Source organism: Cellvibrio sp. (assembly GCF_039207905.1).
In the GTDB taxonomy this organism is placed as follows: domain Bacteria; phylum Pseudomonadota; class Gammaproteobacteria; order Pseudomonadales; family Cellvibrionaceae; genus Cellvibrio.
This window is the reverse complement of record NZ_JBCECX010000011.1, coordinates 116,733-162,266: the sequence shown is the minus strand read 5'-3', so window position 1 is coordinate 162,266 and position 45,534 is coordinate 116,733. Positions and strand designations below refer to the sequence as shown.

At 47.6% G+C, this 45,534-nt stretch carries 41 protein-coding genes and 1 riboswitch (1 of these 42 cut by a window edge); of the genes, 23 read left to right on the top strand and 18 right to left on the bottom strand.

What is annotated here, in order from left to right:
• The 13 genes from ruvC to AAGC78_RS08940 form a co-directional block, all read left to right on the top strand.
• On the top strand, positions 1–326 hold a 326-nt coding region (ruvC, locus tag AAGC78_RS09000; protein WP_435783730.1), incomplete at its 5' end, for a crossover junction endodeoxyribonuclease RuvC.
• Positions 327–448: 122 nt separating this feature from the next.
• On the top strand, positions 449–1,063 hold the full coding sequence (ruvA, locus tag AAGC78_RS08995; protein WP_435783729.1) for a Holliday junction branch migration protein RuvA: 615 nt from the start codon (positions 449–451) through the stop codon (positions 1,061–1,063).
• 18 nt (positions 1,064–1,081) lie between these two features.
• Positions 1,082–2,107 (top strand): Holliday junction branch migration DNA helicase RuvB, encoded by a 1,026-nt coding sequence (gene ruvB, locus AAGC78_RS08990; protein ID WP_435783728.1) that lies wholly within the window; start codon positions 1,082–1,084, stop codon positions 2,105–2,107.
• Positions 2,108–2,114: 7 nt separating this feature from the next.
• Entirely contained in the window at positions 2,115–2,528 is a 414-nt protein-coding gene (gene ybgC / locus AAGC78_RS08985; protein ID WP_435783727.1) for a tol-pal system-associated acyl-CoA thioesterase, read from the top strand.
• 15 nt (positions 2,529–2,543) lie between these two features.
• Positions 2,544–3,230 carry a protein TolQ gene (gene tolQ, locus AAGC78_RS08980; RefSeq protein ID WP_435783726.1) on the top strand — a complete coding sequence of 229 codons (687 nt, stop codon included), beginning with the start codon at positions 2,544–2,546 and terminating at the stop codon, positions 3,228–3,230.
• Between the two features lie 35 nt (positions 3,231–3,265).
• Positions 3,266–3,694, top strand: a complete 429-nt coding sequence (gene tolR, locus AAGC78_RS08975) for a protein TolR (RefSeq protein WP_435783725.1) — start codon at positions 3,266–3,268, stop codon at positions 3,692–3,694.
• 9 nt (positions 3,695–3,703) lie between these two features.
• The gene (gene tolA, locus AAGC78_RS08970) at positions 3,704–4,546 is read left to right on the top strand and encodes a cell envelope integrity protein TolA (protein ID WP_435783724.1); all 843 of its coding nucleotides are present in this window, start codon (positions 3,704–3,706) and stop codon (positions 4,544–4,546) included.
• A complete protein-coding gene (tolB, locus tag AAGC78_RS08965; RefSeq protein ID WP_435783723.1) occupies positions 4,543–5,823 on the top strand; it encodes a Tol-Pal system beta propeller repeat protein TolB in 1,281 nt (426 codons plus the stop codon). The genes tolA and tolB overlap by 4 nt, the downstream gene beginning before the upstream one ends.
• 42 nt (positions 5,824–5,865) lie before the next feature.
• A complete protein-coding gene (gene pal, locus AAGC78_RS08960) occupies positions 5,866–6,333 on the top strand; it encodes a peptidoglycan-associated lipoprotein Pal (RefSeq protein ID WP_435783722.1) in 468 nt (155 codons plus the stop codon).
• Positions 6,334–6,347: 14 nt separating this feature from the next.
• Positions 6,348–7,091 (top strand): tol-pal system protein YbgF, encoded by a 744-nt coding sequence (gene ybgF / locus AAGC78_RS08955; protein ID WP_435783721.1) that lies wholly within the window; start codon positions 6,348–6,350, stop codon positions 7,089–7,091.
• Positions 7,092–7,621: 530 nt separating this feature from the next.
• Positions 7,622–8,890 carry a hypothetical protein gene (locus AAGC78_RS08950; RefSeq protein ID WP_435783720.1) on the top strand — a complete coding sequence of 423 codons (1,269 nt, stop codon included), beginning with the start codon at positions 7,622–7,624 and terminating at the stop codon, positions 8,888–8,890.
• 28 nt (positions 8,891–8,918) lie between these two features.
• Complete coding sequence (locus AAGC78_RS08945) at positions 8,919–10,082, top strand: FIST N-terminal domain-containing protein (protein WP_435783719.1); 1,164 nt, start codon at positions 8,919–8,921, stop codon at positions 10,080–10,082.
• A gap of 57 nt (positions 10,083–10,139) precedes the next feature.
• Entirely contained in the window at positions 10,140–11,942 is a 1,803-nt protein-coding gene (locus tag AAGC78_RS08940) for a putative bifunctional diguanylate cyclase/phosphodiesterase (protein ID WP_435783718.1), read from the top strand.
• Between the two features lie 18 nt (positions 11,943–11,960).
• On the opposite strand, the gene AAGC78_RS08935 is transcribed toward AAGC78_RS08940, so the two are convergent.
• From AAGC78_RS08935 to AAGC78_RS08925, 3 genes are all read right to left on the bottom strand, one after another.
• Positions 11,961–13,160, bottom strand: a complete 1,200-nt coding sequence (locus tag AAGC78_RS08935; protein WP_435783717.1) for a lipid A deacylase LpxR family protein — start codon at positions 13,158–13,160, stop codon at positions 11,961–11,963.
• Between the two features lie 216 nt (positions 13,161–13,376).
• Entirely contained in the window at positions 13,377–13,967 is a 591-nt protein-coding gene (locus AAGC78_RS08930; RefSeq protein ID WP_435783716.1) for a TetR/AcrR family transcriptional regulator, read from the bottom strand.
• Between the two features lie 135 nt (positions 13,968–14,102).
• Positions 14,103–15,122, bottom strand: a complete 1,020-nt coding sequence (locus tag AAGC78_RS08925; protein ID WP_435783715.1) for a nucleoid-associated protein — start codon at positions 15,120–15,122, stop codon at positions 14,103–14,105.
• Between the two features lie 107 nt (positions 15,123–15,229).
• On the opposite strand from AAGC78_RS08925, the gene AAGC78_RS08920 reads away from it, so the two are divergent.
• From AAGC78_RS08920 to AAGC78_RS08910, 3 genes are all read left to right on the top strand, one after another.
• Positions 15,230–15,577, top strand: coding sequence for a RidA family protein (locus tag AAGC78_RS08920; protein ID WP_435783714.1), 348 nt, complete (start codon positions 15,230–15,232; stop codon positions 15,575–15,577).
• Between the two features lie 71 nt (positions 15,578–15,648).
• Entirely contained in the window at positions 15,649–16,836 is a 1,188-nt protein-coding gene (locus AAGC78_RS08915) for a PilT/PilU family type 4a pilus ATPase (RefSeq protein ID WP_435783713.1), read from the top strand.
• Between the two features lie 34 nt (positions 16,837–16,870).
• The gene (locus AAGC78_RS08910; protein WP_435783712.1) at positions 16,871–19,351 is read left to right on the top strand and encodes a bifunctional acetate--CoA ligase family protein/GNAT family N-acetyltransferase; all 2,481 of its coding nucleotides are present in this window, start codon (positions 16,871–16,873) and stop codon (positions 19,349–19,351) included.
• A 29-nt stretch (positions 19,352–19,380) separates the two neighbouring features.
• Here the strand turns inward: AAGC78_RS08910 and AAGC78_RS08905 are convergent, their stop codons facing one another.
• Positions 19,381–20,325 carry a histone deacetylase family protein gene (locus AAGC78_RS08905; RefSeq protein ID WP_435783711.1) on the bottom strand — a complete coding sequence of 315 codons (945 nt, stop codon included), beginning with the start codon at positions 20,323–20,325 and terminating at the stop codon, positions 19,381–19,383.
• A gap of 189 nt (positions 20,326–20,514) precedes the next feature.
• Between AAGC78_RS08905 and AAGC78_RS08900 the strand changes: the two genes are divergently transcribed.
• The 3 genes from AAGC78_RS08900 to AAGC78_RS08890 all read left to right on the top strand — a co-directional run bounded on the left by AAGC78_RS08900 (position 20,515) and on the right by AAGC78_RS08890 (position 24,276).
• Positions 20,515–21,378, top strand: a complete 864-nt coding sequence (locus AAGC78_RS08900) for a hypothetical protein (RefSeq protein ID WP_435783710.1) — start codon at positions 20,515–20,517, stop codon at positions 21,376–21,378.
• 40 nt (positions 21,379–21,418) lie between these two features.
• The gene (locus tag AAGC78_RS08895) at positions 21,419–22,516 is read left to right on the top strand and encodes a matrixin family metalloprotease (RefSeq protein WP_435783709.1); all 1,098 of its coding nucleotides are present in this window, start codon (positions 21,419–21,421) and stop codon (positions 22,514–22,516) included.
• 215 nt (positions 22,517–22,731) lie between these two features.
• Positions 22,732–24,276, top strand: coding sequence for a beta-N-acetylhexosaminidase (locus tag AAGC78_RS08890; protein WP_435783708.1), 1,545 nt, complete (start codon positions 22,732–22,734; stop codon positions 24,274–24,276).
• Between the two features lie 75 nt (positions 24,277–24,351).
• Here AAGC78_RS08890 and AAGC78_RS08885 read toward each other — a convergent pair whose 3' ends face one another.
• The 11 genes from AAGC78_RS08885 to AAGC78_RS08835 form a co-directional block, all read right to left on the bottom strand.
• Positions 24,352–25,728 carry an OmpP1/FadL family transporter gene (locus AAGC78_RS08885; RefSeq protein WP_435783707.1) on the bottom strand — a complete coding sequence of 459 codons (1,377 nt, stop codon included), beginning with the start codon at positions 25,726–25,728 and terminating at the stop codon, positions 24,352–24,354.
• Between the two features lie 124 nt (positions 25,729–25,852).
• A complete protein-coding gene (purD, locus tag AAGC78_RS08880; protein WP_435783706.1) occupies positions 25,853–27,133 on the bottom strand; it encodes a phosphoribosylamine--glycine ligase in 1,281 nt (426 codons plus the stop codon).
• A 63-nt stretch (positions 27,134–27,196) separates the two neighbouring features.
• Positions 27,197–28,777 (bottom strand): bifunctional phosphoribosylaminoimidazolecarboxamide formyltransferase/IMP cyclohydrolase, encoded by a 1,581-nt coding sequence (purH, locus tag AAGC78_RS08875; RefSeq protein ID WP_435783705.1) that lies wholly within the window; start codon positions 28,775–28,777, stop codon positions 27,197–27,199.
• Between the two features lie 101 nt (positions 28,778–28,878).
• Positions 28,879–29,175, bottom strand: coding sequence for a DNA-binding transcriptional regulator Fis (fis, locus tag AAGC78_RS08870; RefSeq protein WP_435783704.1), 297 nt, complete (start codon positions 29,173–29,175; stop codon positions 28,879–28,881).
• On the bottom strand, positions 29,172–30,161 hold the full coding sequence (gene dusB, locus AAGC78_RS08865) for a tRNA dihydrouridine synthase DusB (RefSeq protein ID WP_435783703.1): 990 nt from the start codon (positions 30,159–30,161) through the stop codon (positions 29,172–29,174). The genes fis and dusB overlap by 4 nt, the downstream gene beginning before the upstream one ends.
• A 338-nt stretch (positions 30,162–30,499) precedes the next feature.
• Complete coding sequence (locus AAGC78_RS08860; protein WP_435783702.1) at positions 30,500–32,161, bottom strand: DUF3426 domain-containing protein; 1,662 nt, start codon at positions 32,159–32,161, stop codon at positions 30,500–30,502.
• 136 nt (positions 32,162–32,297) lie between these two features.
• The gene (gene prmA, locus AAGC78_RS08855; protein WP_435783701.1) at positions 32,298–33,179 is read right to left on the bottom strand and encodes a 50S ribosomal protein L11 methyltransferase; all 882 of its coding nucleotides are present in this window, start codon (positions 33,177–33,179) and stop codon (positions 32,298–32,300) included.
• A gap of 90 nt (positions 33,180–33,269) precedes the next feature.
• Positions 33,270–34,610 (bottom strand): acetyl-CoA carboxylase biotin carboxylase subunit, encoded by a 1,341-nt coding sequence (gene accC, locus AAGC78_RS08850; protein WP_435783700.1) that lies wholly within the window; start codon positions 34,608–34,610, stop codon positions 33,270–33,272.
• 59 nt (positions 34,611–34,669) lie between these two features.
• Positions 34,670–35,134: an acetyl-CoA carboxylase biotin carboxyl carrier protein gene (gene accB, locus AAGC78_RS08845; RefSeq protein WP_435783699.1), complete on the bottom strand. Its 465-nt coding sequence runs from the start codon at positions 35,132–35,134 to the stop codon at positions 34,670–34,672.
• Between the two features lie 67 nt (positions 35,135–35,201).
• Positions 35,202–35,639 (bottom strand): type II 3-dehydroquinate dehydratase, encoded by a 438-nt coding sequence (gene aroQ, locus AAGC78_RS08840; protein ID WP_435783698.1) that lies wholly within the window; start codon positions 35,637–35,639, stop codon positions 35,202–35,204.
• 320 nt (positions 35,640–35,959) lie between these two features.
• Positions 35,960–37,768, bottom strand: coding sequence for a protein-disulfide reductase DsbD family protein (locus AAGC78_RS08835; RefSeq protein ID WP_435783697.1), 1,809 nt, complete (start codon positions 37,766–37,768; stop codon positions 35,960–35,962).
• Positions 37,769–37,995: 227 nt separating this feature from the next.
• On the opposite strand from AAGC78_RS08835, the gene AAGC78_RS08830 reads away from it, so the two are divergent.
• Positions 37,996–38,724, top strand: a complete 729-nt coding sequence (locus AAGC78_RS08830) for a hypothetical protein (RefSeq protein ID WP_435783696.1) — start codon at positions 37,996–37,998, stop codon at positions 38,722–38,724.
• A gap of 35 nt (positions 38,725–38,759) precedes the next feature.
• Here AAGC78_RS08830 and AAGC78_RS08825 read toward each other — a convergent pair whose 3' ends face one another.
• Positions 38,760–39,188: a GFA family protein gene (locus tag AAGC78_RS08825; protein ID WP_435783695.1), complete on the bottom strand. Its 429-nt coding sequence runs from the start codon at positions 39,186–39,188 to the stop codon at positions 38,760–38,762.
• A gap of 141 nt (positions 39,189–39,329) precedes the next feature.
• Here AAGC78_RS08825 and waaA point away from each other — a divergent pair, with 141 nt between their 5' ends.
• Positions 39,330–40,607: a lipid IV(A) 3-deoxy-D-manno-octulosonic acid transferase gene (gene waaA / locus AAGC78_RS08820; RefSeq protein WP_435783694.1), complete on the top strand. Its 1,278-nt coding sequence runs from the start codon at positions 39,330–39,332 to the stop codon at positions 40,605–40,607.
• An 85-nt stretch (positions 40,608–40,692) separates the two neighbouring features.
• Here waaA and AAGC78_RS08815 read toward each other — a convergent pair whose 3' ends face one another.
• Positions 40,693–41,655, bottom strand: coding sequence for a pectate lyase (locus tag AAGC78_RS08815; RefSeq protein WP_435783693.1), 963 nt, complete (start codon positions 41,653–41,655; stop codon positions 40,693–40,695).
• Positions 41,656–41,978: 323 nt separating this feature from the next.
• Positions 41,979–43,343 (bottom strand): TolC family outer membrane protein, encoded by a 1,365-nt coding sequence (locus AAGC78_RS08810; RefSeq protein WP_435783692.1) that lies wholly within the window; start codon positions 43,341–43,343, stop codon positions 41,979–41,981.
• A gap of 404 nt (positions 43,344–43,747) precedes the next feature.
• Positions 43,748–43,855: riboswitch (TPP riboswitch) on the top strand.
• 49 nt (positions 43,856–43,904) lie between these two features.
• Here AAGC78_RS08810 and thiD point away from each other — a divergent pair.
• Entirely contained in the window at positions 43,905–44,741 is an 837-nt protein-coding gene (thiD, locus tag AAGC78_RS08805; RefSeq protein WP_435783691.1) for a bifunctional hydroxymethylpyrimidine kinase/phosphomethylpyrimidine kinase, read from the top strand.
• A 99-nt stretch (positions 44,742–44,840) separates the two neighbouring features.
• A protein-coding gene (gene thiC / locus AAGC78_RS08800; protein WP_435783690.1) for a phosphomethylpyrimidine synthase ThiC crosses the window boundary here: on the top strand, positions 44,841–45,534 show its 5' portion. Its footprint extends 1,217 nt past the window's final position; the window shows 694 of its 1,911 coding nt (coding positions 1–694); it begins with the start codon at positions 44,841–44,843; its stop codon lies beyond the right edge, outside the window.

Sequence of the window (45,534 nt, the reverse complement as noted above, 5' to 3'; positions counted from 1 at the left end):
CCATTGAACAAGTGTTTATGGCTAAGAACGCGTCATCGGCTTTGAAGTTGGGGCAGGCGCGGGGGGCAGCGATTGTGGCTGCGACTGCGCAGAATGTGCCGGTATCGGAATATGAAGCCCGCAAGGTGAAGCAGTCGGTGGTGGGTAATGGTGCTGCCGATAAATTGCAGGTGCAGCATATGGTAAAAACCTTGTTGCGTTTGCCCGCAGCTCCACAAGAGGATGCTGCCGATGCCCTGGCCGTGGCGCTCTGTCATGCGAACACCCGCGATCATTTAATCCGCATGGCGGGTTCCTCCAGTTTCCGCCGCGGGCGAATTGTCTAATTTGATTATTTTTCTGCAGCCACTCGCTGTGGATGACTCTTGCCAGTAAAGTCCTTTACAATTGGCGGCAAAAATACTGTTTATAAAAACAGCTCATTCTTACCCGATGGAAAACGAATTCTATGATTGGACGTTTGCGCGGAGTGCTTCTGGAAAAACAGCCGCCTTATTTGCTGCTGGATGTAGCGGGCGTTGGTTACGAGCTGCAAGCACCTATGACCACATTTTATCGATTGCCGGGCATTGGCCAGGAAATCGTGCTGCATACCCATCTGTCTATCACTGAAAATCTGCACCAATTATTCGGTTTTATCGAGCAGCGCGACCGCTCGCTCTTTCGCACCCTGATTAAAGTTAACGGCGTCGGCCCCAAATTGGCGATTGCTATTTTGTCGGGCATGGAAGCGGATGACATCGCCCGCTGCGTGCGTGACGACAATATTACTGCCTTGACGAAAGTCCCCGGCATCGGCAAAAAAACTGCCGAGCGTTTGGTGATTGAATTGCGCGACCGCCTGAAAAATTGGGATATGCCGCAGAGTGATTTGCTCGCGCACAGCGAAATCCAAAGCATTGCCACTGACAATGATGTATTTGCCGAAGCGGAAAGTGCATTGATCGCTTTGGGCTATAAGCCGGTGGATGCCGCAAAAATGATTTCTTTGGCGGCTAAGCAAAAACCCGATGCGAAGAGTGAAGAATTAATCCGTATGGCGTTGCGTAGCATCGCTGGATAATTACCAGGTTGAATAACGATGATTGAAACAGATCGCCTGATTGCCCCCGCCGCCAAAGAGCGCGAAGACCATCTTGATCGCACTGTGCGCCCGAAATCGCTTGCTGATTATGTCGGGCAACCGGCGGTATGCGAGCAAATGGAAATTTTTATCGGTGCGGCAAAAAAACGTGGCGAAGCCTTGGATCATACTTTGGTGTTTGGTCCACCGGGTCTCGGTAAAACAACGCTCGCCAATATTATCGCCAACGAAATGAATGTTTCGCTCAAGAGTACCTCTGGCCCGGTATTGGAAAAAGCAGGGGATTTAGCGGCGCTGCTGACCAATCTTGAGCCCGGTGACGTGCTGTTTATCGATGAGATACATCGCTTGAGCCCAGTAGTGGAAGAGATTCTTTATCCGGCGATGGAAGATTTCCAGCTGGATATTATGATCGGTGAAGGCCCTGCTGCACGTTCAATCAAACTGGATTTGCCGCAATTTACTTTGGTTGGTGCAACCACCAGAGCGGGTTTGCTGACATCACCTTTGCGCGACCGTTTTGGTATTGTTCAGCGTTTGGAGTTCTATAATGTCGCCGATCTCACCCATATTGTGGCGCGCTCATCTGCGCTATTAGGGGTGAAAATGGATATTGAGGGTGCTGCTGAAGTGGCAAAACGCTCGCGCGGTACACCGCGTATCGCTAATCGGTTGCTGCGTCGCGTACGTGATTACGCAGAAATGAAAGGCGACGGGATAGTTACCGCACAGATGGCCGACAGTGCACTCAATATGCTCAACGTCGATGAGCGCGGTTTTGATCATATGGATCGCCGCTTGCTGACAGCAATGATGAATAATTTTGATGGTGGGCCGGTAGGTGTTGAAAGTCTGGCGGCAGCTATTAGTGAAGATCGTGGAACTATTGAGGATGTAATAGAGCCATATCTGATTCAGCAAGGATTTATGGCGCGCACACCGCGCGGTCGTATTTTAACCAATAACGCGTATTTATATTTTGGGACGCCTATGCCCAAACGTTTGCAGGATTCAGCGGAATAATTTAGTTATGCACTCATTTAGTATCCCGCTGCGGGTTTACATTGAAGATACAGACGCGGGTGGCATCGTCTATTACGTCAATTATCTCAAGTACATGGAGCGTAGCCGTACAGAATTTTTGCGTAGTTTGGGCTATGATAAGCCCGCAATTTTGGATGGTGGCTTGTTGTTAGTTGTGCATGCAGCACAAATCAATTACCGCCGCTCCGCGCGTCTCGACGATCAATTACAGGTGAGTGCACAAATTGAGAAGTTGGCGCGCACTTATGTCGAATTCAAACAGCAGGTGCTGCGCGATGGCGAATTGTTGTGCGAGGGTGTAATCCGTATTGCTTGCGTCGATGCGGCAACGATGAAACCCAACGCAATTCCCGCTGATATGCATCGCCAGCTTGATCAAATTTTCCACAGCCAAATGTAAGAGTTAAATAATACTATGCCAGAAGCTAAACCAAGCCTGTCGATACTGCACCTCATGATTGAGGCCAGTTTTTTAGTGCAAGTAGTCATGCTGATTTTATTTTTAGCATCGGTCATATCCTGGGTAATGATCTTTCAGCGTCAGATTTACCAGCGCAAAGCATCTGCCGCGTTTACTTACTTTGAGAAGCAATTTTGGTCTGGTATCGATTTGAACCAACTCTACCGCCAGGGCAATGGCCGTAACGAAGTGGTAGAGGGGATCGAAAATATTTTCCGTGCTGGCTTCAAAGAGTTTACTCGCTTGCGTCAACAGGCTGGTGCTGACTCAGATGCGGTGATGGAAGGTTCGATGCGTGCAATGCGCGTTGCACTTGCGCGCGAAGGTGAAAAGCTCGAAGAGAATTTACCGTTCCTGGCGAGCGTTGCATCCGTTAGTCCTTACATTGGTCTGCTTGGAACCGTGTGGGGGATCATGATGTCCTTTCTTAATATCTCTAACGCCGGCCAGCCAAGTCTGGCGACTGTTGCACCCGGTATCGCTGAGGCCTTGATTGCAACTGCAATGGGTTTGTTTGCTGCGATTCCTGCGGTTCTCGCATACAACAAATTTTCAGCTCGCGCAGAAAGCTTGATGGGTAATTACCAAACGTTTGCAGAAGAGTTTTCTGCAATTTTGCATCGCCAGGTTCACAGCAAATAACGCTGTTTTACATAGATTGAGAACAGGTTAAGAAAATGTCTGGATTTGCACCACCGATCAAGAAAAAATTGAAAGCGGAAATTAACGTTGTTCCGCTAATCGACGTTATGTTGGTGTTGTTGATCGTATTTATGATCGCAGCGCCCATGATGACGCAAGGTATTAAAGTTGAACTACCGCAGGCAAAAGCTGAAGCAGTAGATACAAAAGATGATGACCCTATTACCGTTTCAGTGAAGGCGGATGGCTCGTACTACATTGATTTAGCGGGTGATGCAGAAGCTCCGCGCCCACTTGCTGAAATTAAATCGATTGTCAGTAAAGTCTTGGCAGAAAAACCCAATACCTTGGTGTTTGTGCAAGGCGACAGAAAAGTAGAGTACGGTGTCATAGTGACCTTGATGGGAGAGTTAAAGCAGGCTGGTGCCCCGTCTGTTGGTTTGATTACGGAACCACCGCGCTAGGTTTTTTTTATGAAGTTGGAAAAATCATTATCACTGCCGACATTTTTAAGTGTTTTATTACACGGCGCATTACTGGTACTTTTTTTGGGTAATTGGGATTTTTTTAAGGAAAAAGAGGAACCCTATAAGCCTCATTATGTTACTGCTACCTTGATGGATTTTAAGCCTACAGCCAAGGCGGCGCCGCCACAGATTCACGAGCAGGTTTTGGATTCAAAACCCTACGAGGATTTGAAGCGTTTGAAAAAGCAGGATGAGCAGCGACGCAAAGAGGCGGAAGCACTCGTCCAGCAGAAAAAAGAGCAAGAAGCGAAAGCAGCTGAAGCGGAAAAACTGAAGCAGCAAAAAGCGAAAGAAGAAGCGGCCAAGGTTGCGAAAGCCAAGGCAGATAAAGCTGAAGCGGAAAAGAAGAAAAAAGCTGAAGACGAGGCAAAGCGTAAAGCGGAAGCTTTAAAGAAAACCAAGCGTGAACAAGAGGCTCAAGAGGAGCGGGAAAGAGTTCAGGCTGCGCAGCAAAAGCAAGAAAAAATGATCAGCGAGTCCAATGATGCAGTTAATACAAAGAGTTATGAGGAAGCGCTCATCGAACGTGTGGAGCAGAATTGGAGTCGTCCACCCTCAGCTCGAAACGGGTTGGAGGTCGTATTAGAAGTGAACATGTTGCCTACCGGGATTGTCACAGGTCTGCGTGTAATAAAAAGCAGTGGCGATCCAGCGTTTGATCGGGCAGCAGAGCAGGCAGTAAAGCGGGTGGATCGTTTTACCGAGGTGATGCAAATCCCGCCTGATATTTTTGAAAGATATTTCCGTGTATTCAGATTCACATTTAGCCCAGAGGACTTAAGGTCGTGAAACGTTACTTACTGTTGTGTCTTGTTTTTGTCGCTGGCATCGCCCATGCGCAATTGAATTTGAAAGTTACCAAAGGGGTTGATAATCCAACCCGCATTGCAGTTGTGCCATTCGCATGGACTGGTGGTAAGTTAACTGAAGATCTGGCCAAAATTGTGGGTAATGATCTGCAGTTCTCGGGTCAATTTGAAGCTATTGCCGCTGAGCGCTTGCTGTCGTTTCCTCGCTCTGAAGCAGAAATTCATTATCGTGATTGGAGTGTGCTCAAAGCTGAGTATTTATTAATTGGGTCCATCACTCAGCAGGCAGGTCGTTACTACGCAAGCTACGAATTGTTTGATGTAGTGCAGCAAAAGCGCGTATTTGCCAAGCTGACTGTTGATGGCACTGATGCGCAATTGCGCGATATGGCGCATCACATCAGCGACAAGGTATATGAAACCATCACCGGCATTCGTGGCATATTCTCTACCAAGCTGATTTATGTTGAGGCATTCAAGCAGCCACAGAAGTATCGCTTGATGTTGTCTGATATCGATGGCTTCCGTCCACGTATGTTGCTGGACTCACGCTATCCGATCCTGTCGCCGGTTTGGTCACCAAATGGTCAGCGCGTAGCCTACGTATCATTTGAAGCGGATAACAAGCCTGCGATTTATATCCAGGACATTGCTACCGGTAGACGTCAACAAATGACTAACTTCCGTGGTTTGAATGGCGCTCCAGCCTGGTCTCCTGATGGGCAGAAGCTCGCGATGGCTTTATCAAAAGATGGAAACCCTGAAATTTACGTTATGAATGTACTGACTCGTCAGCTCACTCGCGTCACCAACCACTTTGCTATTGACCATGAACCATCATGGGCTGCAGATGGCGCTTCGCTTTTCTTTACGTCGGATCGCGGCGGCAAACCACAAATTTATCAAGTTAATTTAAGCAGCATGCAACAAGAGCGTGTGACATTTGATGGAGACTACAATGCTCGTGGACGCGTGTCTCCGGACGGAAAAAGCTTGGTGATGTTGAACAAACGCCCCGGAACGTCCTATCATATTGCTGCTCAAGATATAAAATCTGGCAATTTACGCATTTTGTCAGAGACAAGTTTGGACGAATCGCCTACTATAGCGCCCAATGGCGCTATGCTAATGTATGCGACTCGTTCTGGTGGTAAGGGAGTATTGGCGGCCGTGTCTCTTGACGCGCGTGTCAAAATCCTCCAGCCTCCAAAACAGGGTGATGTGCGGGAACCCGCATGGTCGCCATTCTTTAACTAATCCCGTAAAACAGATCAAAAACTTCATTGGAGTTACACACACATGATCACCAAAGCAATCAAGCAAGGTCTCACTTTGGCTGTTGTTATGTCTTTCCTGGTTGGCTGTTCAAGCAGTGACAACAAAGCAACTGAACCAACTACCACTGGTACCGCTCCAGTTGAAAGCACTTCTACTCCAGAAGCAGCATTGTCAAACGTTGTTTACTTCGACTTTGATCAATACTCTTTGACTGCTGAGAGCCGCGCTGTATTGTTGGCTCACGCTGACAAACTGAAAGGTGCTTCAGTTGCAGTACGTCTGGAAGGTCATGCTGATGAGCGCGGTTCACGCGAGTACAACATGGCTCTTGGCGAGAAGCGTGCTAACGCTGTTCGTGACTTCCTGGTAACTCAAGGCGTTAACGGTTCTTCTCTGGAAGTTGTTAGCTTCGGTGAAGAGCAACCAGTTGCTACCGGTAGTGACGAAGCTTCTTGGTCACAAAACCGTCGCGTAGAAGTTAAGTACTAAGAGTCTGAGCCCGTATGCTTAAAAATCTGCTTGCTGTTGTTTTAGTTGTCGCAGCTCCAGTCTTACAGGCGCAAGTACGGGTTGTTGAGTCTTCACCCCAGGGCGTTCGCTCTGGGGTGGCTCAAACAGGTCTGCCTGCTTCTGCGCAGTCTGATGTTTACTCTCAAATAAATGCTTTGCAAGAAGAAGTGGCCAATTTGCGTGGCCTGCTTGAAGAGCAGTCACATGAGCTTAAACAGCTCAAACAGTTACAGTTAGATAACTATATTGATCTGGATCGCCGCCTATCTGGTGGTGCGCATGCTGCGCAAAGCAGATCAACTGTCGAAGATATTCCCGCGTCCATAGTTCCATCAAATACAGTATCTAGCTCGCAGTTGCCAGCCTCTGCCAGTGAAAGTGATGTATATAAAAACGCTTATGATTTATTGAATCAAAAAGACTTTGATGGTGCTGTTGCTGCTTTTCAAGAGCATTTAACCCGTTTTCCAAATGGTGACTTTGCCAGTAATAGCCATTATTGGTTGGGCAAAATTGCTATGTTGAAGAAAGATTATCCCCAAGCCAAAAACTGGTTCTCCCAGCTTACAACGAACTTTCCAAGTGCTGCAAAAGTACCTGATGCCAAATTGGATTTAGGGAAGGTATATTTCATGACGGGAGATAAGGCTAAAGCTGAATCTCTATTAAATGAAGTGGCCGCAGGGAGTTCGGATGCCGCTCGGTTGGCACAAAAATTTCTCGCCGATAACTTTTAACGGTTCAAATATATAAAAGAAAGGGGCTTCATATAAAGCCCCGTAGCGCATCCGTAACTGGATATATGTGTTGATCAGCTTTATGCTTCCTGCAAAAGCGTCTTCAATCGTACGCAAATTCCCTCTTGATACTCCTGGGTTCTGCCTCGTTCAATTAACTCCTTTTGTTCCTTGAGTCAGTTTTCTCCTGCTATCACATGCCTTGTGTATTGTGCTTCCTGGGTGCTTTCACCGCCATCCCTGGCGTTAGCTCAATATCATCCTGATATTTAAGTCCTTTAGCTCCATGTGCCGGCCGATCCTTGCAGTTCATTTATCCTTTAAATGTTTATCGTCCTTGATGTGGTTATTTTTGCGTAATCGGCCAAAGGGAACTAGTCGCAAATGTCGCTTTCAATTGTAGGAGATTGACTACATGCAGTTGTGGTTTTCATGAAGGTGGGAAGGCACGGGGCGGGATTCGTTATTGCGGTTTTAGCCTTATCCTTTACACTGCGATCAGTGTTGTTCTTACTTATGGGAATGAAGTGATGTTTTTTTTATCTGGCTATTTGAGTGGATTGCTGAGAAGTGCTGCTCTTTGCTTAAGTTTGATGCTGTTAAGCTTGTCTGTTCATGCTGCTGAAGCATTGAAAGACAATACATACCAATTAAATTACTTGGTTAAGCTCATTCCTGAGCGAGAGGGAGCAAGTGTCCAAATTTCAATTGATAATGGTAGCCTTTTACGAAAATTACGTTTTGATAACGCGGATGGCGTCTACTCAGAAATTCAGGGTAATGGGAAATTAACTATAAAGAACAAACAGGTTTTCTGGGAATTACCTGCAGGCGACGCCAAGCTGACTTATTTTGTGAAGCTAACCCATGAGCGTTCAGAGGGAAAATTTGATGCTCGTGTTACCAAAGAGTGGGCACTGTTTCGCGGCGATGATTTGATTCCATCAGTGGAAACTTTCGAGGTTTCCGGTGCGCGTGCCATTGCTAAATTAGAGTTCATTTTGCCTGAGGGATGGCCGGGGGTTGAAACTGGTTGGCCGCGCGATAAGGGTAATGTGTTTATCATTGATAATCCTGAGCGACTGTTTGACCGCCCAATTGGCTGGATGATTGCCGGAAAAATTGGTACCCGAAGAGCGACAGTTAATAAGACATCTATCGCTGTGAGTGCTCCGGCGGGTGAAGGCTTGCGTCGTATGGATGCACTCACATTTTTCAACTTTGTCTGGCCTGAGGTGCATTCAGCTTTTAACGTAACGCCAAAAAAATTATTAGTGGTGGGCGCTGATGATCCTATGTGGCGAGGTGGTTTGTCGGCATCTAATTCATTATTTTTGCACTCGGATCGGCCCTTGGTAAGTGAGAATGGCACAAGCCCCTTGTTGCATGAGTTGACCCACATGTTTACTCGTATCCGTGGTGCTACTACTGCAAAAACGAATGATGACTGGATTGCAGAAGGCATTGCCGAGTTCTACTCCTTTGAATTACTTTATCGTGCAGATGGGATGACTAAAGCGCGACGCACTAAAATTGTAAAAGGTTTGGCGGAGTGGGGCGCTGATGTCAAACATTTGCGTGCGACAAAATCCACTGGCCCAGTAACTGCCCGTGCTGTTGTATTGCTTGATGAATTGGATAAAGAGATTCGTAAGCGCAGTAAAAATAAACACAATCTTGATGATGTGACCCGGCAGTTGATGGTGATTCGTAAAGTCTCATTGGACGATTTGCGTAAAGCCACAGAAAAATTAATTGGCCCCAAGATAGAAGCGCTGAATTCGCCTTTATTGAAATAATAATCAATGATTGACGCAGGAATTGTCGATGGCATTGGTAATACAAAATAATAATATCTATGCATCGCCGCCTGTATGGCTAGACACTGAAGGTACAGATGAGCAATTAGGTCTGGCCCTTGAGCTTTTGGTAGCACAGGGCGCTAACAGTGTTTTAGTGTTTGCATGCAGTAACAATAAGCACTCGGCAGATCGATTAAGGTCGTTGCTGGGTGCTTGCCCTGTTCCTGTTTTCGGCGGCATTTTTCCCGGTATTTTCTTCGAAGGGAAATGCATCGATCGTGGTTCACTCCTGATAGGATTTCCTTTTGCTGTTCAAGTTGACGTCTACGATGATTTGTCCCGTGCAAAATTGTCGATTGAAAATCCCGCGTGGCAAGACGGTGATAAAGTTGGTTGCGCAGCTGATTTGATGGTCTTCGTTGATGCTATGGCAAAAACTACAGAAGCATTTATTAATACGTTGTATGAAACGATTGGTGGTGGTAGTCATGTTATTGGCGGTGGTGCTGGATCAATAGACTTTATCCAGCGCCCCTGTTTGTTTACACGTGCAGGCTTGTTGCAGGATGCCGCATTGGTAGTAAAGTTACCGATTCCAATGCGCTGTGCTGTGGATCATGGCTGGGAGGTATTAGACGGACCATACCTCGTTACTGAAGCCAAAGGCACCAGGGTTAAGACGATTGATTATTTGCCGGCCTTTCAGGTGTATCGAGATAGCATTGAGCGCGTAACTGGCAATCAATTTAATAAAAATAATTTTTTTGAAATATCTAAAAACTTCCCATTGGGAATTGTTGGTATTAATGAAGATATCATGGTACGCGATCCGATCCAGCGTATTAAAAATGAGCTGGTGTGTGTTGGTTGTGTTCCCGCTAATACCATGATTTATATCTTGCAAGGGCGACGTAAATTTATAGTCGAGGCAGCATTTCTCGCTGGGGAGCAATCCGGTCTGAAGCTGCAGCAGCTATCACATAAGCCTCTGGGAATGGCATTGGCTTTTGATTGCATTAGTCGTTCGCTCTACTTGGGGGGGGATTTTTCCGATGAGTTATTGGCCTTAAGCAGTGGGGTTGGTGAGGGCAAAACGATTGTCGGTGTTTTGTCGATTGGTGAAATTACCAATACTGCACGCGGTACCATTAATTTGTTGAATAAATCTATAGTGGTGGGTCAACTCTAGCGATTGCCTCATATGAAAAAAGCACTGCAAATAATATCAATACAGCATGAGCTTGCCATGGCTATTGGCAATGACTTGAAGTTGATAGAAATGCTGCGAATCTTTATGCGCGTCAGTATGTCGCGTTTGGATCTCAGTAGCGTTCATGTATTTCTATTTTGTGATTCGGCGGGTGTACCAACCTTTGCTGATTTTTCCGGTAAGTCATTGGTCGTTAAACACTGCCTTAGCATACCGCGACAATATTTGGGGGCACCTTGGGCAGAATGTCTGATGTTGCAAACAATGGTTGCACAGCATCTCGAGTCAAAAAGCCTTTCATCAACAGTTGCACTTAATAATAAAACCTACCACTGCTTTTCATTGCCCGCTCATGGCGTTATCGTTTTTGAAGGGATTTATGAACTGGATCCGGTTATCCAAAAATCGCTTGACCCTATTTTTAAAAAACTATCTTTGAGTTGCTACGCCTGTATTGCCCATGAGTCCTTATTGAAGGAAATGGCTGCGCGCCATCTGGCAGAAAAAACAATCGCACATCAAGCAGCGCATGATGAACTCACCCAATTGGCGAATCGTCGCAAGTTAACAGAAAGGTTAGAGGAGTCTTTAGTTCATTGCCGACATTATCAAAAATACGGTGCCTTGTTGTTTATTGATTTAAACCAATTTAAATCGATCAATGATGTAATGGGACACGATGTGGGCGATAAAATTTTGCAAGAAGTCGCTCAGCGACTGTTAAGTATTACGCGCAGCAAAGATACAGTTGCTCGTTTTGGTGGCGATGAGTTTGTTATTCTTTTGCCAGATTTAGGGCGCAATCGTGAAGAGGCAGAGCTGATTGTATGTGGCACTGCCGCACGCATTCACGACGCTGTTGAAGTGACATTTGATCTTACAGGTGTTGGCTACAATATTAGTTGTAGCATGGGATATGAAATTTTCCCCAACCTTGATGAATCATACAGCGATATTATTAAGAATGCCGACCTGGCAATGTATGAAGCAAAAGCCATGCGGCAACGTGTTGCATTGGCTTATCATCCTGATATGTCGGAAAAGCACAATACGCGTTTGGCTTACGCATCGGATCTAAAAGCTGCCATAAAAAATAATGAATTTGAACTCTACTATCAACCGCAATTTAATCGTGCCCATGAAATTATCGGTGCCGAGGCGTTGTTGCGTTGGCATAACCCCAAATACCAATTCGAATCACCTGCCGTGTATATCCCGATTGCAGAAGACAGTGATTTGATTTTGGATATTGGTGATTGGGTATTAAATGAGGCGTGCAAACATTTAAAGGTTTTGCAAGCACAAGGTTTGCTGGAAGGATTTAAAAAGTTGTCAATTAATGTCAGTGGCAAGCAGCTGACCCAGCAAGATTTTTTTGCACGTATCTGCCAGGCGCTTGCGGTGACTGATGCTCCACCGCAAAATCTTGCCATTGAAATCACTGAAAACGTATTGGTAAGCGGTATCAATCAAGCAATGACATTGATGTCTGACCTGCAGGCAATTGGTGTTGAATGCTCAATCGATGATTTTGGTACAGGCTACTCATCATTGGCCTACTTGAAACGGTTTCCTGCACACATGATTAAAATTGATCGTTCATTTGTGCGGGATATTCACAGCGATGCTGAGAGTCGTTCGATCGCACGAATGATTATTGCGCTGGGAAATAATCTGGATATGGAAATTCTTGCAGAGGGAGTGGAGTCGCGGGAAGAATTGGCTTGTTTGCAAGAGTTGGGATGTCAGCAATATCAGGGCTACTATTTTTCTCGTCCTGTTCCGTTTACCAATCTTCTTGCTATGTTGCATCAGCCGCAAGTGGAAGAGGTTGAGTAAATCGCATTAACATCCTTGTTAAATGCTTCTGGCGATAATAATTCCACCCCATAATAAATTGCGATCGCCTGCACCATTTTTAATTTCAGAGCTGTGCCCGCGCAGTACATAACTGACACGATATCCTTGCTTGAATGCAAATGTGTAACCTGCCCAGGCTTCAACCAATAAAGGGTTTAATTGGTTGTGGTCGTAACTCACGGCGCTATCGCGAAATTGTCCTTGTAAAAATGCGTTATACCCACGAGCTTTAACTGCGAAACCTGCCCAGAAATAACGTTCGTTCACGGCTTTAGCGCTGCTTGAATAGGATGACTTCTCTCCGTAGCTGGCAAGCTCAGGATTGAATGAGGACCAAGGGCTGTGTATTTTCCCGGTGCGCATACTTAGGCCCCAACTTGCTTCAGTCAGATAGCCGACGGATGCTTGTACTGTACTTTTTACCTCGATATTGTCCGAAAAACTGTCGAAATATTTTTGTCGCGCAAGTACATAGCGACCGGTTAATTCTCCGCCGTCACTGATCTGATTATTCCAGCCTTCCGCTTTCTCGCCGCTAGTAATTTTATGAGCAAAGTTCTGCAACTCTCCCGCCAAGCCGGTACCGAGTAGGCCCACAGTTAAAGTGCTTTTCCAGGCAACGTTATCGACCAGATCAACTTGTTCACGTGAGCTGGAAAGGTAAACCAGGCTGGCGTAGGGGCGGTCATCAGGATTGGCCTCTTTCACGCTGATATCTTCGGGAGTGAAACCAAATACTCCAATTTCACGACTAAAGGTTTCTTCTGTGCCTAAGGACGAATGTTCAAATCCCAGTAATTGATCGAGCGCGACCAGTGGTTTGTTGAGTGATATTTTCGCATCCCGGGCGTTCGCTCCCGTTTGGGTGAAGTTGAGTCCATAGGTGTAGTCCTGATCGCGATGGCCTGGCACCAATAAGTCATTGTCGAATGCAAAAGCCCAGCTGCTGGTTGGCTTGGTAGGCTGATCCTTAAGGTGTAGTAAGGGTTGCTTTTCATCCTCGGCCACGCTGGCAAGTTGTAACCATTGCGGTTGCTGTTCAATCAAATACTTGTCCTGATCTGCAAATGCTGCACTGGCAACACTGAACAGTAAGGACAGGGCAAAGGCTTGGAATAATAAAGACTCTGCAACCCAGAGCCGGTTTTTCTGGCTGAGATCCTCATTAAGGTCTCTCTGTTGTTCGTGGTTTTGCATTTTGGTAACTCCTTGGTTTGTTACCTTGGGTTAAATAATGGCTCGCTTCATAAAAATAAATGACCAGTCGTCTTTTTTTTGATCCAAAAAATAGGCGAACGAATTCGCCTCAACGTGAGATATATGCAATCTCACACATCAAAAAAGTGACTGGTCATCTTATTCTTGTGGGATAAAAATACCTATAAAAGGTATTTTTAACGGAGTCGATAAGTATTAAGCCTGCGGCTTGGAAAAAAGTTCGGGTAAAACGGTCAAAAAAGCGTTGAGTGGTTCGCGACATTTGGATGCTTTCATGCGCATCAATGTCCCTTCCCAGGCGTTGAACAAAAATTCCGCTAACACTGGCGAGGGTAGCTGGCTTTTGAGGCTGTCTTTAAATCGAGCCTCTTCCAGTACATCTTCAATTGCCTGCGTACTATTGCGCAGCATCTGTCGAACCTTGATGCGTATTGCCTCACTGGATTCGGACATCTCCTGGCACATATTGCCCAGAAAGCAGCCGCCGTTGAGGTTCTCCTCGCAACCGCCAATATTGTCCACAAAAAAGCGGGTTAAGCGCTCTTGTGGGGGGATGCTGCGGTCACTGAGTAAGTGGCGATTCTGGATCATGCGCTCTTCGGTCACTTTCTCCAGTGCTTCAATCGCAAAATCTTCTTTGCTTTTAAAGTAGGTGTAGAAAGAGCCCTTGGGCACATTGGCAGAGTTGACTATGTCCTGGATGCTGGTGCCGTTGTAGCCACGGGTGGCCATCACCTTTAGTCCGGCATCAAGAAGATAATCTTTTTTCAGTTCGCGTTTGCTCATGGTGTAAATATATGACCAGTCGTCTGCTTTTGCAAGCACGGGTTTAGTTTATATAGTTATGGGGTGTATAGTTTTTTGCTATCTATGGCTTTAGCGAGACACATATAGGCATTACCCAATTATTATTTTGATGGATCATTGCCCATCTTTAAGATGTTTTATCAGGCGCGCCTTCAGCGCTGGCGGCAGATTCTTGATGGTAAGCACATCATTTTCCGCATCGTACTCGATTTCCCGCCCCAGGCATTCAGACGCGAAACTCATGCTCAGTGAGTCGTTGCGCCCGCTGATACGCACGTAGCTGCGGATCTGCCCTGCGTGGGGTATAAACTCAGGCTTGAGGTCCGGCTTGCTGCTTTCCACATAGCGTACAAAGCGCTCTGGCTCATAGCTCTTCACTTCTTCAGCGAGATTGCTGGACAGCGCCGCGATAGTCACTGGTTTGCCTGCTTTGTTCTGCTCAAGGCAGTAATCCACCACTTTGCTGCGAGTGATTTTTGCCGTGGTTTCGTCCAAAGTCTGGCTGAAATTATCCACAATTTGCAGAAACTCGGCAGTTTCCTGTTTGATATCTTGCTTATCGGTGAAGGCGATGAATTGGGCGAATGCATCGGCGATATCTTTATCACTGCGCGCACGCATCAGTGTCAAATAGGTTGTTGAGTCGCCAGCAACCCATTCATCAAGCTGGATTTTAGCCGCAAGGTTAAAGCCGCTGGTATCGAGGAAGAGCGAGTCATCGACATTCAGTTCACCGTCCAGATACAACCCGCTTTGATGTTCGACCAAATAAACATGCAGCGTATCGCCAATTTCCAGTTTCTCTTCCACGAAGAAAACATAGGCATCGAGAAGTGATTCGGCCTTTTCCAGTGCCTGCTGGAATTGCTGCATGGCCTTGTGGGTGAAGCTGACGAAGCTTAAGCGCTCTTCGCGATAATCCCGCAGCCAGGCGGGCAGGGGGAATTCGCCCAATTCGTCCGAGAAGCGCCCGTAGCTCTTGCCGCCCTTGCGAATAAATTGGGTTTTGAATTCATAGCCTAATTCTTCCAATTTGCCTGCACTGGTAAACGCCTCGCCGCGCAATTGCAATTCGAACGCGCTGCCGGGCGAATGACGGTAAATACGGTGTGCAATGATGGAAGTTAATGCCATGAATCAAGTCGCTTTTATTGAGGAGTGGTTAAAATTGGGCGAAGTGCAAAAGGCGGCTATTATAGGCGCCAGATTTGATTTGCAAACACTCTATCGGAAAACTCTGCATGAATATTCAACGCTTAAATCCAGTACCGCGCTGGTCGGATGCCACTGTCTACAACGGCATTGCCCATTTTGTTGAGGTGCCCAACGACACCAGCTGCGCGATGGCTGAGCAGATTGCACAAATTTTGGCGCAAGCCGAGGTGACTTTGGCCGCAATCGGCAGTGATAAATCCCGTCTGTTATCGGCGACAATTTACATCACGGACAAAGATAACGTGCCCGCATTGAATAAAGCCTGGGAGGCTTGGCTGCCCGCAGGTTGTGCGCCATCGCGCGCCTGCATAAAAGTGGAATTGCTTGATCCTGCAATGTTGGTGGAAATTGCGTTTGTAGCGGCGGTGGATTAGCAATTCTTGCCATGCCGCTCGGGCAATCCTGACTATACTCCTCCTATTGTCCGCGCACTTTGGAGCATTGTATGGCAACGCCAATCGATCAATATTTAAATATTCTCGCCAAAAAAGACGGATCTGATTTGTATTTGAGTACAGGCGCGCCGCCCTGTGCAAAATTTCAGGGCGTGTTAAAGCCCTTGGCTACCGAGCCATTCAAGCCGGGCGATATTGAAGCTATTGCTAATGCGATTATGGATGACGAGCAGCGCGCTGCTTTTACGCACGAATTGGAAATGAATCTGGCGATTTCCATTCACGGTGTTGGTCGCTTCCGTATCAACATTTTTAAGCAGCGCAATGAAGTGGCCATAGTTGCACGGAATATCAAAACGGATATTCCGCAATTTGATGCGCTGGGTCTGCCGGAAGTATTAAAAGATGTGATTATGACCAAGCGCGGTTTGGTCTTATTTGTGGGTGGCACCGGATCGGGTAAATCGACATCGCTTGCGGCCTTGATTGATCATCGCAATTCGTCGAGCGGCGGTCATATCATTACCATCGAAGATCCAGTTGAATTTGTACACAAACACAAACGCAGTGTGATTAATCAGCGTGAAGTAGGTGTTGATACGCGCAGCTATAAAGCCGCGTTGAAAAATACTTTGCGCCAAGCGCCGGATGTTATTTTAATCGGTGAGATACGCGACCGCGAAACCATGGAGCATGCACTGGAATTTGCCGAGACCGGGCATTTGGCAATTTCAACATTGCACGCGAACAATTCCAACCAGGCGCTGGAGCGGATTATCAATTTATTTCCGGAAGAGCGTCGGCCGCAATTGCTGATGGGCTTGTCGCAGAATTTGCGCGCCTTTGTATCACAGCGGTTATTGCCCACGGTTGACGGAAAACGTTGTGCTGCTGTGGAAGTGTTGTTGGGCACCAAAACCATTCAGGAATTGATTTTAAAAAGCCGACTCACTGAAATTAAAGAGATTATGGAGAAATCCGAAAATCTCGGTATGCAAACATTTGATGGTGCTATTTTTAAATTGTATATGGCTGGCAAAGTCAGTTTTGATGACGCCATTGCCAATGCCGATTCACCCAACAACTTACGCCTACGGATAAAATTGGCAACCGATGGTGTTGCAGTGCCCAAGGCTGAACCTGTTGCTGCTGCACCGCAAGCTCAACCCAAAGCACCACCCACGAGTTTTGGTGAATTGAGTTTGCAAAAAATTGATGATGACGAAGACAATTTGTAAACAAATAAACAGACAAGGCTATGACGGTAAATAAATGACAGTAAAAAGTGTTGAACAATTACTGAAGCCTCATTCAATCGCGGTCATAGGTGCCTCCAACCAGCCTAATCGCCCGGGCAATGCAGTAATGCGCAATTTGCTGCAAGGGCAATTTGATGGCCCGATAATGCCGGTCACACCGCACTACAAATCAGTGAATGGTGTATTGGCTTATCGCTCGATTGATGAGTTACCGATCGTTCCCGATCTCGCTATTATCTGTACCCGCGCAACTCGCGTGCCGGCAATTATTTTGCAACTCGGAAGAAAAGGCACACGCAATGCGATTGTAATCGCTGCGGGGTTAGATAATTTATTTACTGCGCAAGGTACTAACCTGCAAGAGCAAATGCTCGCCATCGCCAAAGAATGGGGCGTGCGAATTCTCGGGCCGGATTCGCTCGGCATTATTATTCCTGAATTGGGTTTGAATGCGAGTTATGCGCACATCAATGCACTGCCAGGAAAAATTGCGGTAGTGTCGCAATCGTCTGCGGTCTGCGTAACCTTATTGGATTGGGCGCGCCGTCGTCGCATTGGCTTTTCACAATTTATTTCGCTCGGTGAAGGCATTGATATCGATTTCGACGAGATACTTGATTACCTCGGGCGTGATCCAAAAACCTCGGCAATTCTATTGTATATCGATGCCATTCACGATGGTCGTGCATTTATGTCGGCTGCGCGGGCAGCTTCCTTTAATAAACCTATCCTGGTAATTAAAGCGGGAATTTATTCTGAAACCAGTGCGCTGACCTCGCGCTTACCCGCCGAAAAAATGGGTAATGATTCGGTTTACGATGCAGCATTTCGCCGTGCCGGTATGCTGCGCGTAGGTGATCTGCGTGAATTGCTCGCTGCAGTGGAGACACTTGCTAATGGAAAGCCAATTCACAGTGAGCAATTGGTTGTCATCGCGAATGGTAATGGCCCCAGTGCAATGGCGGTGGATGCGCTCTTGCAGCGCGGTGGTCGCTTGGCAACACTGGATGAAAAAGTGGTTAACCAACTGCAGCCATTAATCCACTCCGGCGGTCGCGCAACGAATCCTATCAATGTATTGGGTGATGCATCACCTGAAACTTATCAAAAGGTGTTGCAGGTTTTATTGCAGAGCAACAGTGTCGATAATATTTTGATTATGCAGGCGCCCTCGGCATTAACACCGGGTGAAGTGTATGCCGATGCAGTAATCAATACCTATAAAAATTACACCGGACGCAAACCAAATATATTTGCCAATTGGATGGGTGAGGACGCTGCGCAAAATGCACGTCTGCGTTTTGCAGATGCGAGTATTGCCTCTTTCCGCACACCGGAAGGTGCAGTCGGCGCTTTTATGCATATGGTGCAGTATCGCCGCAACCAAAAATTATTGTCGGAGACGCCGGAGTCCATTAGCGACAGAGTTCCCTATCAACCACAAAATGCGCAAGCCATTATTGCGCAGGCATTAGCTGAATCCCGTACCCAATTAACGCGTGCCGAAGCAATTGCACTGCTAAATGATTACGGTATTAATACGGTTGCTGAAATTGAAAATGCGCCTGCGACTGTCACCCATTCACAGCGCAAAGGTGCGCATCCGTTACGTGTGCAAGTGCAAAATGATCCGGTGTTTGGCCCGGTGATTTTATTGGGGGAGGCCGCCAGCCATTGGAGTATTCGGCGCAATGCGGTAGTGGCGTTGCCACCTTTGAACATGGCGCTAGCGCGTTACATGGTGATACAGGCGCTAGCAGAAGGAAAAATTCGCGAGCGTGAATTATATGTGCCGCTCGATATGCCGGCGTTGTGTTTGCTGTTGACACAAATTAGCCAAATTGTGATTGATCATCCGTCGCTGCGTAATTTATTGATCAACCCGGTATTGGTGGCGGGCGATGATATTCGCGTGCTGGATGTGAGCTTGGAAATCAGTGCCGAAATAAATGCTTATCCGCTGGCGATCAGGCCTTATCCTAAAGAATTGGAAGAGCCGTTTATTTTGCGCGATCAGCGCTCGGTGTTGTTGCGCCCGATTCGTCCGGAAGACGAAGTGAATTTGCAAATCTTCGACAGCTCGCAAAGCAAAGAAGATCGATACAAACGCTACTTTGCCGAGTTGCCGCAATTCTCCCATGAACAAATGGCACGCTTGGCGCAAATTGATTATGCGCGTGAGATGGCATTTATTGCAGTGGCGAGTAATAGTGAGCAGCAGGAAGAAATCTTGGGTGTGGTGCGTGTACAAATACACCCGGATAATACTATGGCTGAATTTGCGATGGCGGTGCGCAGCGAATTAAAAGGCATAGGTTTGGGTGGGCGTCTGTTACAAAAAATGGTTGATTATTGCCGCAGCCAAGGTACACAACAACTTACCGGTTTTACCATGCTGGAAAATGCAGGCATGGCAAACCTCGCGCGTAAACTCGGGTTTACGGTGAAATATAATCGCGAGGATGGGGTGATTGATATGAGCCTGACGCTGTAAAACAGCGTCAGTTTATTTGATTTTTCTGCTTAAAGTTTTGCCAGTGCCTTGATGTGTGCAACAGCACAACGGCCTAATCCTAATAAATCGTAGCCACCTTCCAAGGTAGAGACAATTCCTTTGCATTGCTGCTCAGGCGCAAGCTTTTTGCTGTCATCCATTAGTTTGCGCAATTGCTGGGTGATCCAGAAATAATCTTGCTCGACCAAGCTGATCGATGACATGTCGTCATCAATATACGCATCAAACCCTGCCGAAACTAAAATCAACTGCGGTTTAAAGTTTTCCAGCGCGGGGAACCAACTCTCACTTATCGCTACGCGAAAACCTTCACTGCGACAAGTTGCAGGTAGGGGGGTATTAATAATGTGCGCGGGTACATCATCAATATTGGTGTTGGGGTAAAACGGATATTGAAAGCTGGAGCAAAATAAAACGCGTGGCTCGTTAAAAAAAATATCCTGGGTTCCATTGCCATGGTGCACATCAAAATCCACTATGGCGACGCGTTCCAAACCATAAGCATCGAGCGCGTGTGCAGCGGCAACGGCAACATTATTAAAAATACAAAAGCCCATCGCGCGTATACGTTCGGCGTGATGCCCTGGCGGGCGAACATTGCAAAATACTGCGTCGGTTTCGCCGCGCATCACCATATCTACACCAAGAACTGCTGCTCCTGCGGCATGGCGTGCAGCCGAATAGGTGCCAGGTGAAAGATACACGTCATCAGTATAAAAATGACTTCCTGTTGCGGGAATTGCTTGTGCGATTTTTTGCAAATGTTCTGCTGAGTGAACACGCAATAATTGTTCATCCATTACTGCAGGTGCTTCGCGTTGATATAGCAGCGCATCAATACCGTTGGCTAACAACTGGTTGGCGATAGCATCAATACGCTCAGGGCATTCAGGATGACCAGCGGGCATATAGTGATTATGACAATCCGGGTGGCTAATCAAAGTGGCAATCATAAGTCGGGACGCGTCTGTCGGTAAAAATGGGCTGCACTATAACGCCTGATTATAGAGCCGGTGAAGATGGGTATGTGAATATTTCACAAATTTGCAGGTATTAATTAACGGGCATTAAACGGAATTTTCAATAAAGTGTGTGAGTCGACAAATGATGTTGGCAATCAACTCACTTAAAAGGAAATTTTTATGAAGAAGTCACCTTTATGGCTGGCAGTTCTTTCTGCACTTGCCGTTCAATCCGCGTTTTACACTACCTCTGTTTCTGCTGCGGTTGCCGCACCGGAAAGCACCGCGACTGTTCGTACCCAAGCGCTGCTGAATCAAGCTGATCTGGTCTTTACCGGTAAAGTTGTTGATATCCAGTACAAAGATTCTCTTGATGGTATTCCCCACACGTTTGTGACTTATCAGGTTGACGATGTTATTTCCGGTCGCCCTGATGGCAAGCAAGTTACTTTACGTTTTATGGGCGGCCGCCAACAAAAAGGTGAGGTAATTCGCTACCTCGATGTATCGGAAACACCTGAGTTCCAAACCGGTGATACCGACGTACTTTTTGTCAGCAGAAATGCCAGCAACATTTGTCCATTGGCTGATTGTAATTCCGGTCGCTTCCGCAATCGCGATGGTGTGCTTACCAGTGATGATGGTCGTGTAGTAATTGAAACTGCTGACCGCAGCTATGCAATTTCATCTGCAGTATTGGAGAGTGACACCGGTGTCAAACAAGATATTGGTCGCAGCATTAATGAAGTTGCCGCGCAAACTCGCGAACCTAAAACGGAAGTGATTCCAGTAACTGCAGTGAAGGTAGAGAAATTCGTTACCGATTTAAAAGTGCAGGCAAGGGAAGTTGCCAGTGCACGCGTAAAAGAGCCGGTATTTGTGTCGGCTTCAATCAGAGATGATTTTAAATCCCCTGCGATGGCCCCGGCTGCTGCACCACAAGAAGGTGCGCCTAATTTATTGCGCCGCATAACTACACCGAGCGATTTTGATCGTTGGGAAGAAGAAGCTGTGCGCAAAAACAATGGCAATCCAGTGCTTTAATCATCACGCAAACTAAATGTCTATAGACAAGGAAATGATCATGAAAAAATTACTCTTAACATCACTGGGTTTGGTAATGGCCCTGGGTTCACTCTCTGCTAGTGCTGCAGGCTGGCGCACCTGTGAAGGCAACAAAATTAAATGGGATAGCAACACCGTCACCATGCGCGCAAGCAATGTCAGTTTTCCCGCTGGCTCCGCTTATGGAAATGCGTTGCAAACCTCGATTGACCGTGTGAATGACAACCCAAGTAAATTCAATTTTTCACTGGTGTTTGGCGATACATCTATTGGGCGTGACAACGGCCAAAATGAAACCTGGTTTACCAGTGATCCTGATGTTCACGGTGGTGCTCCGGCGCGTGCATTAAGCTGGCGCCATTGCTACTGGGCATTTGGTTGGCATTACGGTATCGATGAAGTGGATGTGGTGTTCAACACTGCGGAGAATTACACCACCTCAATGAGCAAAACCAACTTGTGGCCATTTGGTGGTTCTTTCCGTCCATTCCAAACAACCGCGATCCATGAGTTTGGCCATGCAATGGGCTTAACCCATGAAAATCGCTGGTACAGTATCATGGGGTCAGATTGGACATTCATTCATGCCAATGGCGACACAGCACGCGCTTATTTTGGTGAAGATGGTGCAGAAGGTTCAGTGATTCTTTACGGTGCTACTACCGGTTCGATGGAAGATTTATCGCTCACCAATTTTAAATACTTGGGTAAAGATGGCGAATACAGTACTCACACACCAACCCAATTATTTAATGCGAGCAATGCGGTACTGAGTTGGTTTACTGATGCAGGCGAAAGACGTTATCGCGTTAATAAAGGCCAAAGCGTGAAGTTGGAATTGACCGGTGAGAACAATGGTAAAACCAATCAGACGGTAAAAATTGCTTACTACATTTCTACCAATAACCTGATTAGTACGGCTGACCGTTTGATCGGAACCGGTACCGTTACCTTGAGTCGCGACCAACCGGCCACTTTCAAAAGTAACTTGGTTATTCCAGCAGATTTGGTATCAGGCACCAATTACTGGATAGGCGCGATAGTTGACTACGACAATGTATTGACTGAAAGCACCTCTACTAACAATGCGTCCTACTTGCCGATTCGTGTGAATTAATCTTCATCAATACCATTGAAGATGATATTTAAAAACCCGCTGCAAAGCGGGTTTTTTATTGGGTTGAAGATGAGGCTTAGATGTTAATTTTTTTGATGGCGGGTAAAGAATTGATAAGTCATTACCTGCTAATAAAGGGCTGGTTTATATAAGTGATGCACAACCAACGACACTCGCCTGACGGGTGTAATAAAAACTAAAAATGGGCATCAACTATGAATAAAATTATCTTATTAATCTGTACTGTCGCACTCTTCTCCTGCGGTGGTAACTCCAATAACAAGTCAGCACATACATCAGCTAAAGGTAGCGATAGTACCCTTGGTTCCAGTGTGAATAGTTCTGCGACAGCCTCTAGCCAGCTTGCATTGGTGCCTTGGCCTAGCCAGGTTGTTGATAGAAAAAGCGCATTGAAAATTGAACGTGAACTTAGTTTGCATATAGGTTCAACTGCAACCACTGCTAATGTGGCAGTGCAGGCTTTACTCACTGAATTGAATATTAAATCGGTAGATTCGGCAGTGGTGAGCCTGCATTTATCATTGATAGATCAACCCGCTTTAGGTGCCGAAGGCTATTCATTGGTAATTGGCAATAATATTCAAATTAGTGCACAAACAGATGCCGGTTTGTTTTATGGAATACAAACATTAAAACAATTGCTGCCAGCTGGTGCCCAAACGAGCTATGAATTACCACAGGTGGAAATTACTGATGTTCCACAATACGCATGGCGCGGCAGTATGATTGATGTGGGGCGCCATTTTTTCAGTTTGGATTATTTGAAAAAACATGTTGAGCGCATGGCTGCATTCAAACTTAATAAGCTGCACTTGCATCTGTCTGATGATCAGGGTTGGCGGATGGAAATTAAAAAATATCCCAAGTTGACCAGCATTGGTGGATCTACCGCAGCGGGGGGTGGCCCCGGTGGTTTCTATACGCAAGAAGAGTTGAAAGATTTGGTTCGCTTTGCTGCACAGCACCAAATTGAAATTATTCCTGAATTGGATATGCCAGGCCATGTGCAAGCGGCAATTGCTTCTTATAACGAGCTGGCGTGCGATGATGTTAAAAATCTCAGTTTATACACCGGCTTGAAAGTCGGTTTCAGCTTTTTATGCTTAACCAAACCAGACGTAATTTATCCGTTTGTAAAAGATGTGTTGACGGAAGTGGCCAGTGTTTTTCCATCGCAATACATCCACATAGGTGGCGATGAAATTAAACACGATTTGTATCCAGAGTTTATTGATAGAGCAAACCAAATCATTAAAGATTTGGATCGCAAGATGATTGGCTGGGAAGAAGCTTCAGCAGCGAAAAATCTCAGTGGCGATACTTTATTGCAACTGTGGAATGACAATTACGATATTCAATCGGCACTTGATCGCAATATCCATTTAATTCTGTCGCCGTGCAGCTATATGTATCTAGATCACGGCAACTACAAAGGCCAACCGGAAACCTATACCTGGTGTCGCGAACAGGGGCTTCCATTGGAGCGTGTGTATAGTTTTAATCCGCAAAAATATTCACTGGTTACCGGAGTGGAAGCGCCGGTGTGGAGTGAATTAATTAAAACAGAAGCTGCATTGGATAATCGTATCTGGCCGCGCCTTGCTGCAATCGCTGAAATTAGTTGGTCAAAACAAGCAGACCGCGAGTACGTTCGGTTTACCAAACGTTTATCCAGCCTTAAGCCGGTGTTTGATAAGTGGGGTGTAAGCTATTACCAAGAGCCACAGTTGGGGTGGTAAATGGTGTTGCAGTAATGCAGGAATAAAAAAAGCGGAAACAATTGTTTCCGCTTTTTTGTTTTTTTACAGCAATTACTAGAATTTAAAGTTCGCTTGCAAGCCAACAATATTTACACCTGCATCAAATTTTCCTTCAACGTGATGACCGGTTTGGGTATTGGTGTTATTGATACTGGCTTCATCCACTTTGATGTAGCTATACGCAAAATCCAGTGATGTGTTGGGCGAGAACTCGTAATTAAAGCCAGCACTGAACCAGATGCGATCTTGATCCGGAATACGTGGGTTCACTAATGTAGGGTCAGTTTGTGGTGCCTCATCGAATGCAATACCGAAGCGCCAGGTCCATGGGCAATCCGAATTGTGAGTGAAGCCCAATGCGTAGCGCATGGTGTCTTTGTAATGCAATTCCAGCGTGTTGATCGTGAGATTGTTGCCGCTGTTGATTACATCAATACTTTGAATGCTGCTCCATTCCGTCCAAGCGATATCAACGTGAGCCCACCAATAGTCGCTGAGTTGTTGTGTACCACTCAAGGTGATGGTGTCGGGCAATTGGAAGCTCGCTTGTGCATCACCGGCTACTGCTCCTAGCGATACCGCACAGATGGTTCCTGTCGTTGGCGCTGGCGGTGCGCCAGTTGGATAACCTTGGCCGGGGCTGCACAGTGGATTCAACGAGAAACTTGCATCACCCTCCAAATCAAATTCACCGCCTTGTCTCCATATCAAACCAACACTGGTTCTGTCGGATGGTTTGAAATACAAACTCACATCAGCGGCGATGCTGTCATCATCGCCCTGGATTTTTGCGCTGCTGTCCGTTGCAGGAGCGGGATTAACGCCCAAGGTTGAATCGAATTGGCTTTCGAGGGTGACATCGGCGCGTTGGTAATTAACCCCAAGACCTAAGGATAGTTTGTCGGTCAGTGCATAAGCAGCGACCGCATTGATATTAACGACTTCGAGCTCGCTGTGGGTGGCAAGGTAGCGGCCATCCCAGTCGTCATCGTATTTACTCGCCAGCCCGTAGGGTGCATTGATTCCGAATCCGAACGCCAATCGCTCAGATACGGGATGCACATAATAAATATTAGGCACAAAACCCGTTTCCTCTGTTTTACCTGGCCCACCGTTAGTGTTGGAGCCATCGTCGTTAAACTTTGAGCGGGTGAAAATTGCATTGGCGCCGACGGTTAAGGTTGGCTGATCCAACTCAGTAATACCGGCAGGATTAAAGAAAACACTGCTCGCATCGGTAATATCAGAGGCAGTACCCGCAAATGCTTTACCGAGATGCGCAGGGCTTTGTTCAAGTATTTGGAACGAGGCGGCCATCGAGGTGGTAGGTAGTAGCGCGAGTGACAGCAGAAGTGCGGTTGATGAGATAAGCGTGCGTGGTGCGGTAAAACGAGTTGATAAAGATGTTGCTGCGTGTGTGTGGATTGACATAAATCCCCCTGAGCTTTGCTAGCTTCTCAATTAATTCACTATGAGTTTAGCTGGCAAAATCAGGGGGCGTATGTGCGGTACGGCGCAAAGGTATTGTCGTTTGCGATTAGCCCGCGCGCGCTTATTACTTACGATCTATTGCGCGATAGGCGATGTCATTGCGATAGAACATGCCTTTCCAGCTAATTTGTTTAGCGAGTTGATAGGCACGTTGTTGCGCTTCCAATACGGTATTGCCCAGCGCTGTTGCGCAGAGTACGCGGCCACCATTGGTGACGGTGTTGCCGTCTTTTGCTGAGGTGCCAGCGTGGAAAACTTTTTCGCCTGCAATTTCAGTTGTTGGCAATCCGGAAATGACATCGCCTTTATCATAAGCATCCGGATAACCGCCAGCGGCGAGCACGACGCCAACAGATGCGCGTGAGTCCCAATCAGCAGTGGTTTTATCCAAATCGCCTTTGAGTGCAGCGAGGCAAAGCTCAACCAAATCCGATTGCAAACGCAACATAATTGGTTGTGTTTCTGGATCACCGAAACGGCAGTTATATTCGATTACTTTTGAATTGCCCGCAGCATCAATCATCAAGCCTGCGTACAAAAAGCCAACGTAAGTATTACCTTCCGCCGCCATGCCATTCACGGTTGGGTAAATGATTTCTTTCATTACGCGATCGTGTACTGACTGGGTTACCACCGGAGCAGGGGAGTAAGCACCCATGCCGCCAGTGTTCGGGCCTGTGTCGCCGTCACCAACACGTTTGTGGTCTTGGCTGGTCGCCATTGGCAGAACATTTTTTCCGTCGACCATCACAATAAAACTGGCTTCTTCACCAGCGAGGAATTCTTCGATTACTACGCGGCAACCGGCATCGCCAAACGCATTGCCTGACAGCATATCGCGCACAGCATCTTCAGCTTGCTCTAATGTTTCGGCAACAATTACGCCTTTACCGGCAGCAAGGCCATCGGCTTTGATAACAATCGGCGCACCTTTTTCACGCAAGTAAGCGAGTGCAGGTTCAACTTCGATAAAGTTTTGATAATCAGCCGTCGGGATTTTGTGACGCGCAAGAAAATCTTTAGTGAAGGCCTTTGAGCCTTCTAATTGCGCAGCGCCTTTGCTTGGGCCGAAGCACAATAAATTGCGCTCTTGGAAATAATTCACCACACCCGCAACCAGCGGAACTTCCGGGCCAACAATCGTCAAGCCAACATTATTTTGCTCGGCAAAATTCGCCAGGGCTTCAAAATTCAAAACGTCGATGGCAACGTTTTCCAATTTCGCTTCCAGCGCCGTACCAGCATTACCCGGTGCAACAAATACTTTTTCTACTTGCGCGCTCTGTGCCGCTTTCCACGCAAGTGCGTGTTCACGTCCGCCGCTGCCAATAATTAATATGTTCATAGATCAATCCACAAAATTAAAATCGCAAATAAAAAACTCCCGCAATGCGGGAGTTGGCGAAAATTAATGTCTAAAGTGACGCATACCAGTGAAGACCATCGCCATGCCGTGTTCGTCGGCGGCGGCGATTACTTCTGCATCGCGCATTGAACCGCCGGGTTGGATGACGGCAGCAATACCCACTTTTGCAGCGTTGTCGATACCATCGCGGAACGGGAAGAAGGCATCGGAAGCCATTACCGAGCCAGCAACTTGCAAACCTGCGTGTTCAGCTTTGATTGCAGCAATACGCGCGGAATTTACGCGGCTCATTTGGCCTGCACCCACACCGATGGTGTGTTTGTTTTTTGCGTAAATAATGGCATTGGATTTTACAAACTTGGCGACTTTCCAAGCGAACAGCAAATCCTGGATTTCTTCTGCGGTCGGTGCGCGTTTGGTGACGATTTTTAAATCGCTTTCGGTGATGATGCCATCATCGCGATCTTGTACCAGCAAACCACCGTTAACGCGTTTGTAATCCAAACCTTTAACGCGGACTGTATCCCATTCGCCAGTAGCAAGCAGGCGTACATTTTGTTTTGCTTTTACAATTCCAATCGCTTCTGCTGAAACGCTCGGTGCAATAATCACTTCTACGAATTGACGTTCAACAATCGCTTTGGCAGTTTCAGCATCCAATTCGCGGTTGAATGCGATGATGCCGCCGAATGCTGATTCGCTGTCGGTAGAGTAGGCCAAATCGTAAGCGTGTTTAATCGATTCCGCTACTGCAACGCCGCAAGGGTTTGCGTGTTTAACAATAACGCAAGCGGGTTCGCTGAATGATTTTACGGTTTCCAGTGCTGCGTCGGTATCAGCAACATTGTTGTAAGACAGCTCTTTGCCTTGCAATTGTTTTGCAGAGGCGATGCCCACTTCTTGTGGATTTTTTTCAACATAGAAAGCGGCTTTTTGATGCGGGTTTTCACCGTAGCGCATCTCTTGTGCTTTGATAAATTGGGTGTTGAACGTGCGCGGAAAATCAGCGCTGCCGCCTTCTACCATGCGGCCAAAATAATTAGCGATGGCACCATCGTAAGCAGCAGTGTGTTCGTAGGCTTTAATCGCCAAATCAAAACGGGTTTTCAGCGAGGTGCTGCCGTTGTTGGCTTTGAGTTCTGCCAGAATATTCGCATAGTCAGATGCGTTAACCACGATGTTTACATGCGCGTGGTTTTTTGCAGCGGCGCGAACCATGGTAGGGCCGCCGATATCAATATTTTCTACCGCGTCTTCCAATGAGCAATCTTTATTGGCGACGGTTTTTTCAAACGGATAAAGGTTCACTACAACCATATCAATCGCGTTGATACCGTGTTGTGACATTATGCCTTCATCAATACCGCGACGACCTAAAATGCCGCCGTGTACTTTCGGGTGCAGGGTTTTTACGCGGCCGTCCATCATTTCCGGGAAGCCGGTGTAGTCAGAGACTTCAATCGCAGGGATCTTGTTGTCGGTGAGCAATTTAAAAGTGCCACCGGTTGATAAAATTTCTACGCCTTGGGCGTGCAGGGCTTGGGCAAATTCGACAATGCCTGTTTTATCAGACACGCTGATTAACGCGCGTTTTACCGCAACAAGATCGGAAGTGTTAGACATACGCAGTTCCCATGTAAGTGAAAAAATTCAAACTATTAAAAAGCAAAAGGGGTGGAAATAAATTACCACCCCTCTTTGGTTGCCATGCGGCGCTGGAAAAATTACAGCAGGCCGTATTGCTTCAATTTTTTACGCAGTGTGCCACGGTTCAAACCCAACACTTGTGCAGCGCGAGTTTGGTTGTGACGGGTGTACTTCAATACGATTTCAAGCATCGGCGCTTCTACTTCGGCTTGAACCATTTCGTAAACATTGCTTACGTCCTGGCCATCGAGGTGTTTGAAATAATTTTCCATTGCTTGCTCTACGCAGCCGCGCAGCGATTGAGCTTGTACTGGTTGGTTTGGGCTTGCAGCTTGTGCTGGGGTTGATTCAGCAAAGAAAGTTGCGGTGTTCATGCGGCTTTTTCCTCTTTCGTAAGCAGCTGTTCAAAGAAATTTTGAATGCTGGTTTGTTGTTCTTCCGCGTTATCTATAGCGTTAAAGGTTTTGCGAAAAGCTTCGCTGCCTGGAACCGTTTGCAAATACCAACTCGCATGTTTGCGAGCGATACGCGGCCCCATAAACTCACCATAAAAACGGTATAGCTCACACAGATGGGTACATAAAATGTCTCTGACTTCGGTCAGGGACGGTTCGGGTAATTGCTCACCGGTACGCAGGTAATGCGCAATTTCCCGGAAGATCCAGGGGCGGCCTTGAGCGGCCCGTCCAATCATCACTGCAGCGGCACCCGTGTGATCCAACACGGTTTTGGCTTTGTGCGGTGAATCTATATCGCCATTGGCAAACACGGGAATCTTCACCGCATTCACTACGCTGGCGATGGTGTCGTACTCGGCCTGGCCCAAAAAGGCATCCGCGCGGGTGCGACCATGAAGAGCCAAGGCTTGTATGCCGGCGTCTTCGGCGATGCGTGCAATACGCACAGCATTGCGTTCTTCGGTGCTCCAGCCAGTGCGAAATTTCAGGGTGACAGGAATGTCCACTGAACTTACCACTGCCTGCAAAATCTCGGCGACCAGTTGTTCGTCTTTCAAGAGCGCAGAACCGGCGGCTTTTTTACACACTTTCTTGGCGGGGCAACCCATATTGATATCAATAATCTGGGCGCCGTTGGCGGCATTTAAGCGCGCTGCCTCAGCCATCATTTCCGGGTCACCACCGGCAATCTGCACGGCAATCGGTTCGGCTTCGCCGGTGTGATCCATTCTCAAGCTGCTTTTACGGCTATTCCACAATGCAGAGTCGGCGGTCAGCATTTCCGATATCACCAAGCCTGCATCCAGTGAACGGCATAATTGACGAAAAGGTCGATCAGTAACGCCTGCCATAGGGGCGAGAATGACCTGACTGTCGATGCAATAGGGGCCGATAGTAAACACGTGACTGGCTTGTAGTGACTGAATCGTTTAGTTGCGGTTGAGCCGAAAGTGCCGGTTTCACCTGGGTATTCCCGCGCCATTTTGGCCTTGGATGCCCTGCGTAAAAGGGTCGCCATAATACCCGTTTGGGCACTGGTTTGGAACGCAAAAAGCAGAAAAAATGGCGTTTTTTTGAGCGATAAAAACGCGTTTTTTAGTCGTTTTGGGTTGCAAAAAAAAGTGAATTGGGGCAGGTCTGAGGATAATCAGTGAATAATCGGGTTGTGCTGGGATTGAATTGGCGAGTGGATGACTGGCATTGCGCTTTGCAAGCCAGTCGGTAGTAAAGGGGATTGCCCTTAGCGGGGAATATCAATGTGGTAATTAACGGCATGAGGGCCGGGGTCAATCATGTCGAGGCTGATGTGCACTTTTTGGTTTTGCGGCATCAAATCCTGCCCCGCCACTTCACCACCCAAATACTCCTTGGGGGTAAAGCGGCGTGAGGCAACAGTTTTTTCATTGATATCGGTAAATACCAATATTAAATCCGGGTAGGGTTGCTCAAAGGGCGCGTTGTTGATGATCATCACATCAACTGCTAATGCGCCCGGAGTTTCGGGGATCTCGCGCACCACTAGATTGGAGGCGACTATGCGGCTGGTATCGACCAGTGTTGGTACCTGGCAGCCGATATAAGGGCAGAGAAACAAGTAGCCGGTGCGATAGGGTTCGGCACGGCTGAAGTAATCGAACTTGAACCAGCCGACCTGGACTATGAGTGCAATCAGGGCAAGTAAGCTCAGGCTTGGCCAAAGTTTGCGTTGATACCAGCGGCGCATGCGCTTTGCGGTGAACTCGATGGGTGCCGGAATGATGTTCATCAACAAGGCTGTGCGCGAGCCATCGTAAGCGCGGATTTTGGGCTGGGTTTTTACCTGACTTTTGGATGGGGTGTCGTCAGTATCGTTGCTCGGCATGTCGAAGAATGTTGGATCAAGCAGTGGTCCGGTGTTTTCTTGGGGCGCTGCTGGAGTGAAACCTTGATTGCTCGGGATTCGAGCCAGCTCATCGCTAATGACAAAATCATCAGTAGTTGTTTCGTCTTTTGCCGGTGCGGGTTTTTCTTCTGGTTCACCAACCAGACTGAACATGAGTCCTGGAGTCGGGGACGGAGTTGCGGGTGAGGGTGGTGAGTAACTCTGCTCGTCATCACGGATTTCAGTGTTAATGGCGTAGCTGTCTTTCAATTCTTCATCAGCGAGTTGTTCTTCGGTTTTGGGCTTGAGCACGCCGAGTTGCGGTGTGTCATCGTCTTCTTCATCGATCAGCATTTCTGCCCAGGATTCGTCCGCGTCATTGCTGGAATCTTTTTCCTCATCTTTGTCGCGGATTTTGCGCTCAAAGAGTGACACCTCTGACTTCGGTGTCATGTCGATATCCATAAAACTATCGAATTCGTAGCTCTTGTTGCCGTGTTCTTCCTTGTGGTCATCCATGTCATCGCTGATCAGGATGTCATCGGTGTGAGCAAGGGAGGATTTGTCGATGACCCGTACCACGGGTTTTGCTGGCTGAGGGCTGACAGCTTTTGTGACCGCTGCTGGTGCTGGCACATCAATACTGAGTGGCTTGATTGCACTTAGGATTGCGGGTTCGGTAAGGCTTGCCGGTTTGTTGGTTGTCGGCGCCGTTACCACTGCGGTCGGTGTTGGTGTTTTAGGGCTTGGTGCGCTGGTTGCTGCTGCATTTGCGCTTGTTTTGTTAGTCGGCGTATTAATCGATGCTGCTGGTTTAGTGGTTTCTGTTGGTGTGACTTTTTCTGCCGCTGCGGTGGTTACAGCAGGGGATATGCTGGCGGGCTGTTGGCTTGCGACCACGTATTCCTGTGCTTTGAATACATGCAAACAAGAACCGCAGCGCACCGCACCTTTGGCGGATTGCAGCTGGGTCGGCGTCACGCGAAATGCAGTCCCACACTTGGGGCAACGGGTGATGATTTGTTTGCTCGCAGAAGTCATTGTTTGTGTGCCTGGCGCATGAGGGCGGCTAAAGTCCCGATTACATTATTATCGATATCCGACAGTGTAACTTTAGGGAGACGTACGGTAAATTCCGGCGACAGCTGGTCAGCCTATTCTCCCTCGGCAATGCCAACTAGCTCACTTTTGTTGCCGTTAATCGCACCCATTCTTCCTGCTCTGCCACTGGGTCAAATATAAACCAGGGCTCATAGGCTGCCATAACGGATTTAGCCTGCACCGATAAAATCCCCGATAGGCACAGCTTACCGCCAATTTTGGTCATGGCGCTCAATGATGGAGCCAGCTCTGCCAGCGGGCCGGCGAGGATATTTGCCAGCATGACATCGACCTGAACTGGTGGACAGCGGGGCGGCAAATACACGGGCATGGCATCGGCCGGTAAATTATTGCGCTTGGCGTTTTCGGTGGTAGCGAGTAATGCCTGTGGGTCTATATCTACCCCGATTACTTTTTTGGCGCCGAGTAATAGTGTGGCTATGCCGAGAATGCCGGAGCCGCAGCCGTAATCCACAACTTCCAGTCCATCAAAGTTTTGCTGGTCGATCCATTGCATACACAAAAAGGTAGTCGGGTGGGTGCCGGTGCCAAACGCGAGGCCCGGGTCGAGCATCAGGTTTACTTTTTCCGGCTCGGGCGGCTCTTGCCAGCTGGGGCAAATCCACAGGCGTTCGCCGCAGCGAATCGCGTGGTAATTGCTCATCCATTCGCGTTCCCAATCTTTATCTTCCAGCTGCTCCCAATAATGTTCCGGGAGTGAATTGCCAAAGCGTCGCTCGGCAATCGCGATGGTTTTTGCAGTATCTATCTCTGCGTCAAACAACCCAGTGATTTTGACGTTGTCCCACAGCGGAGTCTCGCCTAAACCGGGTTCAAGAATGGGTTGGTCTGCATTGTCTTGCAGGGTGACGGATGCAGCACCACAGGCGAGCAGTGAATCTTCAAGTGATTCGGCGTAGCGGCGCGGAGTAACAATTTTGAGTTGCAGCCAAGGCATAGATAAATTCTGCTGTTGGTGAAAATTAGATAGCGATAAATGTAAAAGGGCGCGATAAATATCGCGCCCTTCTGGTCAAGTTGGTTGAGGCTACTCAGCCAATTTCTTTTCCAGATAGTGGATGTTCACACCACCTTTGCGGAATTCGCTATCGCGCACCAACATTTGTTGCAGTGGGATATTGGTGCGAATGCCATCAACAATGGTTTCATCCAGCGCGTTGCGCATACGGTTCAGGGCGATCTCGCGAGTATCACCGTAGGTGATAATTTTTGCGATCATTGAATCGTAATTGGGCGGAACTGTGTAGCCATTATACAAGTGTGAATCCACACGCACACCCAAACCGCCGGGAGCATGGAAACCTTTTACCAAGCCAGGGCAGGGCATAAAGGTTTTTGGATCTTCAGCGTTGATACGGCATTCAAAAGAATGGCCGCGAATCACTACGTCAGATTGCTTGATTGATAACGGCAAACCGGAGCAAACGCGAATTTGTTCTTTGATCAAATCGATGCCGGTCACCATTTCTGATACCGGATGCTCAACCTGGATACGGGTGTTCATCTCGATGAAATAGAAGCGGCCATCTTCGTACAAAAACTCAAATGTACCAGCGCCTTTGTATTTGATATCGATACAGGCTTTTACGCAGGCAGCATAAGTTGCTTCACGCACGTCTTGTGGAATTCCCGGTGCCGGTGCTTCTTCCAAAACTTTTTGGTGACGGCGTTGCAGTGAGCAATCGCGGTCGCCCAAATGAATTGCATGGCCTTGACCGTCGGAAAGAATTTGCACTTCCACGTGACGTGGGTTTTGCAGGAATTTTTCCATGTATACAGTGCCATCACCGAAGGCCGCTTTTGCTTCGCCTTGAGTGACGTGGATGGAGTTGATCAATGCAGCTTCGGTATGCACTACACGCATACCGCGACCACCACCACCGGCGGCAGCTTTGATAATAATCGGGTAACCGATGCGCTTGGCAATTCTATGGCACTCTGCTTCGTCTTCGGGCAGTGGGCCATCTGAACCGGGAACGGTAGGAACGCCGGCTTTTTTCATCGCCTTAATAGCTTCTACTTTGTCGCCCATCATGCGGATTACATCCGGGTCCGGACCGATAAAAGTAAAGCCACTTTTTTGCACGCGTTCAGCAAAGTCAGCATTTTCAGCGAGGAAACCGTAACCCGGGTGAACTGCTTGGGCATCGGTAATTTCCATGGCGGCGATAATCGCCGGCACATTCAAATAACTTTTTGGCGATGGATTTGGGCCAATACACACAGATTCATCGGCCAGGCGCACGTGTTTCAAATCGCGGTCAATTTGCGAGTGGACAGCAACGGTCTTGATGCCCAGCTCCTTACAGGCGCGCAGTACGCGCAGTGCGATTTCGCCACGGTTGGCGATCAAAATTTTATCGAACATAAACCAGTTCCTCAGCGTTTAGCGATTGGGCTGCCGCATGCGGCAACCGCAACGGATGATTAAGCAATGGTCACTAAAGGCTGATCAAATTCAACTGGGTTGCCATCTTCCACCAAAATGGCTTCGATAACGCCAGACTTATCGGCTTCAATCTGGTTCATCATTTTCATCGCTTCGATGATGCAGATTACATCGCCGGCTTTAACGTGTTTGCCAACTTCGATAAATGAAGGTGAGCCTGGGCTTGGTGAGCGATAGAAAGTGCCGACCATGGGCGATTTAACAATGTGGCCAGAGGTAATTGGTGCGGCTGCGGCAGCAGCTACAGGAGCGGCGGCCGGTGCGGCAGCTGGCGCCGCTGCTACTGGTGCTGCGTAAGCAGCTGGTGCAGGAGCGTTAAAATATTGGGTGGTGCCACTGTTACGTGCGATACGAACAGATTCTTCGCCTTCTTTGATTTCCAGTTCGCCGATGTTGGATTCTTCCAACAGCTCGATCAGTTTTTTAATTTTGCGAATATCCATGGTGTCCTCTCTGGCAACAAGGTGATGGTTGGTTTTGGCTTAATACCAAATATTAAAAAATCATTAACTACTTGATCAATTTGAACGCAGCCTGCAGTGCCAGTTCATAACTGGCAGCGCCAAAGCCGCAGATGACGCCTTGGGCGACATCAGAAAAAAAGGAGTGGTGACGGAACGCTTCGCGTTTGTGCACGTTGGATAAATGCACTTCGATAAACGGAATATCGACGCCGAGCAATGCATCGCGCAGTGCGACACTGGTGTGAGTGAAAGCGGCTGGGTTGATGATGATGAAATCTATCCCTTCTTTGCTTGCATCATGAATACGGTCAATCAATTCATATTCAGCGTTGCTTTGCAGGGTTTGCAGATGGTGACCGGCGGCGGTAGCAGTTTGGGTCAGGGTACGGTTGATATCATCAAGCGTAGTTGCACCATAGATGCCTGGTTCGCGCAGCCCTAATAAATTCAGGTTAGGGCCGTGAAGTACCAAAATGGATGCCATTAACAGTGATCCTGCGGTGATTTTCTGGTTTTATGCTGAGACCTGCAGCGAAAGGCCAAGTTCAGCTTGCCGGGATTTCAAAGTGTGGGGGAGTTTGCCGCAAAAAACCGGATCTGTCCACGTTAGCAGCGAAATTTTGTTCAGATGGCAGAAAATGCCTGCATGATTGCAGAAGTTAGTCGAAGAGGTATTAAAAATAAGGCTGCAAATAGCTATTTTGTTCGATTATCCCGGCATCTTGCCCTCATGTTAGCGACAAGATGCGGGAAGTTGTGCAAACGTGTTGCTAAAATACCTTATCGTCTTCGATAAGTGGAAACTTAGAGGCTTTTTTCGCCCTTTAATGTTTTGATAATCAGGTCTTGGGTCAGCAATTGCGGTAAAATTATCGCTTTCCCACTGCTATTGGCTGGGAACCAGAGGTATAAAGGTACACCGCTGCGACCATATTCTTGCAGAAGTTCGGTGATTTTCGGGTCAGTATTCGTCCAATCGCCCTTAATTGTCGCCACATTAAGTTCATCAAAGGTGTGTTCTACTGCTTCGGTATGCAGGGCGATCTTCTCATTCGCAAGGCAGGTCAGGCACCAATCTGCCGTCAAATTAACAAACACCGGACGACCTTCGGCGCGCAGCGAGCTTACCAATTCCGGGCTGTAGGCCTGCCAACGATCTGATGCTGCTGCTTGCTGCTCACGATTTTCAGCCCCTTGCCATACCAATAAAATGGCTAGTATCCAACTCGCGGCAATACTCACTCTGCGCACTAACTGCCAGAAACCTTTAGCCTCACGGCCCAACAACCAGCATCCGAATGCGATGGCAACTGCACCGGCGCACAGCATTGCCATACCGCTAACACCGGTTTGGCGACCAAATACCCACAGCAGCCAGATAGCACTCAGATAAAGTGGGAAGGCAAGGAATTGTTTGAGGTTGTCCATCCATGCGCCCGGTTTCGGTAAGCGCGCAGCCAATGCAGGCAAATAACAAAGTAGTAGTAAAGGTAATGCCATACCGAAACCCAACGCCGCAAATACGGCGATGCAGGCAATTGCCGGTTGAGTCAGTGCGAATCCTAACGCGGCTCCCATAAATGGTGCGGTGCAAGGGCTGGCGACAACGGCGGCTAATACACCGGTAAAGAATGACCCGCTTAATCCGGATTTCTCTGTAAGGCCTTGTCCCGCGCCCATCAAGCTGGTGCCAAAGTGAATCAGGCCGGACATGCTCAATCCCATCACAAAAAACAGGTAGGCGAGTGCGGCTATCAAGCCTGGTGACTGCAATTGAAAGCCCCAGCCGATGGCTTCTCCGCCTGCGCGGGCAAGCAGGAGTGCGACCGCAAAACCAACAAAGCACACCACGATCCCGAGTGTATAAACCCAACCGTGCAGCGCGAGGCGGGAGCGGTCGGCCGCAGCAAGGCTCATCACTTTAATGGACAGCACGGGGAACACGCAGGGCATTAAGTTGAGAATTATCCCGCCCAATAGCGCAAACAAAATGGCCTGTAATATCCAGCCTGAATCAGGTTCCGCTGGTACATTTTGTTGGATGGGAGCGGAAGTGGTTATTGGTGATTGTGCCGGAGTTGCTGTAGGTGTTTGTTCAATAACGGAGGCGCTGGCCGGATCAATGGCAAGCGTCAGTTTTTGCGGCGGGTAACAAAGGCCGGCATCGGCGCACCCTTGATACTCCAATTTCAGGTTGAATGGTTTGGCGATTCCGGATAAATCAAAACTGGCTGTTACCTCATGGTAGTGCACCATGGTTTCGCGTTCGAACAGCTCATCATATTTCATCTTTCCCAGTGTGTAGTTGGGAGTGATCTGAATGCCTTCGTCGGGGCGGAACTTGAAACGCTCTTCATATAAATAGTAAGCATCAGCAATCTGCCAGTGCAGCACCAGCTTGCCCTGTTCAATGGTGTAGCTGGGTTTGAATGCCTCGGCGACGGGTAAAAACTCATCCTGCCCGGAAAGTAGATTGGAGTTCAGGGTGCTATTGCTCTTGGCAAAAGGGTCTGCTTTTGGTGTTAGCAGGTCATCTGCAAAGCAGGTAGGGGCAAGCAATAGCGATAACAAAAGCAGTTTCACGCTGAGCGATAACAAAGGCAGGCTGCGCATGGCGATTAGTGTTTCCCGATCCAGATATAAAATGTTCGTGCCTCGGCAAAATGCGCCCGGCAACAGGTGCCCGATGAGGCGACTTACAGTAACATACGTCGCTTCGTAGACAACCGGCAATGAACATCATTCTACCTGATGTATCTTTTTTCTTTCGCGGTAGCCGGTCAACTCATCAATGTGAAGGGCGTTGTTGTTCCTTCATCCAGTTTAAGAGAAAAGGTTTTATGGTTAATTTTGTTAGCCGCGTCGGTGTAGTGGTTGGTCTGGCCTGCGCACTGAGTGCTTGTCAGGCTCCATTTTTTGCCAATCAGAAAAAAGAACCCACCCCGCCACCGGCGCCGGTAGTGCAGCCCAAGCCAGTGGTGCAGGATTCACAAGCCGTGCGATTACTGATCCTTAACGGTGAATACACCTTGGCAAAAGACCAGTTGCTGACACCGGCTAATGACAATGCGTACGATTATTTCCGCGCGGCGTTAAAGCTCAATCCCGAAAGTAGTCGAGCCAAAGGGGGATTGCAGGGAATTGTAATGCGCTATGTCGATCTCGCTCGCCAAGCGGCTGCACGTGGCAATTATCCGCAAGCGACTACCATGCTCAACAATGCGCGTATTGTTGATCCCGCCAACCTGCTTATTAAAGAAGTGTCGGACGGTCTGGCTGCGCAAATTAAATTAGCTCCGCCAGTAGAGCCCTATCGTGGTGGTTCTAATGAGTTTTTGTTGGAAGCAAGTTTGCTCGGTAAAGATGATCCCAAAATCCTTGCGCGAATTGCCGAGATCGCCCAAAAGCTGAAATCTACCAATAACCTTGCAATTATTATTGCCCGCACTGATGGAGAAGGTCGCTGGATTTACCAAAAGCTGCGCGATGCAGTTCCAGACTACCGCGTGCGTGGCGATATTAAATTAGGCGGTCCACCGCGCGTGCAGTTAGTGCCTGTTGCACAATAAAGTGTGATTTGAAAAACGGCGCAATATGCGCCGTTTTATTTTTGCGGTGGTAATTGCAATGGTGCCGGTTGGCGGGGCGCTTGCTCCAATGAGGAATCAAAGCAAGCCCAATCTGGCGCACTTTCTGTCCAAATATTGGCAGAAGGTTTAACCGAGGAGGGATTTTCCAATGTGCCCACTCGCACAACAGTAAACAAAGGGCGCGCAGAAGAATTGGCAAATAAGTGCGACCCGCACTCTGAGCAAAATCTCCGCAACACCGAGCTTCCACTATCTGCGGTTTTGGTGAAGCCACTTAATTTACCAGTGATAGTTAGCTCTTCCGACGGCACGATAATATTAACCGTCCCATTCGACGCAATATGCTGGCAATCCCGACACCAACAAACTCGCGTCGCAACAGGCTCAGCCGTAATTTCATATTTCACTGCACCACAGAGGCAATTGCCTTTTCTTGTTTCCATTTTGTTTGTCTGATTGGTATGTTGTCTGAGGAATGTACTCAGCTACAGTTCAAAGGGCAAGAATCCTTTGATGCTTAATTTCTGCCTCTTTCTATGGGCATTTGTTATCCTTTTGTTCCCTCGTTTCTATTAAGTCTGTTTATGCGATTTATCTATACCATCATTTTTTATTGTTTGCTGCCATTTGTATTGGTTCGTCTGCTGTGGCGGTCTGTTGCTGCTCCTGCTTATGCGAAGCGTTGGGCGGAGCGGTTTGGTTTTTTTCCGAAGCTGGTTACTACTAAAAAAGTAGTGTGGTTGCATACGGTGTCTGTGGGGGAGTTTCTGGCGGCGTTGCCGATGATTCGGAGGCTGATGGCGGATGAGGGTTTGCAGTTGGTGATTACTACCACTACGCCAACGGGATCTGAGCGTGTTCGCGCTACTTTGGGGGATTCCGTTTTCCATGTTTATGCACCCTATGATTTGCCTGATGCGCTTGCGCGGTTCATCAAGCGAGTTAAACCTTCGCTTTATTTAGTGATGGAAACGGAGTTATGGCCAAATACATTGGCGGCATGTGCGCGGAAAAATATTCCGGCGATATTGGTTAATGGGCGGTTATCTGAAAAGTCTGCACGTGGTTATGCGCGGTTTGCAGCGCTAACTAAACCTATGTTGCAAAATTTGTCATGTGCTGCAATCCAGAACTCAACAGATGCTGCGCGATTTATCGCGTTGGGATTGCCGGAGCAAAAAGCGATAGTGACTGGCAATATTAAATTCGATTTGAGTTTAAGTGACGATCTGCGTAATCAGGCAGCCTTGCTAAAAAGTCAGCTATCAAATGATGGTCAGCGATTGGTGTTGATTGCGGCCAGTACTCATCAGGGTGAGGATGAAATTATTCTTGATGCATTTGCGCAGGTTCGTGCAAGTGAAAGCTCAGCAGCAAAATCTGCTGTTCTGATTTTGGTGCCGCGCCATCCAGAACGGTTTGATCGTGTGGGGCAGTTGTGCAGTAGCAAAGGCTTTTCTGTGGCACGGCGTAGTGAGCGCAACTGGGATTTGCAAAACGATATTCTGCTCGGTAACACCATGGGCGAATTGATGTTGATGTTTGGTGCGAGTGATATCGCATTTGTCGGTGGCAGTTTGGTACCTAATGGCGGGCACAATTTTATCGAGCCAGCGGCTTGGGGCTTGCCATTACTCAGTGGGCCGCATTTATTTAATTTCGCTGAGGTCGCACGTTTGCTTGGCGATGCGGGAGCCTTAACAACAGTGAATTCTGCACCAGCACTTGCGGATGAGTTTATTCGTTTGCTTGTTGATGAATCGAGCAGGTCTTCAGTGGGTGGAGCTGCACTGCAAGTTGCTTTGGATAATCGAGGAGCATTAGATAAAACCCTGGTGGTGATAAAAAAATACCTGGAGTAGTTCTTTAAGCTATTTAATGGTGAACGCGAAAATAAAAACGCCGGATTTTCAGTTGATGAAAATCCGGCGTTTTTGTTACTAAGGATTAATAGTTAGTGATGCCTGAGCTGGTGCAGCTTGCCCATTTGCCAATGCAAATACTGCCTGCATTTTTTAAGCGGCTATTAGTAATTTTTGCGGTACTGGTAGAGCTATCAGTACGGAAAATTCCTTCGCCCATATTGGAAATTTGGCAGCGATCAACATTCACCGCAATCTTGAATGTAGTACCACCGTTCTGACGCAGGAATTTACCCATGTCGTCGACGATACAGTTGGAAACATTCAAGGTTGATGCCGCGTTAACCTGGATAAATTTATCCGAGCCTGCGTAACCTGAAATGTTTTTCACGTTTACTGTGCCGGAAGATTTAATGGTCATCGCATCTTCACCCACATTGGTCCAGCGAATGTTGTCAATGTTGCCGCCGTTGTAAAAGTGAATACCATCGGCCGCGTTATTTCCCAGCACAACGTTTTTCAATGTTGCTCCATTCTCTACGCGGAATACCGGTTTTTGTCCTTCACTTTGGCTGCCGCTACCTAATGCGCTGGTTGCGTTAAATACTTTGCAGCCACCATCGTAAGTGCCGCTAGAAACAATAATTGTTGAGCTTACGTTTACTGTAGTTCCGCCAGATCCACAAGTTGCACCGGTGATGCTACCTGAGTTGCCACCGCCACTACTGCTGTTACTGCCTGACGATGATGTGGATGGTGATGATGAAGTAGTACCACCCGATCCGGATTTGGGAATTGAACATTCTTTTACTGATTTGGATGGATTTGGATCTGAACCAAAAGTGGCAACCGAGCAAGAAAAACTGCCGCTTAGGATTTTATAAACAAATTTATCAGCAGCGCCAAATGCAACATTGGTTGAGCCGCTGACTGAACAGGTTTGCCCAGTTTTACAGATTGTAGTGTATCCGTCTGGGCGGTTAGAGGCAGAAAATGCGCTGGCAGCGCAGCCGAGTAAAGCAGTAGTAACAAGGATTTTTTTTAGCATGATTTCAATCTCGTCAGTTATTGGGAATAAATGAACGGATTGACCGAATAATGGCGCCTGCTAAATTCAGGGGAGTTACAGCTTTCCAGAGAAATAAGGGCAGACTATTTATTGTTATTAGGTGCTCTTGATACGGCGAAAAGCGAGATGACTATACTGTTGTTTATTGAGCATGAAAATTCATTTACATGACAAATAAAAATTTTGTGAAAAGTTTTGCGTTCATTTATTGATCGGTGTGCCATTTTTACTGAAATTTTTTATCCATAAAAAATGCCGGACTAAATAGCCCGGCATTTTTGTTGAAAACAGAATTTTAAAAATTAGTTTTCGTATTTGCTGCGACTTACCAATGCATCGTCCAACAACCACTTATCAATTTCTTGCACGTCAGCTGGTGTCAGCATGCCGGCAACTTCACGTAGTTTGATTGTGTCGATAACGTAATCGAACAGTGCATCAGAATAGTTGCGACGCGCTTGATAGAGGTTACGTTGCGCCAACAATACTTCTACCAGATTGCGTGTACCTACTTCATAACCTGACTGGGTTGCTTCCAACGCAGATTGGTTAGACACGATTGCCTGCTTACGCGCTTGTACGCCAGCAACATCAGTTTCTACTGAAAGGTGCAGGGTACGTGCGCTTTGGATAACACTGCGTTGGGTACTGTTATACAGCTCTTGAGCTTGAGTGTAGAACGCGTAAGCCTGACGGCTGCGACCGGTGGTTGCACCGCCACTGAAAATAGGTACGTTCAAACGCACGCTAGCAGTGGTGCCGTCAGATGTGGTGTCGCTCAACAAATCAGAGCGGGTACCATCTGCATCAGTATCCGCGTAGCTGATAGATGCTCCCAAGGTTGGCAGGTGGCCAGACTTGGTTGCTCTGGCGCTTTGCAGTGCTGCATCAGCTTCCAGTTTTGAGGCTTTGAGGCCGTAGTTGTTTTTAAGCGCGAACTCTACCCAATCAGCGCGGTTAGCTGGTGCAGGTGCAACAACAGGGAATTGTGCTGACAATGGTGCAACCTGATCTTCTGCTTTACCGGTCAATACTTCCAGTGCTTCGTAAGTGATTCCCAAAGTACCGCGTGCTTCCAGAGTTGCTGCGCGTGCGCTGTCGAATGCGGCTTGAGCTTCGTGAACTTCAGTAATTGCAGTTAAACCCACTTCAAAACGCTGTTTGGTTTGCTCAAGTTGCTTGGCGAGGGCTTTTTCCTCGGCAATGGTTGCTTCCAGAGTTTCAATTGAGCGCAGTACGTTGAAGTAAGCTTCTGCAACACGCACGATCAGGCTTTGTTGATCAGCGCCAAATTGCGCCTCTGCTTGTTCGCTCAGTTTCACGCCTTGCTTGTAGGTGTACCAAGCAGCCATATTAAACAGTGGTTGTTCAAGAGAGATGTCCCAACCTTTAGCATCGTAGTCGTCTTTGGTGGTGCTGTTGGTCAGGTTGTTGGTGCTTTCGTTGTCGTATTGGGTTACGTGAGCACTGGCGTTGATTTGTGGCAACAGGCCTGCGCGATTGATCGTTTTGCTTGCCTGGCCAGCTTCATATTTAGCTTGATCGGCTTTTAATTGGGCATCGTTTTTCAATGCCAGCTCGTACACATCCAGCAGGCTATTGGCACTGGCAGTAAGTGGAGCAAGAGAGAATAGGCTGACGAGCAGGTAAAGCTTGGTCTTTTTCATAGAGGTTTCCAAAAGTCCAGAGTTGAGAATTCCAGTTCTACACCAGTAATAACCATACATCTGGTGTGTGTTAGCCGGATCGGCCATAAGCATTTGTACGAATGGCGTGGAGTGTAGCCGCTTGCTGCCTTGTGGTCGAGAAGTGCGCGGAGGTTCACCAGTTAAAAAGGGTAAAACGCGCCGCTTTCAGAGTGAAGTTACAAATGTAAGCTTCACCTTGCGTTTACTTATCTATACCCGAAGAACCCACATTTCTATCGATCTTCCGGCAGTTTCAAGTCGTTAGACGCCGCTACACATAATATAGATTCAGTTGTCACAAAAATGTCAGTGTAGGTGGGTATAAACGGCGGTAGGCGAAAATCTCTTTCTTTACTCTCCATCCCAACTCCAATAGACTGCCATTTTTCTTGTCGGGGTGCTTCTCCACTTGGTTACAAGTGATGAGGCTGAGACATACCCGTCGACCTGATCCGGTTAGTACCGGCGTAGGGAACGAGAGCCTCAGTATATGCCTATGGCATCCTCTCCTGTTCCGCGCCTTTTTTTTGCGGAACTCCAATGAATCCAGATTCTTTATTGCCCGGCTCGCCTTCAATAGGCACACCTATCGCTCTTACTATCGCCGGTAGTGATAGTGGCGGCGGCGCGGGTATTCAGGCTGATCTCAAAGCATTTTCGGCGCTGGGTGTATTCGGCTGTAGTGCACTGTCATCGCTAACTGCGCAAAATACTCTGGGCGTGCAAGGTGTATTGCCTATTCCCCCCGAGTTCGTGCAACAGCAAATCCAATCGGTGCTGACTGATATTAATGTTGGTGCGATCAAAACCGGTATGTTGGCTACTGCCGATATTATCGCCGCGGTTGCTGAATCCCTGAGCGCTTATCCGCAGATTCCCTTTGTGCTTGATCCGGTAATGGTCGCAACCAGCGGTGATAGGCTTTTGGCAGAAAACGCCATCCAAACGCTGATCGAAAAATTAATGCCGCTCGCCACTTTGATCACGCCAAATTTGCATGAAGCTGCAGTGCTACTTAATTTACCCGTTGCGACTAACCGCGAACAAATGCAAAAACAGGGCGAGCAATTGTTGCGTATGGGTACAAAAGCGGTGTTGATGAAAGGTGGTCATACGGATGGTGAAAATGCGACTGACCTTTTGATTACTGCTAATGGTGTTGAGGCCTTTTCTGCTCTGCGCTTATCAACTCGTAATACCCATGGCACGGGCTGCACCCTGGCATCGGCAATTGCTGCCGGGTTGGCGAAAAAATTATCGCTTAATGAATCGGTCAAGCAAGCAAAAGAATATTTGCATAATGCACTCATACATTCCGAAAAATTAAAAATCGGCCAGGGTGCAGGTCCAGTCCATCATTTTTATTCGTTTTATTAAATCGTTTGTACAGGCACATTTAAATGTGTTTGCAATGTAAAAATTAAATCAGGTTTGATCATTCAAACCTCCCAACCGTTTTAACAGAGAGGGGATACCATGAATAGCAGCGTTGAAAAAATCCTGAGCCAAACTGCCGAGGTTGATAAAGCCTCAGTACAACCTTTCACCGGGTCACAAAAAATCTATGTGCAAGGCTCGCGTGAGGATATTCGAGTGCCTATGCGTGAAATTACTCTCGCTGATACCCCAACCGATTTTGGCGGTGAAAAAAATCCACCCGTACGTGTATATGACACTTCAGGTCCTTATACCGACCCTAATGTAACTATCGACCTGCGCACCGGTTTGGGCGATGTCCGCACTCCTTGGATTGAGGAGCGTAATGACACGGAGATTTTAGAAGAGAGCCATTCTGAATTTACCAACGAGCGCTTGAATGATCCTAAGTTGGCAGCGCTTCGTTTTAATCTCACGCGTAAACCACGCCGCGCTAAAGCAGGCTTGAATGTGTCGCAAATGCATTATGCTAAACGCGGCATTATCACCCCAGAGATGGAATATATCGCCATTCGCGAAAACATGGCGCTCGCGCAAGCGCGCGAGTTGGGTATTCTTAAAGAGCAGCATCAAGGGATGAGCTTCGGTGCAAACATTCCGGATGAAATCACTCCGGAATTTGTGCGCAGTGAAGTAGCGCGCGGCCGTGCGATTATCCCTGCAAATATTAATCACCCCGAAGTTGAGCCAATGATTATTGGCCGTAATTTTCTGGTGAAAATTAACGGCAACA

Excerpts from the sequence above, each read along its gene's own strand:
- aroQ (WP_435783698.1), bottom strand. The coding sequence starts at position 35,639 with ATGGCATCCATTTTGGTACTTCACGGCCCTAACCTGAATTTATTAGGG.
- AAGC78_RS08885 (WP_435783707.1), bottom strand. The coding sequence starts at position 25,728 with ATGTCAATCCACACACACGCAGCAACATCTTTATCAACTCGTTTTACC.
- AAGC78_RS08935 (WP_435783717.1), bottom strand. The coding sequence starts at position 13,160 with ATGCAAAACCACGAACAACAGAGAGACCTTAATGAGGATCTCAGCCAG.
- thiD (WP_435783691.1), top strand. The coding sequence starts at position 43,905 with ATGAATCCAGATTCTTTATTGCCCGGCTCGCCTTCAATAGGCACACCT.
- AAGC78_RS08835 (WP_435783697.1), bottom strand. The coding sequence starts at position 37,768 with ATGCGCAGCCTGCCTTTGTTATCGCTCAGCGTGAAACTGCTTTTGTTA.
- AAGC78_RS08900 (WP_435783710.1), top strand. The coding sequence starts at position 20,515 with ATGAAGAAGTCACCTTTATGGCTGGCAGTTCTTTCTGCACTTGCCGTT.
- AAGC78_RS08945 (WP_435783719.1), top strand. The coding sequence starts at position 8,919 with ATGGCATTGGTAATACAAAATAATAATATCTATGCATCGCCGCCTGTA.
- ybgF (WP_435783721.1), top strand. The coding sequence starts at position 6,348 with ATGCTTAAAAATCTGCTTGCTGTTGTTTTAGTTGTCGCAGCTCCAGTC.
- AAGC78_RS08890 (WP_435783708.1), top strand. The coding sequence starts at position 22,732 with ATGAATAAAATTATCTTATTAATCTGTACTGTCGCACTCTTCTCCTGC.
- AAGC78_RS08950 (WP_435783720.1), top strand. The coding sequence starts at position 7,622 with ATGTTTTTTTTATCTGGCTATTTGAGTGGATTGCTGAGAAGTGCTGCT.
- AAGC78_RS08815 (WP_435783693.1), bottom strand. The coding sequence starts at position 41,655 with ATGCTAAAAAAAATCCTTGTTACTACTGCTTTACTCGGCTGCGCTGCC.
- AAGC78_RS08910 (WP_435783712.1), top strand. The coding sequence starts at position 16,871 with ATGACAGTAAAAAGTGTTGAACAATTACTGAAGCCTCATTCAATCGCG.
- AAGC78_RS08925 (WP_435783715.1), bottom strand. The coding sequence starts at position 15,122 with ATGGCATTAACTTCCATCATTGCACACCGTATTTACCGTCATTCGCCC.
- accB (WP_435783699.1), bottom strand. The coding sequence starts at position 35,134 with ATGGATATTCGCAAAATTAAAAAACTGATCGAGCTGTTGGAAGAATCC.
- waaA (WP_435783694.1), top strand. The coding sequence starts at position 39,330 with ATGCGATTTATCTATACCATCATTTTTTATTGTTTGCTGCCATTTGTA.
- pal (WP_435783722.1), top strand. The coding sequence starts at position 5,866 with ATGATCACCAAAGCAATCAAGCAAGGTCTCACTTTGGCTGTTGTTATG.
- purD (WP_435783706.1), bottom strand. The coding sequence starts at position 27,133 with ATGAACATATTAATTATTGGCAGCGGCGGACGTGAACACGCACTTGCG.
- AAGC78_RS08830 (WP_435783696.1), top strand. The coding sequence starts at position 37,996 with ATGGTTAATTTTGTTAGCCGCGTCGGTGTAGTGGTTGGTCTGGCCTGC.
- ruvA (WP_435783729.1), top strand. The coding sequence starts at position 449 with ATGATTGGACGTTTGCGCGGAGTGCTTCTGGAAAAACAGCCGCCTTAT.
- AAGC78_RS08920 (WP_435783714.1), top strand. The coding sequence starts at position 15,230 with ATGAATATTCAACGCTTAAATCCAGTACCGCGCTGGTCGGATGCCACT.
- AAGC78_RS08810 (WP_435783692.1), bottom strand. The coding sequence starts at position 43,343 with ATGAAAAAGACCAAGCTTTACCTGCTCGTCAGCCTATTCTCTCTTGCT.
- AAGC78_RS08940 (WP_435783718.1), top strand. The coding sequence starts at position 10,140 with ATGGCTATTGGCAATGACTTGAAGTTGATAGAAATGCTGCGAATCTTT.
- ybgC (WP_435783727.1), top strand. The coding sequence starts at position 2,115 with ATGCACTCATTTAGTATCCCGCTGCGGGTTTACATTGAAGATACAGAC.
- ruvB (WP_435783728.1), top strand. The coding sequence starts at position 1,082 with ATGATTGAAACAGATCGCCTGATTGCCCCCGCCGCCAAAGAGCGCGAA.
- AAGC78_RS08905 (WP_435783711.1), bottom strand. The coding sequence starts at position 20,325 with ATGATTGCCACTTTGATTAGCCACCCGGATTGTCATAATCACTATATG.
- accC (WP_435783700.1), bottom strand. The coding sequence starts at position 34,610 with ATGTTCGATAAAATTTTGATCGCCAACCGTGGCGAAATCGCACTGCGC.
- purH (WP_435783705.1), bottom strand. The coding sequence starts at position 28,777 with ATGTCTAACACTTCCGATCTTGTTGCGGTAAAACGCGCGTTAATCAGC.
- tolR (WP_435783725.1), top strand. The coding sequence starts at position 3,266 with ATGTCTGGATTTGCACCACCGATCAAGAAAAAATTGAAAGCGGAAATT.
- AAGC78_RS08895 (WP_435783709.1), top strand. The coding sequence starts at position 21,419 with ATGAAAAAATTACTCTTAACATCACTGGGTTTGGTAATGGCCCTGGGT.
- tolA (WP_435783724.1), top strand. The coding sequence starts at position 3,704 with ATGAAGTTGGAAAAATCATTATCACTGCCGACATTTTTAAGTGTTTTA.
- prmA (WP_435783701.1), bottom strand. The coding sequence starts at position 33,179 with ATGCCTTGGCTGCAACTCAAAATTGTTACTCCGCGCCGCTACGCCGAA.
- AAGC78_RS08860 (WP_435783702.1), bottom strand. The coding sequence starts at position 32,161 with ATGACTTCTGCGAGCAAACAAATCATCACCCGTTGCCCCAAGTGTGGG.
- AAGC78_RS08930 (WP_435783716.1), bottom strand. The coding sequence starts at position 13,967 with ATGAGCAAACGCGAACTGAAAAAAGATTATCTTCTTGATGCCGGACTA.
- fis (WP_435783704.1), bottom strand. The coding sequence starts at position 29,175 with ATGAACACCGCAACTTTCTTTGCTGAATCAACCCCAGCACAAGCTGCA.
- AAGC78_RS08915 (WP_435783713.1), top strand. The coding sequence starts at position 15,649 with ATGGCAACGCCAATCGATCAATATTTAAATATTCTCGCCAAAAAAGAC.
- tolQ (WP_435783726.1), top strand. The coding sequence starts at position 2,544 with ATGCCAGAAGCTAAACCAAGCCTGTCGATACTGCACCTCATGATTGAG.
- AAGC78_RS08825 (WP_435783695.1), bottom strand. The coding sequence starts at position 39,188 with ATGGAAACAAGAAAAGGCAATTGCCTCTGTGGTGCAGTGAAATATGAA.